This is a genomic window from Pseudomonas sp. LD120, from assembly GCF_009861525.1.
In the GTDB taxonomy this organism is placed as follows: Bacteria; Pseudomonadota; Gammaproteobacteria; order Pseudomonadales; family Pseudomonadaceae; genus Aquipseudomonas.
The window spans coordinates 1,767,646-1,824,147 of sequence record NZ_WVHL01000005.1 but is presented as its reverse complement, the minus strand read 5'-3'; the positions used below and the strand labels follow the sequence as shown (position 1 = coordinate 1,824,147).

Annotated in this window: 54 protein-coding genes (2 of these 54 cut by a window edge); 22 read left to right on the top strand and 32 right to left on the bottom strand. The window is 62.7% G+C overall.

The annotated features are described in order from the left end of the window. Positions 1-866 carry the 3' portion of a VWA domain-containing protein gene (locus PLD_RS22700; RefSeq protein ID WP_159896727.1) on the top strand. The gene continues 313 nt to the left of window position 1, outside the view, so 866 of the gene's 1,179 nt are visible here — the last part of the coding sequence; its start codon lies beyond the left edge, outside the window; the stop codon is at positions 864-866. A 125-nt stretch (positions 867-991) separates the two neighbouring features. Here PLD_RS22700 and PLD_RS22695 read toward each other — a convergent pair whose 3' ends face one another. The 4 genes from PLD_RS22695 to PLD_RS22680 form a co-directional block, all read right to left on the bottom strand. After that, the gene (locus PLD_RS22695; protein ID WP_159896725.1) at positions 992-1,912 is read right to left on the bottom strand and encodes a biotin-dependent carboxyltransferase family protein; all 921 of its coding nucleotides are present in this window, start codon (positions 1,910-1,912) and stop codon (positions 992-994) included. Next, on the bottom strand, positions 1,909-2,613 hold the full coding sequence (gene pxpB, locus PLD_RS22690; RefSeq protein WP_159896723.1) for a 5-oxoprolinase subunit PxpB: 705 nt from the start codon (positions 2,611-2,613) through the stop codon (positions 1,909-1,911). Before pxpB ends, PLD_RS22695 begins: the two co-directional genes overlap by 4 nt. Next, positions 2,610-3,362, bottom strand: coding sequence for a 5-oxoprolinase subunit PxpA (locus PLD_RS22685; protein ID WP_159896721.1), 753 nt, complete (start codon positions 3,360-3,362; stop codon positions 2,610-2,612). The genes pxpB and PLD_RS22685 overlap by 4 nt, the downstream gene beginning before the upstream one ends. A 71-nt stretch (positions 3,363-3,433) precedes the next feature. After that, the gene (locus tag PLD_RS22680; protein ID WP_159896719.1) at positions 3,434-4,717 is read right to left on the bottom strand and encodes an MFS transporter; all 1,284 of its coding nucleotides are present in this window, start codon (positions 4,715-4,717) and stop codon (positions 3,434-3,436) included. Positions 4,718-4,854: 137 nt separating this feature from the next. Here PLD_RS22680 and PLD_RS22675 point away from each other — a divergent pair, with 137 nt between their 5' ends. Beyond that, the gene (locus PLD_RS22675; protein WP_159896717.1) at positions 4,855-5,787 is read left to right on the top strand and encodes a LysR family transcriptional regulator; all 933 of its coding nucleotides are present in this window, start codon (positions 4,855-4,857) and stop codon (positions 5,785-5,787) included. Positions 5,788-5,978: 191 nt separating this feature from the next. On the opposite strand, the gene PLD_RS22670 is transcribed toward PLD_RS22675, so the two are convergent. The 3 genes from PLD_RS22670 to PLD_RS22660 are packed head-to-tail and all read right to left on the bottom strand — an operon-like array spanning position 5,979 to position 7,831. Next, positions 5,979-6,521 carry a DUF2937 family protein gene (locus tag PLD_RS22670; RefSeq protein ID WP_159896715.1) on the bottom strand — a complete coding sequence of 181 codons (543 nt, stop codon included), beginning with the start codon at positions 6,519-6,521 and terminating at the stop codon, positions 5,979-5,981. Positions 6,522-6,531: 10 nt separating this feature from the next. Next, entirely contained in the window at positions 6,532-7,308 is a 777-nt protein-coding gene (locus PLD_RS22665; RefSeq protein ID WP_159896713.1) for a class II glutamine amidotransferase, read from the bottom strand. Between the two features lie 34 nt (positions 7,309-7,342). Then, entirely contained in the window at positions 7,343-7,831 is a 489-nt protein-coding gene (locus tag PLD_RS22660; protein WP_159896711.1) for an MFS transporter, read from the bottom strand. A gap of 109 nt (positions 7,832-7,940) precedes the next feature. Between PLD_RS22660 and PLD_RS22655 the strand changes: the two genes are divergently transcribed. Together PLD_RS22655 and PLD_RS22650 are read left to right on the top strand one after the other, a co-directional pair. After that, a complete protein-coding gene (locus PLD_RS22655; RefSeq protein WP_159896709.1) occupies positions 7,941-9,995 on the top strand; it encodes a S9 family peptidase in 2,055 nt (684 codons plus the stop codon). Positions 9,996-10,097: 102 nt separating this feature from the next. Beyond that, positions 10,098-10,571, top strand: coding sequence for a cyclic nucleotide-binding domain-containing protein (locus tag PLD_RS22650; protein ID WP_159896707.1), 474 nt, complete (start codon positions 10,098-10,100; stop codon positions 10,569-10,571). A gap of 46 nt (positions 10,572-10,617) precedes the next feature. Here the strand turns inward: PLD_RS22650 and PLD_RS22645 are convergent, their stop codons facing one another. Continuing rightward, entirely contained in the window at positions 10,618-10,929 is a 312-nt protein-coding gene (locus PLD_RS22645) for a hypothetical protein (protein WP_159896704.1), read from the bottom strand. 75 nt (positions 10,930-11,004) lie between these two features. On the opposite strand from PLD_RS22645, the gene PLD_RS22640 reads away from it, so the two are divergent. The 4 genes from PLD_RS22640 (at position 11,005) to PLD_RS22625 (ending at position 13,156) form a co-directional block, all read left to right on the top strand. Next, on the top strand, positions 11,005-11,691 hold the full coding sequence (locus tag PLD_RS22640; protein ID WP_159896702.1) for a spermidine synthase: 687 nt from the start codon (positions 11,005-11,007) through the stop codon (positions 11,689-11,691). Between the two features lie 49 nt (positions 11,692-11,740). Continuing rightward, entirely contained in the window at positions 11,741-12,118 is a 378-nt protein-coding gene (locus PLD_RS22635) for a YajD family HNH nuclease (protein ID WP_159896700.1), read from the top strand. 142 nt (positions 12,119-12,260) lie between these two features. After that, a complete protein-coding gene (locus PLD_RS22630; protein WP_159896698.1) occupies positions 12,261-12,728 on the top strand; it encodes an RNA methyltransferase in 468 nt (155 codons plus the stop codon). Between the two features lie 77 nt (positions 12,729-12,805). Beyond that, positions 12,806-13,156 carry a DUF2892 domain-containing protein gene (locus tag PLD_RS22625; RefSeq protein WP_159896696.1) on the top strand — a complete coding sequence of 117 codons (351 nt, stop codon included), beginning with the start codon at positions 12,806-12,808 and terminating at the stop codon, positions 13,154-13,156. A 29-nt stretch (positions 13,157-13,185) separates the two neighbouring features. Here the strand turns inward: PLD_RS22625 and PLD_RS22620 are convergent, their stop codons facing one another. Together PLD_RS22620 and PLD_RS22615 are read right to left on the bottom strand one after the other, a co-directional pair. Beyond that, the gene (locus PLD_RS22620; protein WP_159896694.1) at positions 13,186-14,418 is read right to left on the bottom strand and encodes a hypothetical protein; all 1,233 of its coding nucleotides are present in this window, start codon (positions 14,416-14,418) and stop codon (positions 13,186-13,188) included. Positions 14,419-14,572: 154 nt separating this feature from the next. Then, on the bottom strand, positions 14,573-15,022 hold the full coding sequence (locus tag PLD_RS22615) for a YcgN family cysteine cluster protein (protein WP_159896692.1): 450 nt from the start codon (positions 15,020-15,022) through the stop codon (positions 14,573-14,575). Positions 15,023-15,294: 272 nt separating this feature from the next. Here PLD_RS22615 and PLD_RS22610 point away from each other — a divergent pair, with 272 nt between their 5' ends. Continuing rightward, positions 15,295-15,888, top strand: coding sequence for a nitroreductase family protein (locus PLD_RS22610; RefSeq protein ID WP_159896690.1), 594 nt, complete (start codon positions 15,295-15,297; stop codon positions 15,886-15,888). A gap of 113 nt (positions 15,889-16,001) precedes the next feature. On the opposite strand, the gene PLD_RS22605 is transcribed toward PLD_RS22610, so the two are convergent. The 4 genes from PLD_RS22605 to PLD_RS22590 all read right to left on the bottom strand — a co-directional run bounded on the left by PLD_RS22605 (position 16,002) and on the right by PLD_RS22590 (position 19,262). Then, complete coding sequence (locus tag PLD_RS22605) at positions 16,002-16,934, bottom strand: D-2-hydroxyacid dehydrogenase (RefSeq protein ID WP_159896688.1); 933 nt, start codon at positions 16,932-16,934, stop codon at positions 16,002-16,004. A gap of 119 nt (positions 16,935-17,053) precedes the next feature. Next, on the bottom strand, positions 17,054-17,347 hold the full coding sequence (locus tag PLD_RS22600; RefSeq protein WP_159896686.1) for a YcgL domain-containing protein: 294 nt from the start codon (positions 17,345-17,347) through the stop codon (positions 17,054-17,056). Then, a complete protein-coding gene (gene rnd, locus PLD_RS22595) occupies positions 17,344-18,477 on the bottom strand; it encodes a ribonuclease D (protein WP_159896684.1) in 1,134 nt (377 codons plus the stop codon). The genes PLD_RS22600 and rnd overlap by 4 nt, the downstream gene beginning before the upstream one ends. A 122-nt stretch (positions 18,478-18,599) precedes the next feature. Next, the gene (locus PLD_RS22590; protein WP_159896682.1) at positions 18,600-19,262 is read right to left on the bottom strand and encodes a class I SAM-dependent methyltransferase; all 663 of its coding nucleotides are present in this window, start codon (positions 19,260-19,262) and stop codon (positions 18,600-18,602) included. 182 nt (positions 19,263-19,444) lie between these two features. Here PLD_RS22590 and PLD_RS22585 point away from each other — a divergent pair, with 182 nt between their 5' ends. Continuing rightward, entirely contained in the window at positions 19,445-20,227 is a 783-nt protein-coding gene (locus PLD_RS22585) for a transporter substrate-binding domain-containing protein (RefSeq protein ID WP_159896680.1), read from the top strand. Here the strand turns inward: PLD_RS22585 and cynR are convergent. Further along, positions 20,206-21,096, bottom strand: a complete 891-nt coding sequence (gene cynR, locus PLD_RS22580; RefSeq protein ID WP_159896678.1) for a transcriptional regulator CynR — start codon at positions 21,094-21,096, stop codon at positions 20,206-20,208. The genes PLD_RS22585 and cynR overlap by 22 nt on opposite strands. Before the next feature lie 108 nt (positions 21,097-21,204). On the opposite strand from cynR, the gene PLD_RS22575 reads away from it, so the two are divergent. From PLD_RS22575 to PLD_RS22555, 5 genes are all read left to right on the top strand, one after another. Further along, positions 21,205-21,864: a carbonic anhydrase gene (locus PLD_RS22575; protein ID WP_159896676.1), complete on the top strand. Its 660-nt coding sequence runs from the start codon at positions 21,205-21,207 to the stop codon at positions 21,862-21,864. Between the two features lie 36 nt (positions 21,865-21,900). Next, positions 21,901-22,371 carry a cyanase gene (gene cynS, locus PLD_RS22570; protein WP_159896674.1) on the top strand — a complete coding sequence of 157 codons (471 nt, stop codon included), beginning with the start codon at positions 21,901-21,903 and terminating at the stop codon, positions 22,369-22,371. Positions 22,372-22,607: 236 nt separating this feature from the next. Further along, on the top strand, positions 22,608-23,792 hold the full coding sequence (locus PLD_RS22565; protein WP_159896672.1) for a cyanate transporter: 1,185 nt from the start codon (positions 22,608-22,610) through the stop codon (positions 23,790-23,792). A gap of 21 nt (positions 23,793-23,813) precedes the next feature. Next, positions 23,814-24,725, top strand: coding sequence for a DMT family transporter (locus tag PLD_RS22560; protein WP_159896670.1), 912 nt, complete (start codon positions 23,814-23,816; stop codon positions 24,723-24,725). Between the two features lie 179 nt (positions 24,726-24,904). Beyond that, positions 24,905-25,843 carry a LysR family transcriptional regulator gene (locus PLD_RS22555; RefSeq protein ID WP_159896669.1) on the top strand — a complete coding sequence of 313 codons (939 nt, stop codon included), beginning with the start codon at positions 24,905-24,907 and terminating at the stop codon, positions 25,841-25,843. A gap of 13 nt (positions 25,844-25,856) precedes the next feature. On the opposite strand, the gene PLD_RS22550 is transcribed toward PLD_RS22555, so the two are convergent. The 13 genes from PLD_RS22550 to PLD_RS22490 form a co-directional block, all read right to left on the bottom strand. Beyond that, positions 25,857-26,222 (bottom strand): 5-carboxymethyl-2-hydroxymuconate Delta-isomerase, encoded by a 366-nt coding sequence (locus PLD_RS22550; protein WP_159896667.1) that lies wholly within the window; start codon positions 26,220-26,222, stop codon positions 25,857-25,859. Positions 26,223-26,377: 155 nt separating this feature from the next. Continuing rightward, complete coding sequence (locus PLD_RS22545; RefSeq protein ID WP_159896665.1) at positions 26,378-27,292, bottom strand: LysR substrate-binding domain-containing protein; 915 nt, start codon at positions 27,290-27,292, stop codon at positions 26,378-26,380. Between the two features lie 90 nt (positions 27,293-27,382). Next, positions 27,383-28,540: a fimbrial protein gene (locus PLD_RS22540; protein WP_159896663.1), complete on the bottom strand. Its 1,158-nt coding sequence runs from the start codon at positions 28,538-28,540 to the stop codon at positions 27,383-27,385. Positions 28,541-28,688: 148 nt separating this feature from the next. Beyond that, positions 28,689-31,700: a GLUG motif-containing protein gene (locus PLD_RS22535; protein ID WP_159896661.1), complete on the bottom strand. Its 3,012-nt coding sequence runs from the start codon at positions 31,698-31,700 to the stop codon at positions 28,689-28,691. A 76-nt stretch (positions 31,701-31,776) separates the two neighbouring features. Continuing rightward, positions 31,777-33,429: a ShlB/FhaC/HecB family hemolysin secretion/activation protein gene (locus tag PLD_RS22530; protein WP_159898192.1), complete on the bottom strand. Its 1,653-nt coding sequence runs from the start codon at positions 33,427-33,429 to the stop codon at positions 31,777-31,779. A gap of 85 nt (positions 33,430-33,514) precedes the next feature. Next, positions 33,515-34,267, bottom strand: coding sequence for a fimbria/pilus periplasmic chaperone (locus PLD_RS22525; RefSeq protein WP_256674721.1), 753 nt, complete (start codon positions 34,265-34,267; stop codon positions 33,515-33,517). Beyond that, a complete protein-coding gene (locus tag PLD_RS22520; protein WP_306110131.1) occupies positions 34,264-36,966 on the bottom strand; it encodes a fimbria/pilus outer membrane usher protein in 2,703 nt (900 codons plus the stop codon). Before PLD_RS22520 ends, PLD_RS22525 begins: the two co-directional genes overlap by 4 nt. Positions 36,967-37,032: 66 nt before the next feature. Then, positions 37,033-37,788: a molecular chaperone gene (locus tag PLD_RS22515; protein ID WP_159896659.1), complete on the bottom strand. Its 756-nt coding sequence runs from the start codon at positions 37,786-37,788 to the stop codon at positions 37,033-37,035. Positions 37,789-37,816: 28 nt separating this feature from the next. Continuing rightward, on the bottom strand, positions 37,817-38,398 hold the full coding sequence (locus PLD_RS22510; RefSeq protein WP_159896657.1) for a fimbrial protein: 582 nt from the start codon (positions 38,396-38,398) through the stop codon (positions 37,817-37,819). 543 nt (positions 38,399-38,941) lie between these two features. Continuing rightward, the gene (locus PLD_RS22505) at positions 38,942-40,291 is read right to left on the bottom strand and encodes an MFS transporter (protein ID WP_159896655.1); all 1,350 of its coding nucleotides are present in this window, start codon (positions 40,289-40,291) and stop codon (positions 38,942-38,944) included. Between the two features lie 79 nt (positions 40,292-40,370). Next, a complete protein-coding gene (locus PLD_RS22500) occupies positions 40,371-41,303 on the bottom strand; it encodes a 3-keto-5-aminohexanoate cleavage protein (RefSeq protein WP_159896653.1) in 933 nt (310 codons plus the stop codon). A gap of 99 nt (positions 41,304-41,402) precedes the next feature. Then, positions 41,403-42,191 carry an SDR family oxidoreductase gene (locus PLD_RS22495; protein WP_159896651.1) on the bottom strand — a complete coding sequence of 263 codons (789 nt, stop codon included), beginning with the start codon at positions 42,189-42,191 and terminating at the stop codon, positions 41,403-41,405. Then, positions 42,188-42,904 carry a GntR family transcriptional regulator gene (locus tag PLD_RS22490; protein ID WP_159896649.1) on the bottom strand — a complete coding sequence of 239 codons (717 nt, stop codon included), beginning with the start codon at positions 42,902-42,904 and terminating at the stop codon, positions 42,188-42,190. The genes PLD_RS22495 and PLD_RS22490 overlap by 4 nt, the downstream gene beginning before the upstream one ends. 309 nt (positions 42,905-43,213) lie before the next feature. Here PLD_RS22490 and PLD_RS22485 point away from each other — a divergent pair, with 309 nt between their 5' ends. The 5 genes from PLD_RS22485 to PLD_RS22465 all read left to right on the top strand — a co-directional run bounded on the left by PLD_RS22485 (position 43,214) and on the right by PLD_RS22465 (position 50,393). Then, positions 43,214-45,334: a 3-hydroxyacyl-CoA dehydrogenase NAD-binding domain-containing protein gene (locus tag PLD_RS22485; protein ID WP_159896647.1), complete on the top strand. Its 2,121-nt coding sequence runs from the start codon at positions 43,214-43,216 to the stop codon at positions 45,332-45,334. 16 nt (positions 45,335-45,350) lie between these two features. Then, a complete protein-coding gene (locus PLD_RS22480; protein WP_159896645.1) occupies positions 45,351-46,535 on the top strand; it encodes an acetyl-CoA C-acyltransferase in 1,185 nt (394 codons plus the stop codon). A 10-nt stretch (positions 46,536-46,545) separates the two neighbouring features. After that, the gene (locus PLD_RS22475; protein WP_159896643.1) at positions 46,546-47,733 is read left to right on the top strand and encodes an acyl-CoA dehydrogenase family protein; all 1,188 of its coding nucleotides are present in this window, start codon (positions 46,546-46,548) and stop codon (positions 47,731-47,733) included. Between the two features lie 10 nt (positions 47,734-47,743). Further along, on the top strand, positions 47,744-48,886 hold the full coding sequence (locus PLD_RS22470) for an acyl-CoA dehydrogenase family protein (protein WP_159896641.1): 1,143 nt from the start codon (positions 47,744-47,746) through the stop codon (positions 48,884-48,886). 253 nt (positions 48,887-49,139) lie between these two features. Beyond that, positions 49,140-50,393: an OprD family porin gene (locus PLD_RS22465; protein WP_159896639.1), complete on the top strand. Its 1,254-nt coding sequence runs from the start codon at positions 49,140-49,142 to the stop codon at positions 50,391-50,393. Between the two features lie 73 nt (positions 50,394-50,466). On the opposite strand, the gene PLD_RS22460 is transcribed toward PLD_RS22465, so the two are convergent. From PLD_RS22460 to PLD_RS22450, 3 genes are read right to left on the bottom strand one after another with little or no spacing between them, the layout of a single operon-like run. Continuing rightward, complete coding sequence (locus PLD_RS22460) at positions 50,467-51,435, bottom strand: nitronate monooxygenase family protein (RefSeq protein ID WP_159896637.1); 969 nt, start codon at positions 51,433-51,435, stop codon at positions 50,467-50,469. Between the two features lie 31 nt (positions 51,436-51,466). Next, positions 51,467-52,822: an MFS transporter gene (locus PLD_RS22455; RefSeq protein ID WP_159896635.1), complete on the bottom strand. Its 1,356-nt coding sequence runs from the start codon at positions 52,820-52,822 to the stop codon at positions 51,467-51,469. A gap of 43 nt (positions 52,823-52,865) precedes the next feature. Next, entirely contained in the window at positions 52,866-54,572 is a 1,707-nt protein-coding gene (locus PLD_RS22450; protein WP_159896633.1) for a long-chain fatty acid--CoA ligase, read from the bottom strand. Between the two features lie 327 nt (positions 54,573-54,899). Between PLD_RS22450 and PLD_RS22445 the strand changes: the two genes are divergently transcribed. Both PLD_RS22445 and PLD_RS22440 read left to right on the top strand, forming a co-directional pair. Beyond that, a complete protein-coding gene (locus PLD_RS22445) occupies positions 54,900-55,331 on the top strand; it encodes a PaaI family thioesterase (protein WP_159896631.1) in 432 nt (143 codons plus the stop codon). Positions 55,332-55,527: 196 nt separating this feature from the next. Continuing rightward, entirely contained in the window at positions 55,528-56,316 is a 789-nt protein-coding gene (locus PLD_RS22440; RefSeq protein WP_159896629.1) for an IclR family transcriptional regulator, read from the top strand. 68 nt (positions 56,317-56,384) lie between these two features. Here the strand turns inward: PLD_RS22440 and PLD_RS22435 are convergent, their stop codons facing one another. Beyond that, positions 56,385-56,502 carry the 3' end of a nitrite reductase gene (locus PLD_RS22435; protein ID WP_159896627.1) on the bottom strand. Its footprint extends 1,166 nt past the window's final position, so 118 of the gene's 1,284 nt are visible here — the last part of the coding sequence; its start codon lies beyond the right edge, outside the window; its stop codon occupies positions 56,385-56,387.

The following is a 56,502-nucleotide window of genomic DNA, read 5'->3' as shown; positions in this document are numbered from 1 at the left end:
GCGGCCTGGACAAGCTCATCGAAGAGTTCAAGAAGCGCCTGGAAGAACAGAAGGAACGCCACGCCGGCGGCAACAAGTGGATCGGCACCGGTGGCACCAGCCCCTTCGGGTCCGGCGGTTTCAACCCGGAAGGCATCCGCGTCGGCGACGCTGGCAAGCGCCAGGGCAAGGCGGTGAAAGTCTGGGACCAGCGCGAGTACAAGAACCTCGACGACTCGGTGGAACTGGGCACCCGCAACATCAAGGTGGCCCTGCGCCGCCTGCGCAAGTTCGCCCGCCAGGGCGCAGCGGACGAGCTGGACATCGATGGCACCATCGACCACACCGCCCGCGACGCCGGGCTGCTGAACATCCAGATGCGCCCGGAACGACGCAACAGCATCAAGCTGCTGTTGCTGTTCGACATCGGCGGCTCCATGGATGCCCACGTGAAGATCTGCGAGGAGCTGTTCTCGGCCTGCAAGACCGAGTTCAAGCACCTGGAGTATTACTACTTCCACAACTTCATCTACGAATCGGTGTGGAAGAACAACCTGCGCCGCGGCTCGGAGCGCACCTCGACCCAGGACCTGCTGCACAAGTACGGCGCCGACTACAAAGTGATCTTCGTCGGTGACGCCGCCATGGCCCCGTATGAAATCACCCAGGCCGGCGGCAGCGTCGAACACTGGAACGAAGAAGCCGGTTATGTGTGGATGCAGCGCTTCATGGAGAAGTACAAGAAGCTCATCTGGATCAACCCCTACCCGAAGGACACCTGGGGCTACACCGCTTCGACCAACATCGTTCGCGAGTTGATCGAAGACCAGATGTACCCGCTGACCCTGCGCGGCCTGGAAGAAGGCATGCGCTTCCTGTCCAAGTAAGCGGCGCGGGACCGTCAAGCAAGGCCCTGCCGGCCTTTTCGCTGCCTCGCCAAGGCTCGACAGCAGCTACAGCCCCTGTAGCCGCTGCCGCAGGCTGCGAACGGGCGCGAAGCGGCCGCCGTCAGTCATGAGCCAAAGCGCCGCAAGAACGCCACCTGTTGCCGATAAGCCGTCTCTTGCAGCACCGGGGTCAAGCGCACCTCGTTGCCCGGCAGGCACTGCGCCAGCCGCGCCAGGGATAGCGGCGTCAACGCCCCCAATCGCGGATAGCCGCCAATGGTCTGCCGATCATTGAGCAGGACAATCGGCTGGCCGTCCGGTGGCACCTGGATCGCCCCCAAGGGAATGCCCTCGGAAATCATCGGCCGGCCCTGATACTGCAACGACGGCCCGAACAAGCGCGCGCCCATGCGATCGGCGCGGCTGTCCAGGGTCCAGGCGCTGTTGAAGGCATCGAACAGGCTCAAACCGCTGAACTGACCGATCTGCGCGCCGAGGATCACCTCCAGCGGCGCAGCCGATTGCCAATCCGGCAACTGCGCCGCCGACAGACGCCTGAGCGCCCCGCCCTGCCCCGAGTAACAAAGTGACGCGCCTTCGCACAAGGCCCGACCGTCCCCCTCAAGCCCGCCCAACGCCTCACGCACCACCGTGGCGCAACTGCGCAACACCTTGGGCGCATCAAATCCTCCCGGCGCCGCCAGATAAGCCCGCGCCCCCAAGAACGGCTGGGTAAAACGCAGCCGCTGGCCTTTTTGCAAGACGAAACTGCGACCCGGAGTGAGCGGCCGCTCATCCACATAGGCGCCCAAGTCGGCCCCTGCCAAGGCCAGCAGGCAGAAATCCTCGGCCAGTACCGCAAAGCCGCCCAGGGTGATTTCCACCACAGGCGCATCCAGGGCATTGCCCAGCAGCCAGTTGGCCCAGGACATCGACACCCAATCCAGCGCCCCGCCCTGGGTCACGCCCAAATGGCGCACACCAAAACGCCCGGCATCCTGCAGCAGGCACAGCGGGGTGCTGGCCTCGATCATCAAGCGGCTCATGCCGACACCTCCAGCGGCGTGTCATCGCCGCCCAGGCGCAGGAACTCGGCCCGCTCCACGGCAGCAAAGCGCACGCGATCCCCCGGCTGCATCAGGCTGTAGCCTTCGCGCTCGCGATCGAACAGCCGGCTCGGGGTCCGGCCGATCAGGTTCCAGCCTCCCGGCGATACCACCGGGTAAGCGGCGGTCTGGCGTTCGGCGATCCCCACACTGCCCGCCGCCACGCGCTTGCGCGGAGTGTTCAGTCGGGGCGCGGCCAACGCCTCTTCCACCAGCCCCATGAAGGCGAAGCCGGGAGCAAACCCCAGGGCAAACACCTGGTATTCACGTTGACTGTGACGCTGGATCACCTCGGCCACCGAACAGCCAATACGTCGAGACAGCAGCGCCAGTTCCGGCCCGACCTTGAGGTCGTACCACACCGGCAGCACATGTTCGCGCCCGGCCTGGGCGGCGCCGGGCGTCAGATCGCTCAAGGCGACCTCGATCCGCTGCCGGGCCTCGGACGGGCTCAGGGCCAGCAAGTCGTAATGCACCATCAGCGTGGTATAGGACGGCACCAGGTCGACCAGAGACTCGCCAAAGGCCCGCCGTAGCCCTTGGGCGGCGGCCAGCATCCAGGGCATGTTGTCCTCGGTGATCACCTCGAACAAGCGCACCATCAGGCAGTCGATGGCGACGACTTCAACCTGTGGCTTCATAGGCCGGACTGCTGGTTCAAGGCCTCGCGAATCCGCTGCACCGCGGCCACCGAACTGGCGTTGTCGCCATGCACGCACAGGGTGTCGGCGCGCAGCAGCAAGGCGCTGCCATCGCTGGCGGTCAGGGGCTCGCCCCGAGCAATGGTCAGGGCCTGGTCGAGGATGGTGGCCGAGTCATGGTGCACCGCCCCCGGCAACTGCCGCGACACTAAATGCCCGGCGTTGTCGTAGGCGCGGTCGGCAAAGGCTTCGAACCACAGGGTCACGCCGTATTCATCGCCCAGGGCCCGGGCCGCGCTGTTGTCACGGGTGGCCATGAGCATCAGCGGCAGTTGCGGATCATAGGCCGCCACCGCCTGGATCACCGCTCGCAGTTGGGCCGGTTTGGCCATCATGTCGTTGTACATCGCGCCATGGGGTTTGACGTAGCTGACCCGCGCGCCCTGGGCCCGGCAAATGCCGTCCAGCGCGCCGATTTGGTAGTGCAGCAGGTCCTGGATTTCCTGGGGCGAATAGCTCATGGAACGGCGACCGAAACCGGCCAGGTCCTGGTACGCCGGGTGGGCGCCAATACGCACGCCGTTGGCCAGGGCCAGGGTCACGGTCTTGCGCATGATGCTCGGATCGCCAGCATGAAAACCGCAGGCAATGTTGGCGCAGTCGATGAAAGGCATCACCTCGGCATCCAGGCCCATGGTCCAGTTGCCAAAGCTCTCGCCAATGTCGCAGTTCAATAACAGGCGGCTCATGGTCAGTGCTCCAGTGTTTCTTATAAGGGTCAGTTGCGGGGCGGTCGCGCCATCGCCCCGCAGATTATCAGTTAGCGTGCCTCAAGTTCCTTGCCACGGGTTTCCGGCAGGCTCAACGCCGCCAGCACCACCACGCCATAAGACACCGCTGCAAAGGTCCCGATGGCCACGCTCAGCGCTACATACTGGCTCAACAGACCGATCAGCAATGGAAACAGCGCCGCCAGTGCTCGGCCGCTGTTGTAGCAAAAACCCTGGCCCGAGCCACGGATACGAGTTGGGAACAACTCCGTGAGGAAGGCGCCCATACCGCTGAAGATGCCCGAGGCGAAAAAGCCCAGGGGAAAACCCAGCCAGAGCATCACCGCGTTGCTCACCGGCATTTGTGTGTAGAGCAGGACGATGGTGAAAGAGCCGGCGGCGAATAGCACGAAGTTCTTCTTGCGCCCAAGAATGTCGGTCAGATAGGCGCTGATGACATACCCCACGTAGGAGCCGAAGATCACCATGGCCAGATAGCCGCCGGTACTGAGTACGCTCAGCCCGCGCTCGGTCTTGAGGTAGGTCGGCAGCCAAAAGGTAATGGCGTAGTAGCCGCCCTGGGCCCCCGCTGCCAGCAAAGACGCACGCAGGGTGGTGCTGACAATGCCCGGGGCGAAAATCTCGTAGAAGCGTGCCGGATTGCTGGGCTTTTCACGGGCACGGGTTTCCCGGTAGACCTCGGGGTCCTTGACCAGGCGGCGGACGAAAATCACGAAAATCGCCGGCAGGATGCCCAGCAGAAACAGCCCGCGCCAGGCGTCTTCCGGTGGCAGCAGGGAGAACAGCAGTGCATACAAGATCGCCGTCAGGCCCCAGCCCAGCGCCCAGCCGGACTGCACCATGCCCACCGCCTTGCCACGGTTCTTGGCGCGAATCACTTCGCCGATCAGCACCGCGCCGGCGGTCCATTCGCCACCGAAGCCGAAGCCCATCAGGGTCCGGGCGATCAGTAGTTGTTCGTAGTTCTGCGCAAGACCGCAGAGAAAGGTGAAAAAAGCGAACCACAGCACCGTCAGTTGCAAGGTGCGCACCCGACCAATGCGGTCGGAAAGAATCCCGGCGATCCAGCCTCCCAGGGCCGAGGCCAGCAAGGTACTGGTGTGAATCAAACCGGCCTCGGCGGAGGTGATGCCCCACAGCGCGATCAGCGTCGGAATCACGAAGCTGAGCATCTGGGTGTCCATGCCATCCAGACCATAACCGATTTTGCAGCTCCAGAAGGTCCGACGTTCCTGCTGGTTGATACCGCGGTACCAGTCAAACGGACCGGCGCGCGGCGGGACCTTGGCAGCCAGGGTTTCGGGCGCACTCATAGCGATCTCCAGGGTGATTTATTGGTGTTGTTCTGGGCCCCGACGACGCATATCGTGGGTTGGCGCATTCTTTGACTGGGACGCCCGCTGCGTCCAACTAATAAAAACCGCCCCAAGGCATAAGAAAAGTTGATCCCATGAATCTCAAGTTTCTCGAAACCTTCGTCTGGGTGGCGCGGCTCAAGAGCTTCAGCCTCACCGCGGAAAAACTCTTCACCACCCAGGCCGCCATCTCCAGCCGCATCGCGGTGCTGGAAGGCGAACTGGGGGTCAAGCTGTTCCTGCGCGATTCCCGGGGCGTCAGCCTGACCCCGCAAGGGCTCAAGGTGCTGGAGCACGCCGAGCAGATGCTCGACACCTTGCACGTGCTGAAACAGTCCATCGAGGCACCGTCGAGCACGGTCGGACGGATGCGCATCGGGGTCATGGACACGGTGATCCACACCTGGCTCAGCCCCTTGGTGACGGAACTGATGGACCACTACCCGCAGGTGGAGATCGAACTGGTGGCCGACACCTCACTGAACCTGTGCGAGCAGTTGCAAAAAGGCTTCCTCGACCTGGTGCTGCAGACTGACCTGCTGCGCCAGGAAAGCATCCGCAGCCTGGAGCTGGCCAGCCACCCGGTGGGCTGGATTGCCGCCAGCAATTCGATCTACAACCGCGACTACGCCAATGTCGCCGAGCTGGCCCGGGAGCGGATCATTACCTACTCGAAGAACTCCCTGCCCCACCAGCAGGTGCTGAGCCTGATGCAGGCCAACGGGGTGCTGGCGCCACGGCTCAACTGCGTCAACTCGGTATCGGCCATCACCCGCCTGCTAAGGGACGGCTTCGGGATTGGCGCCCTGCCCCCGGTGCTGGTACGCGAGGAGCTGGCCCGCGGCGAGCTGACCCTACTGGCCATCGACCAGCGCCCGCCCAACCTGCAGGTGGTGGTGTCGTGGCGCGTAGGCGTGGGCGTGGGCATGGAACTGGTGGAGGATATCGTGGCGCTGTGCCAACGCGTGGTGCAGCGTTATGGGCAAAAGGTAGGCCAGGAGCACATCATCCTGATTGAGCACGCGTAAGCATCGGCTTGCCAGCGAATGCGCCCTTCAGGCTTGTGCCTGTCTTGCGGGCCTCTTCGCCGGCTAGCCGGCTCCACAAACCCGGCTAGCGAGTCGACATCCGTAGAAGCTGGCTTGCCAGCGAATGCGTCCTTCAGCCTTGTGCAGGTCTTACCGGCACCTTGGCCGGCAAGCCGGCGCCTGCGGGGGGGTCATAGGCCTTTGAGGTCGCGTTCTTCAATCGGCCGGCTCTGGCGCAGACGCCGGCCTCCCAGCACCACCCAGTCGATCAGCCGATACAGGCATTCCAGCCCGAACGACAGCAGCAAGGCGCCGCTCATGCCCCAGATCATCGCTTCCGGGGTCAGCAGGATCTGGTAGCTGTAGCCGTCCCAGGTTTCCTTGCGGATCTGCGGGTCGGCGGCCAGGGCCACCTGCAGCATGCGGATGTACCACGGGCCTTGCATCGCCTGGTATTGCTTGTCCAGGGCCAACTGGCGCTTGAGCAAGGTGTTAAGGCTCTCGGCATCGCTGCGAAACACCGGATCGTCACTGGCGCGGTAATGCGCCACCAGGGCGTTGAGGTCACCCTTGAAGAACTGCTGCGCGGTGCCTTGAAAGCCTTGCAGGCTGTTCTGCGACTCAATCAGATGGGCTTCCACGCGCTTGGCGTAATCACTGATGAAGCCCGGCACTTGCACACCGATCAACAGGCCGGCGGCAAACAGCACCAGCCGCAGATAACTGAGCAACATAGGGATGTCCTTATTCGGTCTGGCCCTGACTGACGCATTCGCCGCGTCGCCACAGGCTCCACTGGCCCGGTTGGTAGCGGGTCCAGGTTTCGTTTTCGGTCAAGGGTTCGGTGGCAATCACCGTCACCACATCGTTGGGCGTGGTTTCGGCCTGGAAATCGACAATCACGTCGACATCCTTGAGCCGCGCCGGGCCGAATGGTGCCCGCCGGGTGATTTGCGCCAGTTTGGTCGAGCAATAGCAGAACAGCCAGTCGCCATCGCTGAGCAAGCCGTTGAACACGCCCTTGCTGCGGTATTGGTTACAGGCCTGGATCAGGGTCGGCAGCAGTTGCTCGATGTCCACCGGTTCGGGGAAGGCTGCGCGCACCCGGTTGAGCAGGTCGCAGAACGCCGCTTCGCTGTCGGTGTCGCCCACCGGACGATAGAAACTGGCCTGGGGCTGGAAATCCGCCAACTGGCCGTTATGGGCAAAGCACCAGTTGCGGCCCCACAGCTCACGAACAAAGGGGTGGGTGTTGGCCAGGCACACCTTGCCAACGTTGGCCTGGCGAATGTGGCCGATCACCACTTCGCTCTTGATCGGGTAGCGCTGCACCAGATGGGCCACTTCCGATTCGCAACTGGCCGCCGGGTCCTGGAACAAACGCAGGCCACGGCCTTCATAGAAGGCGATGCCCCAACCATCGCGATGGGGCCCGGTGCGACCGCCGCGCTGCATCAGCCCGGTAAAGCTGAAGACGATGTCGGTCGGTACATTGGCGCTCATGCCCAATAACTCACACATGCTCGGACTCTCGCTTCAATGCCGGGGGAGAGCGTTACAAACGCGGTTCGACCCGTGTATTCAGGGGCGTGCCGGCTGCCGGCGCACGACCATAACGGCCATTGCCGGCATCGCCAAAAGGCTGGTCCTCTTCCACTTCCGCGGCTTTGGCGGCCGCTTGCGCCGCTTCATTGCGCAGCCGGCGCTCCTTGGCGGAACGCTCGATGGGCCAGCGGATCAGTACGAACAGCAGGTAAACGCCAAAGGCGATCATGCCGTACATGAACAGGTCGGACACGGCGCGCCAAGCGTTGTTGCCGACCTTGAAAGCCAGATCCAGCGCAGTGATGGCCACGGCCGGGGCAAATTTTTCCTGTACTGGATCGACGATGGTGGGGCTCAACAGCAGCACCGCCATCAACAGCCGCAGCGGTTCGCGCAGCCAGCGCCAGGTCCAACGGGTCAGGCGCATCCACACCAGCAGGCAGCCCAAGGCGGCAAAGGCGTAGAGCCCCCAGGCGATCAGATAGTCGTTCTCGGTCATGGTGTCCGTGGCAAGGCAGGCAAAGAGGCGCTTATGATAACGACTTTTGCTCGGTCAGGCTGCAACGCTGTCTGCCAAGTCCTCATTTGTCATCGTTCGAGAGCCACCCATGCCCTTACCCGCCAACGACACCAGCGCCCCGATTGCCCACAAGGCCGAAGGCGCTGATCCGTATGCCTGGCTACAGGAACGCGACACCGATGCCGTACTCGACTACCTGAAAGCTGAAAACGACTATCAGGAAGCCCAACTGGCCCAGCAGGCCCCGCTGCGCGAAACCCTGTTCCAAGAGATCAAGGGACGAATACTCGAAACCGACCTGTCCTTGCCTTCGCCCTGGGGCCCATACCTGTACTACACCCGCACCACCGCGGGGGATGAATACGCCCGGCACTACCGCTGCCCACGCCCGGCGGACGGCAGCCTGACGGTGGACGAAAGCCATGAGCAGTTGTTGCTGGACCCCAACGCCCTGGCCAACGGCGGCTTCTTCTCCCTTGGCGCCTTCAGCATCAGCCCCGACCATCAGCGCCTGGCCTACAGCCTCGACACCAGCGGCGAGGAAATCTACACCCTGTTCGTCAAGGAACTGGCCAACGGCAAGGTCAGCGAACTGTCCTTCGACAACTGCGACGGCAGCATGACCTGGGCCAATGACAGCCTGACCCTGTTCTTCGGCGAACTGGATGACACCCACCGCCCGCACAAACTGTTCCGCTACCGTCTGGATGGCACCGCCGCGCAAGAGGTGTTCCACGAACCGGATGGGCGCTTCTTCCTGCATTGCTACCGCGCAAGTTCCGAGCGCCAACTGCTGTTGTCACTGGGCAGCAAGACCACCGGCGAAACCTGGGCCCTGGATGCCGCGCGGCCTGAGCAGCCCTTCACCTGCCTGGCGCCCCGAGTCGAGGGCCATGAGTACGATGTCGACCACGGCCAGTTGGACGGCCAGTGGACCTGGTTCATCCGCAGTAACCGCGACGGCATCAACTTCGCCCTGTATCAGGCCGCAGACAATGACGCGGTCCCTGAGCAAAGCGATTGGCAGTTGCTGATTGCCCACGACCCCGAAGTGATGCTCGACGGTGTAACCCTCAACGCCAACGCCATGACCCTGAGCCTGCGCGAAGGCGGCCTGCCGATCATCGAAGTGCACCCGCAGGATCGGCCGGCCTATCGCGTGCAACTGCCAGACGCCGCCTACAGCCTGCATGTGCAAAACAGCCTGGAGTTTTCCAGCCCGTGTATCCGCCTGCGTTACGAGGCGCTGAATCGCCCGGCCCAGATACGCCAACTGCAACTGGCCGACGGCCAGCAGCAGGTGCTCAAGGAAACCCCGGTGCTGGGTCCGTTCGACCCTGACGCCTACGTCAGCCAGCGCCTCTGGGCCACCGCCGCCGACGGCACCCGGGTGCCCATCAGCCTGGTGGTCAAGCGCGAATGCCTGGGCCAGCCGACACCGCTGTACTTGTATGGCTACGGCGCCTATGGCGAAAGCCTCGACCCCTGGTTCTCCCACGCCCGCCTGAGCCTGCTCGATCGTGGCGTAGCCTTTGCCATTGCCCACGTGCGTGGCGGCGGCGAACTGGGCGAAGCCTGGTACCGCGCTGGCAAGCAGGAACACAAACAAAACACCTTCAGCGACTTCATCGCCTGCGCCGAACACCTGATCGCCCAGGGCCTGACCACTTCCAGACAACTGGCCATCAGCGGCGGCAGCGCCGGCGGTCTGTTGATCGGCGCGGTGCTCAACCAGCGCCCTGAGCTGTTCCAGGTAGCCATCGCCGAGGTGCCCTTCGTCGACGTGCTCAACACCATGCTCGACCCGGAACTGCCGCTGACCGTCACTGAATACGACGAATGGGGCAACCCTGAGGAGCCGCAGGTTCATGCGCGGATCAAGGCCTATGCGCCCTATGAGAACGTCCGCGCCCAGGCCTACCCGGCAACCCTGGTGATCGCCGGCTACAACGACAGTCGCGTGCAGTACTGGGAAGCGGCCAAATGGGTGGCCAAACTGCGCGCCAACAAAACCGACGACAACCCGCTGCTGCTCAAGACCGAACTGGGCGCCGGTCACGGTGGCATGAGCGGCCGCTATCAGGGATTACGTGACGTAGCCCTCGAATATGCCTTTGTCCTGGACGTTTTGGACCTGGCCTGAGGAACTCCCGGCGACGCTTCTGTCTTAACTCTGGAGCGCCGCCGGCTCTGGCCGGTCCGGGCTTGCCCCCATGAAGCACAGACAAGAAAAAGACCCTGAACCATGTCCGAACCGACTTTACTAAACAACGAAATCCGCGACTGGCTGATGGACTGTGGCCTGTTCGACCAGTTGCTGCCCGCCGACTTCAACGCCGCGGCCGGCTACTTCAGCATCAGCAGCATCGCCCAGGGCGAAGCGATCTTTCACGAAGGCGATGCCGGCAGCTTCATGTGCATCATCCGCAGCGGCCAGGTGGCCGTGCAAAAACGCAACCAGAACGATCAGCCCCAGACCATCGCCACCTTGCGCAGCGGCCGGGCCTTTGGCGAGATGGCGGTGCTCGATGGCGAGCGGCGTTCGGCCACCTGCGTGGCGGCCAGTGATTGCCAGTTACTCAACCTGGGCAAGGACTCCTTGGAGAAGATGCTCAACGATGCGCCCAAAATTGCCGCCAAGGTTATCCGTGCCTTGGCGGTCTCACTGTCCAAGCGCCTGCGCATGGCCGACGGTCAACTACTGACGCACCCGTTCTAAGCCCTGCCAAACCACAGCTCTGGCGCATCCATGGCGAAGGCGCCAGCTAGCTCTGCAGCTTGGGTTTGATGTCGTGCGATTCCAGCCCTGGCAGGGTCTGATCCTTGGGTGGCTTGGGCATGTCGATGGGGGGCAATAACGGCGCGCTGCCGCTGCTGCCGGTTTTCGGCGTGCTGGGCGGGGTGACTTGCGGATACGGCGTGGGCGTTGCGGTGCCCGGGGTGCCGAGGCTCGGCGTCGGGATAAGCACCGGGGCGCTTTGCGGTTCGTCGGCCCAGGCCGGAGCCGCAACCATTGCCAGGGTTGCCGTCAGTGCGAGCGCCGCCTGGGCAATCCCCGTTAGAATAGTGCGCTTCATCAATGGCTCCATTGCTATTGTCTGGCGTCAGGCTACTCCCTACCGGGCGGTTTTGCCTTCCTCAATGAGATCTCCATGAAACGTTTCGTACTGCTGGACACCACTGCGATTCCTGAAAACGGCGGCGCCTTGTGCCTGTTCGAGTACGGCGAGGATTTCGTCATCAAGATCCAGGGCGGCGACGGCGGCCAGTTGATGAACACCCGCATGCACGGCTCCGAGGATGCCCTGGCACAGATCCCCTGCAGCAAAGTGGCGGGGCGCGCGAACGCGCGGGTGCTGATTGGCGGCCTGGGCATGGGCTTCACCCTGGCCGCGGCCCTCAAGCACTTGGGCCGGAGCGCCGAGGTGGTGGTCGCCGAGCTGGTGCCCGGGGTGGTCGAATGGAACCGTGGCCCTCTGGGAGAGAAATCCGGCCGGCCGCTGCTGGACCCGCGCACGGCGATCCGCCTGGAAGACGTGGCCAAGGTCCTGCAGGCCGAGCCTCAAGGATTCGACGCGATCATGCTGGACGTCGACAACGGTCCCGAAGGCCTGACCCAGAAAGCCAACAGCTGGCTCTACTCCAGCGCGGGCCTGGCGGCCTGTGCCCGTGCCCTGCGGCCCAAGGGCATCCTCGCGGTGTGGTCCGCCAGCGCCGATCAGAAATTCTCCGAGCGCCTGCGCAAGTCCGGCTTCAAGGCCGAGCAAGTGCAAGTCTTCGCCCATGGCAATCGCGGCACCCGGCACACCATCTGGATTGCCGAGAAGCTCAAGGCCTGAGCTAAACTTTGTCCATTACCGTCATTAGTCCTTCTACAAAGGTGAACCCATGAGTTCGTCCACTCCCCCGTCCAACACCGCCAAGCTGGACCGTATCCTTGCCGACGCCCAGCGCGACCGGGAAATGGGTTACCGCGACAAGGCACTGAAAATGTACCCCCACGTCTGTGGTCGCTGCGCCCGGGAATTTTCCGGCAAGCGCCTGAGCGAGTTGACCGTGCACCACCGCGATCACAACCACGACAACAACCCCCAGGACGGTTCCAACTGGGAACTGCTGTGCCTGTACTGCCACGACAACGAACACTCGCGCTACACCGACCAACAGTACTTCGGCGAAGGCTCGCTGAGCACACCGAAAGTCGCCAAGGCCACCCACAACCCGTTCGCCGCCCTGGCCGGGCTGATGAAAAAAGACGAACCCTAACTGCAACGGGCCGGGCGCCCTGCCCGGCCGACTACTGAAGCTCTATCGTCGTGAGGGCCCACGCTCCCTCTCCACAACAAGCCCCCGGCCCGCGGGCAATCCCCGTATAATCGCGCTCTTTTCCCCCCAAGGCTCGTCGCTCGTGGCAAACAAAAGGTACAGCTGCATCGGTTTGTATAACCCCAAGTCGCCGGAGAACGTCGGTTCGGTGATGCGCGCCGCCGGCTGCTATGGCGTCGCCTCGGTGTTCTACACCGGCAAGCGCTATGAGCGTGCCCGCGACTTCGTCACCGACACCAAGAAGGTCCACCAGGACATCCCGCTGATCGGCATCGACGACCTGAAAAAGATCCTGCCCTTGGGCTGCATCCCGGTGGCGGTCGAGCTGGTGGAGGGCGCACGGGCGCTGCCGGAATACACTCATCCGGATCGCGCCCTGTACATCTTCGGCCCGGAAGACGGCTCCCTCGACAAGGACATTCGCGACTGGTGCGAGGACGTGGTCTATATCCCCACCACTGGCTGCATGAATCTTGCGGCCACGGTCAATGTGGTGCTCTACGATCGCCTGGCCAAGGGCAACAACACCCGCTCCGGGCCCAAGTACTGACCCCCCCAGATCAATCCCGGGAACCCGCGATGCCTGCGCAGTCAGCTTTACCTCCCTCACCGCCCTGGAGACAGATCATGAGCGAACGCCAACCACCGCCAAGCATCGAACCTGCTGCGTTACACGACCAACCGACCCAGAGCGTCCAGGGCTGGGAACGCATCGGCTCGCTGGCCGGTGGTGTGGCGATGATGGGCAAGGGCCTGCGTCGTGGCGGCGTGTTAGGTCTGATTCAAGTGGCCATTGGCGGTGTCGCCCTGGCCCGTGGCATCAGCGGGCAGCGTTCGGTAAAAAGCCTGCTGAAAAAAAGCCACCGAGACATCAACCTGGTCAAGACGAGCATCGAGCGTACCGGCCAGGAGCTGCGCGATCTCGAGGCCAGGGCCGCCAGCAATGACAGGCCTCAGGCCCCCAAAGCCCAAGGCTGACTCCCTGGCCCCCTCCCCTGCCCCAACGCTCAGTGCAACAGGGCGGTGTCGAGAACCTTGGACGAATCGCCCAGCACGCGTTCACTGATCTGAATGAATTCGGCGGTGTTGACGCGTTCCAGGCGCATCAGCGCTTGCAACACATCGTCCAGCGAGCGCTTGTTGCGGGTCTTCAAGCGGATTTCCCGGTCCAGTTCCTGCAACAGCAATACCGCCTTGGCCACGGTGGCGTTGTCCACCTGCTCGCCGAGCAGGCTGCTGACCGAGCGACTGTCTCTGGCCAGGCGCTTTACCAACACCTGATATCGCTCATCGCTGATGCCGCCGGCCCGGCGCAGCAGCTCGATGGCGTAATACTCCGCCACCCCTTCGCTGATCCAGTCGCTGCGTTGGCGGTCGTTGATTCGCGCCAACGTCTGCACCAGCTCGCGCAGCAGCGGGCTGCTGCCACGCTCGCTGACCAGGGGCAAGCGACTGTGAAGAAACACTGAATCGCGAGCGGCGAGGCTGCCCCGCCACATCGGATCGGCCGCACCGACAATCAGCAGCTTGCCCGGCTGATGCGGGAACAGCGTCTGCACTTGCGGCCAGACAAAGGTCAGCAGGGTCAGCACATCCTGGCGGCGCATGCCCTGGCCCAAGGGCGACACCACGCTGACCTCGGTACCGCCCAGGCGCGTGCGGCGACTGCCCAGCTTGCCAGCCAGGATCCAGCCGACCGGACGATCGAACAGACGTGCGGGGTTGTCGATGCGAAAGCGCTGCTTGCCGATACGCGGCCAGGCGGTTTCGACGCTCCTCCAGCCCGCAGGCAGTTGAAAAGCCAGCCGCGACACCAGCTCAATGCCATCTTGCTGGTCAAGCCGGGCCGACGGCACCAGCGTCTCGCCTCGCAGCAGTGCCCAGTTGGCGTTACTGCGGCTGTCGTAGCGCCCCGTCTTGATGCTGTGACTCAAGCGTACCCGGTAGCTGAGGCTGGCCTTACCGTTGGCCGGACGCCAGACTCCGCGCTGGCCGTTGGCGTTCGCCGTGGCTTGCCATTGGCCATCGGCCCTGAAAGCGCTGTAGTCGCCGTCCTTGCCCAGATCAAAATCCAGGCTGCGCACCGCCGCCCCCTCGGCCAGGGTCAGACGGACTTCGGCCTGATCGCTTTGCGGCAGAAAAACCACGTGATAATCCAGATCGACCCTCTTCGCTGCCCAGGCCGACGCATTCAATGCCAGCAGCGCAGCGACCAGCGACAGCCTCGCCCCCACCTTCATAAACACTCCTGGCCTTAGAAACTGGTCACGCTCCGCGGCCTTTAGCTGATGCGCCGCCAAAGGGCTCTCGCCATCCAGGCCGCTGCATTGCCACTGGCTCAGCCCCAGGCAAGCATCGGCTCTGTGGCCTGCGCCGTGTGTGCTCAGGCCGTGCTCAGCCGGCCCGGAAAATCAGGTGATCCTCCCAGTCCTCTTCCGCCACGCTGCCCTCGGCCAGCATGCGTCCAGACTGGGAAATACCTTCGTGGTGCACCGCATCACGATCGCCGCACACCAAGTGGTGCCACAGCGGCAGGTCCTTACCTTCGCTCACCAGCCGGTAGCCGCAAGTAGGCGGCAACCACTTGAACTCATCGGCCTTGCCCGGCGTGAGCTGGATGCAATCGGGCACCGAAGCACGGCGGTTGGCATAGTCGCTGCACTGGCAGGTTTTGAGGTCCAGCAGTTTGCAGGCGATACGCGTGTAATAGACGCTGTTGTCGTCTTCGTCTTCCAGCTTTTGCAGGCAACACAGGCCACAGCCATCGCACAACGACTCCCATTCATGCGCGTCGAGTTGTTCGAGGGTTTTACGTATCCAGAAAGGTTCGACTTTGGCGGCCATGGCTCAAGCATCATTATCCGAGGGTGAAAAGGTCGCCAGTCTAGTGCCGAAGGCCCAACGGGCCAAGCGCTTACGACTGTCGGTAGCCAGAGGCTTGTCAGCGGCCATGGCGCACAGTAGTTTGGCTCCTCGCACGGGCCCATGCCCGTGTGCCCCTAGCACGACCGCGTCGCACCCGGCAATCGTCCGGGGTCAAGGAATACCCCTTCGCTCAGTTCAACTGCGCTTGCCGGTTTATTCCATCTCTCTCAACTGCTGCCAGGAGTTTTTCCATGAGCGCTAACACTCGCGTTGCCGACTACCCCATTCACCCACAGTTCACCCAGCGCTGGTCGCCACGGGCGTTTACCGGCGAAAGCATCCCTGAAGAAACCCTGCTGAGTTTCTTCGAAGCGGCGCGCTGGGCGCCTTCGGCCTACAACTCCCAGCCTTGGCGCTTTCTCTATGCGCGCCGTGACACACCAAACTGGGAACGCTTCCTCGGTCTGCTCAACGAGTTCAATCGTGGCTGGGCGCAACACGCCTCGGCACTGGTGATCGTGATCTCCAAGACCACCTTCACCGCCCCCGGCGCCAGCGAAGAAAGCCCGGCCCTGTGGCACACTTTCGACACCGGCTCGGCCTGGGGCCACCTAGCGCTGCAGGCCAGCCTCAGCGGCTGGCACACCCACGGCATGGCCGGCTTCGATCAGGAACTGACCCGCAAGGAACTGAAGATTCCCGAAGGCTATGCCCTGCATGCCGCCGTGGCGGTGGGCAAGTTGGGGGACAAGTCGACCCTGGCCGACTACCTGCAGGCCCGGGAAGAGCCAAGCCCGCGTCGCTCATTGAGCGAAACCGTCGCCGAAGGCGACTTCAGCCTCTAAGGCAGCGATCGCCTCTATAGTAACGAGCTTGCTCGCGAAGCCCTGAAGGGCGCCGCGCTTGCCGGGCAAGCGCAGCTTTCGCGAGCAGGCTCGCTCCTACGATCAAGTCCGTTTCAATAGCCGCGAGCGAAATCCACTTCGCCGCGCAAGGCCTGCTTGGCCTCGTAGGCCCGCAGGTTGTCGACGAACAACTGCACCATCAGTTCCGGCGAGGTCGGCGCCGAGCTGTGCCCCGTCAGCAGCAAGCCCCAGGCCGTCCAGAACGGGTGCCGTTGCGGCAAGGGTTCCTGGCGGCAGACATCGATCACCGCCCCCGCCAGATGCCCCTCCTTGAGGGCCTGCACCAAGTCTCCATCGACCACGGAAATCCCCCGGCCGACGTTGATGAACAACCCCGTGGGTTTGAATTGCTTGAACAAGGCTGCGTTGTAAAGATCATGAGTGTGCGGGGTGTTGGGCAGCAGGTTGACCACATAATCCACCTCCCCCACCAAGCGTCCCAGGTCTTCCAGGCCGGACACTTCGATAAAGGGTGCCTGCTCCCGCGCCTGGCTGGCGATGCCATACAGCTTCACGCCAAAGGGCAGCAGGAACTGCGCCACGCTCTGGCCGATGTCGCCGGTGCCGACGATCAGCACCTTGCGCCCCACCAGACTCTGGCCCAGGCGGTTGTCCCACTTGCGCTCAACCTGGCTGACCAACCGCGCCAGCACCTCACGCTCATGGCCGAGGATGTAGGTGAGCACGTACTCGGCCATGACCTGGCCGAAGATGCCCACCGCCCGGGTCAGGCGGTAATGTCGAGGCAGGCCGTCGGCCAGCAACGGGGTGATGCCAGCCCAGGTGGATTGCAGCCACTGGGGTTGATGCCCCTGACGCAACAGGGTCGCCAGCAGGTCCGGCTGACCCAGCCATACCGGGCAATCCGCCGCCAGGCGCGACAGCTCGGCGGAGTCGTCACTGGTCAGTACGTCCAGCTCTGGTGCCGCCTGACGCAGCAGGCGGGCATAAACAGCGTGATCGTGTTCGGCAATCAGAACGCGCATGGTTCAAACCTTAAAAAACGGTACAGGCCGCCGCCGACGGAGTATTGCTCCATCGATCAATGCGGTGGCCAGGTCAGTCAGTTGCATTTAACAGAGGCTCGGGACCGAGCCTCTACAGGTCAGACCGGATCATTGCGGCGCAGCAACTCTTCGGGCAGGTGTTCGATGTACTCGTCTTCCGCCGGCGGCATCTGCAAGTGATAGCCCTGCTTCTCGAGGTTCTCCAGCACCTGGTGGATGTCCTCCCGGGACAGCTTGCGCTCCGGGCTCAGTACCAGATCGAAGGCATGTTGCGGCTTGCCGAAGGCCAGCAGCAGGTTTTCCGGCACGCGTTCCAGGGCCTCGCTTTTGAGCACATAGAGATACATCTCGTTCTTGCGCGGGCTTCTGTAGATGGAGCAAATACGTTTCAAGGCTGTTCTCCGGCGGTGGCCAGACTGTCGAGCAGTGCCTGGCCCATCAATTCGCGGCGCCAGCCACGCAGCGAATCAGGCAATTGATAAGGCCCGTTGGGGAAGCCGCTCTTGAGCAGGCTTTCCAGGGTTTTCTTGCGCAGCACAATTTCCGGCGCGATGTTCAACCGCTCGGCTTCGGCCTGCCCCACCGCCTTCAAGCGCTTGAGCAGGACCGACGCTTCGATCGGCAGCGGCTCCGGCACGGCCGGCGGCCATTGATCGGCAGCGACACTGGCGGCGCGCTTGATCAGGTCGAGCAGGAAATCGCCGTCCTGACGCACGGTACGCGGGTGCATGTCTTCGATCTTGGCCAGCGCCGACAGGGTATCGGGCTGAGTCTTGGCCAGAGGCCAGAGCGCGTGTTCACGCACAATGCGGTTGCGCGGCAGGTTGCGAGCGCGGGCTTCACGCTCACGCCAGGCACAGATCTCACGCAGCACCGCCAATTGCGCGCGGGACAGCTTCCAGGCCAGCTTGGCCTCGCGGTACACCTCGTAAGGGTCCACTTCGCGGCGCAGGTTGGCCACCAGTTCGGCGCCGTCGTCCAAGACCCAGCGGTACTTGTCCGCGGACAGTTTCGGCTGCAGTTCGGTGAACACCTGAGCCAGGTGTACGGCGTCTTCAGCGGCGTAGCTGACCTGGGTTTGCGAGAGCGGGCGCTGCAGCCAGTCGGAGCGGGTCTCGCCCTTGGGCAGTTCGATGCCCAGGACTTCCTGCACCAGGCGCGAATAGCCCATGGAAAACCCCAGGTTCAGGTAGGCGGCCGCCAGTTGCGTGTCGAACAGCGGCGCCGGCAGGCTACCGGTCAGGCGCAGCAGGACTTCAAGGTCCTCGCTGCAGGCATGCACCACCTTGACCACCGCCGGGTTCTCCAGCAGGGCCGCCAAAGGCTGCCAGTTGTCGATGGTCAAAGGGTCAATCAGGTAGGCGCGCTGCCCATCGCCAATCTGCAACAGCGCGGCGATGGGATAAAACGTATCGACCCGCATGAATTCGGTGTCGAGGGCGACGAATGGCAAATGCTGCCATTCGGCGCAAAGCTGACCGAGGCTATCGTTGTCGCGAATCCAATGTATATCGATGGCCACACGGCTCTCCCTTGAAGAATGGCGCGCAGTATATATCGCCCCCGGTGATTTCTGAGCATTCACCTGACAAGAGCAAGTGCGAAACCAACCATCGGAGCTCAAGAATAGTCCGAGAGTGCGAATTAACCCTGCTTTCTCAGAACATACACCCGTGACAGCGCACACCCGGGAAGCAGGTCCTGATGGCTGAGGACTTCAAAATCAGCCAGCTTGAACTCGGCTTCCAGCTGCGCCTTGCTGATCAGCGCCAGCGCGCTGGCGTCTGCGTTGACAGGCAAACCGACCTTGAACAAAGACGCGACCCGGGTGGCGATGATCACCGAATCACGGCTCACCCGGTAGAACTCGCGCAACAGTGCCAGGCGATCCTCGCTACGTGCCACATGGGCGAACAGGTGCATGCAGATGATGCTGTCCACGGCATTGGCCGACAGGCCGATATCGAACGCCGAACTGTGAAAGGTCTTGACCCGTTTCAGCAGGCTGTCCGGGTGGTGGGTCTGAGCGTGGGTCAACATCTCCAGGGACGGGTCCGCCGCCAGGATCACCCGGTTGCCATGCTCCGCCAGCAACGGCCAGTAACGACCGACACCACAGGCCACATCCAGGATCAGCCCGGGCTCGCCGGCCACTTTCAGGGCATGACGCACCAGATGCGTCATGCGCCAAAGTGCCAGGCGCATGCCGATCCCGGCAGGCCGGGACTCACAACAAACTCGCGCGTGCTCCTGGTCATAGCGTCGAGCGAACTCCAGTTCGACGAGCGGTGGGGATGGGGACGACATGAAAGGCGAGCTCTTATTGGAATCCAGGGGGCGTACAGGTTAACCAGCCATTCGTGAAAAAAAGGTCGAAAAGCGGTTAAGCACTCAAGGGACCTTGAACACAGGCTCAGCCTTGCCCGAGGCGGGCCCGACGCCAATAATGCCCCGGCACCGCGTCCCACCCGCCACTCAAGGAATGCCCCATGCTCCCGCGTTTTCTGTTCTGTACCGTCCTGGGTCTCAGCGTCCCGGCCCTGTGCTACGCCCAGCCGGCCACCACACGCCTGGACCAGGTGCTCGAGGTCGGCCATATGACCGTCTGTACCACCGGCGACTACAAGCCCTACAGCTATCTGCGCGAAGACGGACGCTATGAAGGCATCGATATTTCCATGGCCGAGTCGCTGGCGCAGAGCCTCGGTGTCAAGGTGAAGTGGGTCAACAGCACCTGGAAAACCTTGATGGCGGACTTCCAGAGCAAGCAATGCGACATCGCCGTGGGTGGTATTTCAGTGTCTCTGGAACGACAGAAAAAAGCCTTCTTCAGCCAACCCCTGGGCATCGATGGCAAGATTCCCCTGGTGCGCTGCCAGGACGTTGAGCGCTATCAGACCCTGGAACAGATGAACCAGCCGTCGGTCCGCCTGATCGAACCGCCAGGCGGCACCAATGAAATCTTCGCCCGAGCGCACTTGCCCAAGGCCAGCCTGACCCTGTTCGCCGACAACCTGACGATCTTCGATCAACTGCTGGCCAAGCAGGCCGACGTGATGATCACCGATGCCTCGGAAGCGCGCTTCCAGCAAAAGCGCAAGCCCGGACTGTGCGCGGTCAACCCCGAGCGCTACCTGCAGTACAGCGAGAAGGCTTTCCTGCTGCCCCGTGATGATGTGGCCTGGAAAAGCTACGTCGACCAGTGGCTGCACCTGAGCAAGGCCACCGGCGCCTATGACCGGGTGGTGAATCAATGGCTGGCGGCGCCCTGATCCGGCGCCAGCAGCATCTGCCGAAAGGCGTGGCATGCGGCGCTGCGGTAGGCGCCCTTGCGCTCTAGCAGCACCACTTGACGAGGCGCCGGAGGCGAGGCCAGGGCCAATACACGTAACCCTGGCTGCTCCCGGGCAATGGCGCTTGGGAGCAGGGTCGCCAACGGCCCCCGACGAACGATCTCGACAATCGCACTCACCGAATGGGCCTCAATGGCAATCCGTGGCGCAATGCCCTGTTGCCGGCAATACAGGTCGATGTGCTGACGAGTGGCGAAGTCGGCGCTGAGCAGCACCAGCGACTGGCGTCCCAATGCCTCGGCGCTCAAGGGCTCGGCGCCCTGCTCCGGGCTCTGCGAACCGACCATCAGGCTCAAGGTTTCAGTGAACAACGCCTGAGCCTCGACCTCCGCCAGGTGCTCACCGGCAAAGGCAACGCCCAGGTCCAGGCGGTCCTCGGCCAGTGCCGCTTCCAAGCGATCTTGAGTCATGTCTTCGATGCTCAGGCTGATGCCCGGATAGCGCTGATTGAAGCGACTGAGCACAGGACCGGTCAGGTAGGCCGAAAAAGTCGGCGTCAGGGCCAGACGCAATGCCCCCCGACTCATATCCTGCACATCGTGCATGGCCCGCTTGGCCGCCTCCAGGTCCTGCAGGGCGCGGCGCGCATAGACGACATAGGCCTGGCCGGCGTCGGTAAGACGCACGCTGCGTCCGGAACGGTCGAACAGCGGCGCCCCCAGAGACACCTCCAACTGCTTGATCTGCTGCGACAAGGTCGGCTGGGAGACATGCAACGCCTCGGCGGCGCGGGTGAAATTGCAGTGCTCGGCCACGGCCAGCAGGTAACGGATATGACGCAGTAACATGCAGGCTCCAGCTATAGGCAGTGCTTATGGAAAGCATAATAAACAGGTCTTGGACGCTATAGCTGAAAACTTCCATCCTTGCCCCCTCAGCGACGCAAGGAGAACCCCATGCAGAACATCATCGACGGCTTCCTCAAGTTCCAGCGCGAGGCCTTTCCACAACGCAGCGCCCTGTTCAAGCAACTGGCCAGCACCCAGAGCCCCGGCACGCTGTTCATCACCTGTTCCGACAGCCGGGTCGTGCCCGAGCTGCTGACCCAGCAGGAGCCAGGTGACCTGTTCGTGATCCGCAACGCCGGCAACATCGTGCCCAGCTACGGCCCGGAACCCGGCGGCGTGTCGGCCACCGTGGAATATGCGGTGGCGGTGCTGGGGGTGAGCGACATCGTCATCTGCGGCCACTCCGACTGCGGCGCGATGACCGCCATCTCCACCTGCAAATGCCTCGAGCACCTGCCCGCCGTGGCCAACTGGCTGCGCCACGCCGAGTCGGCCAAAGTGATCAACGCCGCCCGCCACCATGCCTCGGCCGCCGATCACCTGGACGCCCTGGTGCGCGACAACGTGATCGCCCAGCTGGCCAACCTCAAGACCCACCCTTCGGTGGCCCTGGCCCTGGAGCAGGGCCGATTGAACCTGCATGGCTGGGTTTATGACATCGAAAGCGGCGCCATCGCTGCCCTCGACGGCAACAGCCAGCGTTTCGTGTCCCTGGCCGAGCACCCGCACACCTGTGCCCTGGCCAGCCAACCTTCCAGCGCTGCCTGAGCAGCCCCCGTTTCGTCACCCAAGAGGAATCACCCCATGCTGCAATCGCAATTCGCCCAAGCTCCACGCCTGGCCCTGGCCGACACCATCATCGACGCCAAGGCGCGCAAGAACCTGTCGTGGCAGGACCTCACCGACGGCACCGGGCTGAGCCTGGCCTTCGTCACCGCCGCCTTGCTGGGTCAGCACGCACTGCCGGCCGACGCGGCCAACCTGGTGTGCGACAAGCTCGGCCTGGACCAGGACGCCAGCCGCCTGCTGCAGAGCATTCCCCTGCGCGGCAGCATCGCCGGCGGCATCCCCACCGACCCGACCGTGTACCGCTTCTATGAAATGCTCCAGGTCTACGGCTCGACCCTCAAGGCCCTGGTGCATGAGCAGTTCGGCGACGGCATCATCAGTGCCATCAACTTCAAGCTGGACATCAAGAAAGTCGAGGACCCGGAAGGTGGTTCCCGCGCGGTGATCACCCTGGACGGCAAGTACCTGCCAACCAAACCGTTCTGATCCACCCTGCCTAGTCGCCGCCGCTGCAGGCGGCGCCGGGTCGCAACGAGGCACCGGGCCTTACCGATAAACCGCGGCGCCCGGTTTGCCCCGTCCTGCGCACCGAATCGCAGCCTATGACAGCGGTTACAGGTCCGCAGTGATATTTAGTTTTTAAATAACACTGCGGACTTTCTGATTTGCCCCTCCTGTCCCCCTCGCCGCCTAATCAGCCCCTGTTCCTTGAAGGTCTGGTTATGGAAAACGTTCGTGCAACTTCGCGCCCCGCCCTCTGGCTGATGGTCAGTGTGACCCTGGTGGCGCTCAATCTGCGGCCGTCGATGGCCGCCGTCGGCCCGCTGCTGTCGGGCATCCGAGGCGATATTCCCTTGAGCTTCAGCCTGGCCTCGTTGCTGACCATGCTGCCGGTGATGGCCATGGGCCTGGCGATGTTCTTCGGCATGGCCATCAGCCAACGCCTGGGTGAACACCGTACCGTGGTCCTGTCGCTGCTGGTCATCGGCCTGGCGACCGTTTCGCGGTTGTTCATGGATTCGGCCGCCGAGCTGATTCTCAGCGCGGTGCTGGCCGGCATCGGCATCGCCCTGATCCAGGCGTTGCTGCCGGCGCTGATCAAGTCGCGCTTTGCCGACAATGTCTCGCTGTTCATGGGGCTGTATGTCACCTCGATCATGGGTGGCGCGGCGCTGGCCGCGTCCTTCGCGCCGCTGGTGATGAAGCACAGTGGCAGTTGGCGCGTGGCGCTGGCGATCTGGGCCACCCTGGCCCTGCTGGCCCTGCTGTTCTGGTACGCCCAGCGCAACGCCCTGCCCAGGCTGCCCGCCAGCGCCGGCGCACGGGAATCCTTTGCCGGCAATCGCCGGGCCTGGCTGCTGGCGGTGTTCTTCGGCCTTGGCACCGCGTCCTACACCTGCGTGCTGGCCTGGCTGGCGCCCTACTACGTGGAGAACGGCTGGAGCGAACAGAACGCCGGCCTGCTGCTGGGCTTTCTCACCGCCATGGAAGTGATTTCCGGGCTGCTCACCCCGGCCATCGCCAACCGCAGCCAGGATCGGCGCTGGGTGCTGATGGCCCTGCTGGTGCTGATCATCGCCGGCTTCTGCGGCTTGATACTCAGCCCGCAACACCTGAGCCTGCTGTGGCCGTGCCTGCTGGGCCTGGGCATTGGCGGGCTGTTTCCCATGAGCCTGATCGTGTCCCTGGACCACCTGCCTGAGCCGCGCCGGGCCGGCGGCCTGACCGCCTTCGTGCAGGGCATCGGTTACCTGATCGCCGGCCTGTCACCGCTGCTGGCGGGGATGATCCGCGACCAGTTGGGCAGTTTCGAATGGGCCTGGTGGTCGCTGACGGCCGTGATGGGGGTGATGATCCTCATGGTGCTGCGCTTCGACCCTCGGCATTACACCCGGCACATCCGCTGAGCACCGGCCCGGGAGGCCTGCATGAACCCTGTGAGCTTCACCCAAGCCAACCTCGGCATGCTGCTCTGGGCAGCGCTGATCGCCGCCTCGTTCTTCGCCGCCGCCCAGGTCAGCCAAGCCATCGATCCGGTGCTGCTGACGGCCCTGCGCCTGCTGTTCTCGGCACTGATGTTCGTGCCGCTGTTGTGGCTCAAGGGCTCTTCATCGAGCATGACCCTGGCCGGGCTGCGTGCCCACGCGCTGCTGGGCCTGTTGCTGGCGCTGTACTTCGGGTCACTGTTCGAGGCCCTGCGCTACACCTCGGCGGTCAACACTGGAACCCTGTTCACCCTGGTGCCGTTGCTGACCCTGGCGTTCGAAGGCTGGCTGTTGCCCGACGGTAGCCAGCAACGCCGCTTGCTGCCGATGCTGGTGGCCGGGGTCGGGGCCTTGCTGCTGGTGCTCAAAGGGGGCGCGCCGGGGCAATTGCCCTCCCTGTATGCCATGGTGGTCTATGCCCTGGGCTGCCTGGCCATGGCGGCCTATTCGCCCCTCAGCCAGCGCTTCAAGGCCCACAGCCTGCAAGGCCGCAGCCCGGCCGCCATGACCTTCTGGAACATGCTCTTCGGGGCGCTGTTCCTGTTTGTCGCCAGCCTGGTCAGCGGCGGCTGGCGCAGCGCCGCCCTGCTCGGCAGCAACGACCTGCTGTGGCTGCTGTACCTGGCGCTGTTCGCCACCCTGGCGACCTTCTGGCTGTTGCACCGGGCCATTGGTGTCATCGCCCCGTCCACGGTGATTTCCTACATTTACCTGAGCACCCTGCTGCTCACACTGTTCCACTGGCTGTGGCTGGGCCAGCGTCCGCACCTGGGAGAAGGGCTCGGAGCTCTGCTCGTGGCCCTGGGCATGCTCGCTCTGGTGCGCAGCAGTCGTCCGCAAGCCAGCGGAGCCTGAATTGGCCGAGGGACAAGCCCCCTTTGATGCGAGAAACTGCGCAGGTCGTGTTATCGGAACTTAATGTCCTGTTGCTGTCCGCGAATCAGTGTCCCGGGCATTTAATTAGCACGATCGTTCCGCTAGCATCGACCCGGTTTTCACGCCACCGGCGCCAAGTAATCAGCAGGATGAAACGGATGCTCATCAGCAATGTGCTCAGAAAACTCGACATGCAGGACCTCATGGTCTTTGTCGCCGTGTACGAGCAAAGCAGCGTCACCGGGGTCTCAGAAACCCTTTGCGTCAGCCAGTCGACCGTCAGCTACTGCCTGAAGAAACTGCGCAACGGCTTCGAGGACGAGTTGTTCATCAACACCCGCACCGGCATGCGCCCGACCTACAAGGCCACCCGCATGTACAGTCACGTGCTGAACATCCTGGAGAGCATCAACCTGTGTCACAGCGGCGTGCCGGCCTTCGATCCGACTCGCCAGGCCGTGACCTTCAACCTCTGCGCCCCAGAATACTTCGAGTTGCTGATCCTGCCGCGCCTGCTCAAGGGGTTCGACTACGCCGACCTGCCGGTGACGGTCAATGTACAAAAGCTGGACAGCGATGTGCCCGCCGATGAGTTACGCGACGGCAGCGTCGACCTGGTGATCTGCTTTGGTCCGGCCTTCCATCGCAGTCACGCCGACCTCAAGTCGCAAATGCTGCTGGAGGACGACCTGGTGTGCGTCTTCGACAAACGCGCGACGCCGCCCCAAGAACCGCGCTTGAGCCTGCAGTCGTTCATCGAACGGCGTCATGTGTTTCCCACGCCCTGGACGTCGGACAGCAACATGGTCGATGGCTGGCTGGCCCGTCAGGCCCACAAGCGGCAGATCGTCGCCCGCTCCAACAGCTACAGCGCAGCACTGAAGATGATCACCGGCACCGACTTCATCCTCACTCTGCCCCGACGCATTCAGGCCCTGCTGGCCAATGAAGCCGTGTTTGACCATTGCGAGGCCCCCAGCGGCCTGCCGGGGTTCACCCTGGACATGCAATGGAGCCAGAACAGCGATCAGGACAGCGCGCAGACCTGGTTCCGCGAACAGGTGGTCAAGGTCTGCGCCGAACCGGGGCTCGTTTAGGCCCCACGCGCCCTCAACAGCCGATGGCCGCCTTGCTGTAGGAGGCGCGATCGATGTCGATGATTTCCACACACAGTTGCACTTGGACATCCGCCGGCCAGGGCGCCAGGTCCTGCAACACCGCCAGCAGACTCTCGGACAGTTGCTTCTTGACCTCAGGCCCACGGCCACTGAGCAAGGCCAGCTTGACGTGGACAAATCCGCGCTCGCCGAGGCCTGTGCCGACCCGGAACGCCTCCACTTTTAGCGCCCGGCTCTTGATATCGAACTCATCGGCAAACTGCCCGGAGGCCACCAGCCCGTGATTGAGCCGCAGCAGCGCCTTGTCGACGTCCAGCTGAGGCAGGTTGGCGGTGTATTCCATATGCAGGTGCGGCATGGCAGGACTCCTGGTCTGTCAGGGGGAAAAGGCGCTCCATACTACACAAGCCCGACCTTGCGTTTGCATGATCCGCAGGCCGCATTGCCCCGCTGCCACTCGCGCAGGGCCAGGGTCGAGCGCCACAGCCCAGGCACCCGGAAATACAGCGCGGGCTACAGAGGCGCCCGCTCACTCATGAAGGCTTCCAGGCGCGAGCGCAGCCAGCGCTCGGCGGGGTCGGTGTCGACATGGCTGAGCCAGACCATGGACAAGTCCAGGGTTGGGGTCTTGAACGGATAGGGTTCGACAAACAGCAGCCCCGAGGCGGCCATGGCCGCCGCTGCGTAATCCGGCAGGCTGGCGAGCATGTCGGTGCCCGCCAGCAGCGCTGGTAACGAGCTGTATTGCGGCACCGACAGCACCACCTGGCGGGTGCGACCGATCTCCGCCAGCCACTCATCGGCGAAACCGGCGACATTGGCGGTGTGGGACACCAGTACGTGGGGCCGCGCGCAATATTCGTCGAGGGTCAGCGGCGTGTCGCTGGCATCGGCGCGTAACACGCGCGGCTGGATGTGCCGTAACAACTTGCGCTTGGCATTGGCCGGCAAGCCCCGGGTCTGGCTGATGCCTACGGTGATATCGCCGGACGCCAGCAAATCGGGAATCCGCCAGTAATCCACGTGCTGCACCACGACCACTACCTGCGGCGCTTCCTGACGCAACGCCCGCAACAAAGGTGGCAACAGGCCGAACTCAACGTCATCGGACAAGCCGACGCGAAAGGTCATGGTACTGCTGGCGGGATCGAAATGATGGGTCAGGCTCAAGGCTGAAGACAACGAGTCCAGAGCCGGCGACAGATGCTGGATGATCTGCTCGGCCCGGGCCGTGGGTTCCATGCGATGGCCAACGCGAATGAACAGCGGATCGTTGAACATCGCCCGCAGCCGGTTGAGGGCGGAGCTGATGGTGGGCTGGCCGAGAAACAGCTTCTCCGCCACCCGGGTGACATTGCGTTCCAGCATCAACGCCTCGAACACCACCATCAGGTTGATGTCGGCCTTGCGCAGTTCATTGCGATTCATCGGTGTTGCCCCCGGTCCCCAGACGGAGGTCAGTGTAGAAAGGCCTGGGGGCCGGCGTCCAGGTAAACACCCGTGGCCAGCGCCGTCCGCTCAGTCGAAGGTGAAATTGAACTGGGCGCTACTGTTGGCCGATCCCTCGGTGATGGGACCGGTGCGAATGTACTGGGCGCGAAAGCTGAAGCTGGCGTGGTCACTGCCTGCGGGACGCTCCATCGCATATTGAGTGCCGTTGCAATGAATGCGCGGGATCTGCTCATTGAACATGACGATGCCCACGCCCTTGGCAACGGCTCGCCCCCCCTGAGCCGAGTGAGTGAGCCCCAGTATCCCCGACGGGTCGCAACGCGAGGCGGGCTCAGCCGTGAACGAGACCTTTGGCTGGGAGTTGACCGAGCAATCGCTGACCTCGAGTTTGGCGATAGCCGAAGGCGGGGACGTGGCCCCCAGCATGGGAAAATCATGCGCCGAAGGACTACCCAGACGCAGCGTGACGTTGCGGGTGACCACCTGGCATTTGGCGGAGAACCGAACTTCATCGGTCCCAAGCAAGTCGCGTTCGCTCAGAAGCAGGCTTTTCTGGCAGCGCCGTCTATTTTCCTGTGACGGCAACTCCAGCAAATTTTGCCCGACCGTGGCCACGCCCTTGTTCAGATCCAGCGCATACAACGCCACCTGGGCGCCGCTCAGGCTGTTGACCACCAACGTGCCCTTGGGCAGCTCATCGGCCGGCCGGGTCAGAATCAGTGAGAACACGTAGGCCGTGGTTATTTTTTTCAGCGATCCGCTCGAATGCTCCACATCGTACTTTTCCAGTACCTGGGGATAGAAATTGCCGGTGAGCATTCTGCTGTCTCCCCCCAAGGGATAGGCCGTCACTTTGAGACTGATGCCATCGATGTTGGTGGGAACAATGCCGTCTGTAAATCTCACTCCGGGCAAGTGCGCGGCGGACACCAGCTCATGCCGTTCCAAAGTATCGGACCTCTCGGTGGTGTACTCGATAATCGGATTCAAATGACGCTGTTTCAAGACAGAGCCAACCGGGGTGCTGCGGGTCAATGGGGTGATCTCTTGCCAGGGCTGACCCGAGCTGCCATAGCTGCTGAATAGGCAGTTCACGGCCTTGCCCTCCATCGCGGCCTGAACGGCTGCGCCAGGCAGTGACCAGACGATCATGAAGATGACCGAAAACATGAAGACGTGGGGTACTCGCCCCTGGGTGAGGAGTTTGAGCCATTGGTCATCCATCGGTCATTCCCTCCGTTTTATGTGCGGCCCCCCGGGCGCACGCTGCAGTGCCCCAGAAGACCGCCAATCGATATTGAATGTGTTAAGTCGCACCCGCTACGCCAGGAACAGATCCTGGCGTAGCGGGCCATGGTTTTGCGGGCAGCCCTTACTTCGTCAGGCTGGCCAGCGGTGACAAGCTGCTAGGAACGCGGGCTGAAGAATAGGTGCCATGGTTAATACCGATCTGGCTACCGTAAGTCTGGAAGTAAGCCCAGCAGCTATCGATCGGGCCCGTGGCTTTCGAACCGCGGATATCCCCCTCGTTCACGCCCACCAGGCCGCCCATCGTTGTGCGCCAGCCACCCTTGACGCGCCCACGGGCGTCGGAGTTGACAATCAGCGATTGGTTCTCGCCGACCAGCCCGCCGACCTTGCTTTTCCAGGTTCCATGGACGTTGCCAGTCGCCAGGCCGCGTTCGATGACGTGGTTCTTATAGTTGGCGTTGAATCCCACCAGCCCTCCTACGGAGCTGTAGGTATCACCGAACACCGAGCCATGGGCTTCAACCGACAACAGATTGCCGTCGTTGTAGCCAATCAGGCCACCGATGCGACTGTTGGCATAGCCTTCGACGGCACCTCGCGCTTTGGCATCGTAGATAAAGCCACCGATGTTGGTGCCAACCAGACCGCCGACGTTGCCGCCGACCCCGCCTTTGACCGCCCCCTTGGCCTCGATGTAACCGCGAATAGCGCTGTCGTCGTTCTTGCCTACCAGGCCACCCAGGTGCGAGCCGACCCGGTCGATGACCTCTCCCGTGGCCTTGACGTTGCTCAGCGAGCTCTGGTTCTGGTTCAAACCGACCAGCCCGCCGGCCGTCTCAGTAGCAACCCCGTAGACATTGCCACTGGCATTGGAGCCTGTGATGACGCCTGATTGGTTGAGTCCGACCAATCCACCAATATGACTGCCCAGAGAGCCGTGCACGGTCATCGACGAACTGGAGTCGGTGATGGTGCCTCCCTGGTTGTTGCCCACCAGCCCCCCAACGTTCAATCCCTTGTAGGTCGGTTTGTAAGTACCGATGGAGCCCTTGCTCGACGATTCGGAGATCGACCCGCCATTGTTGACACCCACCAGACCACCGGCGCCGCCCATGGCCTGTTTATGCATATGGGTGGTGATCTCAACATTGCTCGAACTGCGGCTCACGGTGCCGGGCTTGAGGTTGCCGAAACTGTTCTCACCGACGACCCCGCCGATAGCTGAGGTCAAAAAGCCACCAAACATCGTGCCCGATACCGAAACGTCGCTGATGGAACCACCCAGGTTGACGCCCACCAGGCCACCCACCTTGTTGCGCTGTTCGCTATCGGCATTGACCTGCATATTGCTGGCGCTGACATGGGAGATGCTGCCGCTGTTGCGTCCCACCAAGCCACCGATCTCACTGAAGCCGTTCTGGCTGTTTTGGCCGTTGACGGTGATCGACGCCAGCTTCAAGTGACTGATGCTGCCAGAAGACTGGCCGAACAAACCGGCATACATTCCTGAGCTGTTCACGGTGAAGCCGCTGATGGTATTGCCCAGGCCGTTCAGCGAACCGGTGAACAGCTTGTCGCCCCCGATCGAGTTGATGGTCTCGGAGCCATTGATCTGATTGCCCAGAACGTAGGCGCCATCAAGCTGGTTACCGATGGCCTGCAACTGCTGGCTGTTCTGGATCACCTGATGCTGTTTGCCATTGGCGGTGAACTCGGCGTCACGGCCGGACAGGGTGACCTTGCCCTTGTCGCCCAACGCCAGTTGATCGCCGTAATTCAGCTCCAGGCTACTGTTGGCGCCCGTGAGGCTCACCTGGCTAGGGAGGCGGATCGAGTTTCCGGCATTCAACTCCAGACGCGAGTGGTTCCCCGTGGCCTTGATGCCCTTGTTGACCTTGACGTCCTTCGCAGCGGACAAAGTCAGTTGATTGCCGCTTTTCCACTCGACCGGCGCGTCCACGGCAACATCGCCGTTGCGGCTGCGCAGATGCACGCTGGTGTTGTTCAGGCTCTGGGAAAGCGTGGTGTCAACCACGGTGGGGCTGCCAGGCACGCCCGTGGAGCCGATCTTGATCTCATCGGATTCGACGACCCAAGTACCGGTCCGGCCATTTTTGGAGCGGGTATCGACCTGAGCATTGAGTTCGACCCGGGTGTTCGCACCGACGGTTTCGATCGTACCGCCATCGCCATCCATGCCCAAGGCCTTGGCCGTCAATTGGCCACCGACGTTGACCACGCCACGGTCGCCACCATCCAGAACGATCCGCCCTCCCTTGCTGGACAGGGTATTGGCTTCGACCACGCCCTGGTTGTTGACCACCGCCTGGGCGACGGCGTTGGCGCTCTTGGCCATCATCAACACTTGGCCACCGTCGGCCTTGAGCAACGCAGTGTTCTGCACCAACGCATCGACAGCAGCGCCCGAGACCTGCAAGTTGATCAGGTTGTCATCCCCCATGCTCAGGGTGAAGTCATTGCCGGCCCCCAGGGCCACGCTGCCCTTTTCAGCAACGATCTCGCCATTGTTGCGAACCCGCGCGCCCAGCAACGCCACATACCCCCCCTCAGCGGTAGTGATCTTGCCGTCGTTAATGACTTCGACCGTCGAGTTGCCGCTGAACTGGTAGCGACCATCCTTAAAGTCCTGATCACTGATGCCGCGGGTCGACGCCACCAGGCCGCCGACGTTGACCTGTGCGCCCTGGCTGATCAGGACACCATTGGGGTTGATCAGAAACACCTGGCCGTTGGCATTCAGCGCGCCCTGGATGTTACTGCCCTTGAAACCAGTCACCCGGTTCAAGGCGACGGAGTCGCGCCCGGGCTGGTTGAAGGTGACGGACTGATCAGCGCCGATATTGAAATCGGTCCAATTGGTGATCAGCTTGTCGCTCTTTTGATGGATCACCAGGTTGTTGCCATTGACGTCATAACTGGCACTGCCGGAGAGCAGCGTGCCCCCTTCAGGCAACGCCATCGCCGGCGTCAGCCCTCCCAGGGAAAGCAAGCCGGCTGCCATCACCAGCAATCCCTTGCGCCCACCACTGCGACGCCGGCGCCGCGCGCCCTCGCAAGTCACGTTCCAGCAGCCTTGGGCCTGGTTCCATACCACTGCATAAATCTTGTTCACAGTAACTCCTTCTTGATATTCAAACGTTCTGCAGTTCGTTGCAGAACGGCACCACTTCCAAAGCACACGCAGGCCTTCAGAAAAACTGTGTCGCGCTCACCCAAATCCGTGGGGTGCGCTCGGGACCGTCCCCGGCCTGCTGGTTATCCAGCGGCCAGGCACTGGTCAGGTTGAGTTGCCGCTGGTCGCCGCTCCAGCGAGCCCCCAACCCCGCCGATTGCAGGCGCTGGGTATTGATTTCGTTCGTCCAGGGCAGGCGGTTGACCTGCACGTAGCCCTTGTCGGCAAACAAGCTGAGCTGCCAGCCGGGGGCCAGGGCGTAGCTCAGCTCAAGACCGGCCTGCCAGCCCTGGTCGCCGATACCGGCGCTCAGGGGATAGGCGCGCACGCCATAGGGGCCGCCAAGCCCCATCTTTTCCGAGCTGTCGAGGTTGGCCGAGGTCCACTGGGCATTGACTTGGGCATAGAGCTGGAAGCGGCCGCCCAGGCGCTGCAAGCGCGCAACCTGCAGGTTGGTCTTGGCGAAGCCGCCGCCGGTGGCGGCGGTATAGCGATCAAGGCGCTGCTCAAAGGCATCATCGAAGGTCAGGCGGCCCGAGCCGTAGGACAGGCTGAACTGGTTGTAGCCACCGCCGAGAAAACGGTCCTGACGGTTGCCGCCCAGGCTCAAGGTCCACAACTCGATGTGCTTGCGCTTGCTCAGTTCAAACAGGTCGATGTCGTCGCGCAGTTGCTTGTTCTCGTACTGCAGTTGCGCACTCAGATCAAAAGTCCGCCCCCGCAGGATCGGCTGGGCGAGGAAGACACTCTGGACACTGGCCTGGCCGTTCATCTCCAGCTTCTTCACGCGTTTTCTGTTGAGCTCGTAGCTCATGTGCGAATAGGCCGCACCGACCCGGGTCGACCAGGGCCCCACGGGCAGTTGATAGGCGCCGCGCCAGTAGCGCTGGTCACGATCGCTACCCAGCAGGCGCAGGTTGAGCTGATCCCCCAGGCCCAGAGGGTTGTTGAGGTTGAAGCTGCTCCCCAGACGGAACTCGCCGGTGTGGTAGCCGCCGAAGTTGTCGGCTTCCAGGCTGCCACTGACCCAGGGACCGGGCTGTGCCTCCACCAGCAGGTCGCTAGTGCCGGGGACCTGCCCTGCACGTAACGTGCCCTTGACCTGGACCCCGGGCAGATCGTTGAGCAGCAGCAGGCTGCGTTCAAGGTCCGCGCTGTTGACCGCCGCGCCACTGTCCAGGGCGGCCAGCGGCCCACGGAGCACGCCGTCCCGGGCACGGGACTGGTTGCTCAGCTCGACCCGGCCATAGCGACCTTCCATGACCTCGATGCGCACCACACCGCCATCGACTTCCTGGGCCGGCAAGAAGGCCCGTGCCAGCAGATAGCCCTGTTGCTGGTAATGGGCGGTGATGCGCTGCGCTGCGTCACGCAAACCGCCCAGGTCCAGTTCTTGACCGCGCAAATCGTCCAGCAGCGGCTGCAGGTCCTGATCGCCCAACACCTGATTGCCCTCGATGACGAAGGCCTTGACCTGCAAGCGCAGCCCCGAAGTGTCCGGGGCTGGCGTCGAACGCTCGGCCTTGGGCACATCCAGCTGCACCTCATCGGAGGGCGGCGGCAGCGCTGGCTGGGTGGCTTCGATATCCCGTATGGCCTGTCCGGCGCTGGGCACCTGAACCCGCATCTGGGCCTGCGCCAGCACGGGCAGCAACAGCGCCAGCAACATCACCGGTCGCAGCGCCGACGGAACTCGCAACCGCTCCGCATCTCGCTCTTTGCATCCACCGGCCGGCAGCCCGGCTGCCGCACCACTACAGGTGTACTTGCACACTTCCACTCAGCGTCTCCCCGCTGTCTAAAACCACTTGGTATCGAATTTCTGCCGCGCCGCCGCTCAAGACCGGCGCGGCGGGCAAAGGCAAGCGCGCCGAGCCGAACGGCTCGACGGTGATGCCCTGCACAGTCATGGGGGGGTACTGATCGCCCACATCCAGCCGAGCCAGGGATACGTAGTACGGCGTCGGATTGCTCACGCTGAGCGTCGCAGCACCTCCCGCCTGAGCGGTCGCTTGCAGGCTCCAGCCCAGCTGTCGCGCCGCCTCGTCGGCGCGACCCGGCAGGCCCTTAGGGCGATACAGCAGCTTCATGCGCAGGCGATAGCTCAGGCTCAGTTGATTGCTGCTCAGAGGCCGCAAGGCAGGCACTTCCAGAAAGTTGAGCCAGAACAGCGACTCGCGATCGGCAGGCAGCGGCTCGCCGCTATGACGCAGCGACAAGACAGCGCTCTGCTGCGGATCAAGCCGCGAAAGCGGGGGCGAAAGCACAAATGGCACCGCCAGCCGGCTCGGATCGACCGAGGCATCGCCCTTGTCCAGCCAGGTCTGCAGCAGCAGCGGCGCCGTCCCGAGATTGCCAACCCGGATGCTCAAGGCCGCCAGCCCCTGGGGATAGATGAAGCGCGTACCGACAATCGACAGGTCGGCCCGGGCGCCCTGACTGAACAACAGCAGCGCCGTCCCCAGCAGGCACACGCAACGCACCACACGAGCAAGGCGCCCACTCAAGATGCAGGCTCCGCGGTGATGACGCTGCGCTGCGACACGCCACGACACGGCAGCTCAAGCAGGAGCGAATCGTTGCCCGGTTGCGCCGCAGCCACCGGCAACACATAGTCGATCAGGCACTGCTCGCCGGGTCCTTCGCCCCACTGCACACGGATGCGCCCCCGGTCCTTCTCGCTGCGCAGCACCAGGCGACTGCCCTGCCCCACCGCCCCCAGCTCCTCGCCACTGTCGGCGTCCAGGGCACTGGCGGCAAAGGGCAGCGGCGCGCCATCGGCCTGCCGGCTGTCGATCAGAAACGCCCGCGCCCTGCGGGTCGGGTAGGACAGCCTGACCACGACCCCCGCCTTGGGCGCGACATTGCGTGAACTGACCTGCAGCTCGACATCGTCGGCCATGCCGCTGGGGTCCAGGTCCACGGTATTGAGCTGATAGGGCGAAAGACTCGGCAGCACCGCATAGCCGTGCCCGTCCACCTGCACATCGGCATAACCGACACTGGCGCCCCTGGCATGGGGGGCATGGACCAGGGCTGCGGTTTCACTCAGGGTCTGGGACAGGGTCAGGCCCCCGGAATGCAGGAGCAGGCCGCCGGAGGCGCCCAAAGACTGGGCCCGGTAGTCACGCCCCTGGGACAGGCTCGAACTCAGGGACACCTGCGGCAGCATGTAGCTCAGATTGGCATTGGTCGAGGTTTCCCGCGGCAGTGCATCATGAGACACCGACACGCCATAGGAGGCAGCCTCACGCTCGCCCAGCGAGCCGGAAATGCCAGTGGAGTAGTGGGCACCGGAATTCTGGTCGTGACTGATGAAGGCATCGGCCATGGTGGAACGCCCCGCGACGCCCCCCAGGGGCAACGACAAGCTGAGGCTCCACAAAGTGTTCTCGCTGCGAGTGCGACGACCCGAGAACTGACTCGCCCCCTGGGTGCGCTGGACGCTGAAGGCATAGCTGAGGCGGCGCCACTGGTGGTTGTAGCCCATGGAGTAGTTGCGGGCCTGACCGCGACTGTTCCAGTAGTTGAGGGAGGAGCCGTTGAGGTAAAAGTCACCGCCGATGCCGTCCACCCGCTGGTTGATCGTCACATCCAAGCGATCGCGGACCCGGGCGAAGTCTTCGAATCGCGCCCCTCGGTTGACGAAGTCCTCCAGGTCGATGGCGTCCCTCAGGCTCAGGTAGCCCCGAGTGGAATAGCGATAAGCCAGCAACGAGAATTGGGTGCCGCTGTCATGCAGGTTCTTGCTGTAGGAAAGACGCAAGCTGGAGCCCTGCAGGCTGCCGTTGCGCGGCACCTGGGTGCGGGACTGGGTCAGGTCGAGGCCGAAGCCGCCGAACTCGGTGTTCAGCGCCGCGCCGATCAGACCGGCCATATAGCTGCCGGTGAGCGAGGCACCGGCATAACCGGTGATCTGGTTGTCCAGGCCGCGCTGCAGGGTGCCCTGGGCCACATACTGGTGCAGGCCACGCCCCCCGGCCCTGATCACCTGACCGCCAGTCAGGCTGTAGCGGGTGACGCCGGGACGCAGGTGACGGGCCATGGTGGCAAAGGGCACGGTAAAACGCTGGGTCCGGCCATCGGCCTCGGTGACCGTAACCTCCAAGTCACCGCCAAAGCTTGCGGCCTGCAGGTCGGCAATCTCGAAGGGGCCAGGGGCGACGGTGGTTTCATACACCAGGTAACCACGCTGCTGCACCGTGACCTTGGCGCTGGTATTGGCCGTACCGCGCACCACCGGGGCGAAATAACGCTGGGTAGTGGGCAGCATGCGTTCATCGCTGAACAACTTGAGCCCGCGAAACGACACCGAATCAAACAGCTCGGAATCGGTCACGCTCTCCCCCACCAGCAGTTGCGAACGCCAGTCGGTCAGGTCGGTCTGGCCATAGATATAGCCCCGCTGATAGTCGCTGCCGCTGTCAGGCGACCAGGACAAGGTGCCGCTGTGGCGCAGGCGCAGGTTTCCCAGGTTCAAGCCCATGTTCAGCCCGGCATAACCGTTGGTACTGCGCTGGCCACGGCTCTGGGAGCTGAACAGGTTGGTGCTGTAGTTGAGCCGGGCAGCGTTGATGCCTGAGTCCCAACTGGCCGGATCGACATAACTGGATGCGACTTCAGGCAGCACGAACAACTGTGGCACGGAGAGCTCCAACTGCTGCTCGGCCATGTTGACCTTGGTGGTCACATGGGGGATGTAACTGGCAAGGTCCCCGCAGAACAGGCCATCGCCCTGCAGCGGATGACTGGCAGGCGCCAGCGCGGCATCGACTTTGTGCAGATCGATGCCCAGTTGCTTGAGCAACTCGCGGTCGTAGCAGGGCTGACTGCCCTGAGGGTCAGCGCTTTCGCGCAGTTCGATCTCGATCAGCCCGCGCCAGGCGCCACTGACCCGTACATCCAGCAGGTACTTGCCCGGCGCCACATATCCCGGGCGCTCGAAGCGCTGGGTGTCGATGAGGGTTCCCGGCCCCTTGAACAACATCTGGGTATCGAAGAACACCGGGCTGTTCTGAGGCGCGTCGCTGGACAACTCCGATACCGCGGCTTGATCAGCGGTGGTCGGCTCGGCAGCCACAGGAGCCGCCAGCCCCAGCAGCCCGGCAAACACTGATAGTGCTCGTAAAAACAGGGTCGAACCATCGCCAGAACAGACTCGCGCGAGCACAGGAAAACCCAGCCAGAAGGGCTGCACACTGAACATAATCGATACCAATGTACTCAGCGTCCAACAACCAGGACCAAGAGCGGAGTTGAATTAACAGGACAACTAGAGAAGGTTCTTTTCAAGCGGCACCCGGCCACCGAAGTCATTGACCACTTCAAAGCGCACAGCGGCATTGCGTGGCGCTCTTTCAGCGCTTGCCGGCCAGGCGAAGGACTCCCGACCAAAAGGCCCGACCATCCCGGCCCCCAGGTCGACGGTGCGTCCTTGCACTTGCACCTCGACCTTGCTGAAAGACAGGTAATAAGGCGTTGGATTGGACACCTGGATGACCGGACCTGCGGCCTGGTCTTTGGCCACTCCCGCGGGCTCAAACTTCCAACTGAGTTTTTCCACCGCCGAGTTGACATTGCCCTTCAAGTCAGCAGGACGAAAGAACAACTTAATCCGGTGCCTGAAAGTAAAGGCCAATCGGTTTTCGTCCTGTTTTTGTTGTGGCGGAACTTCCAGAATGTTCAACCAGTACAGTGACTCACGATCAGCGGGCAACGGTTCTTTCGAATAACCAATACGCAGCACCGCCGCGGCACTGGGCTCCAGACGGCTGAGTGCCGGAGTCAGTTGAAAGGGCACTTTCATTTCTTCAGGCGCCTTACTGGCATCACCATCATCAATCCAGGCCTGAACCAATATCGGCATATTGCCTGGATTATTCATTCTCAGTGTCACATCACGGGCATTCGCCGGATAAACCACACGGGTGCCATGAATGACTATTTCCGCATTGACTGCCGAAGAGAACAAACTCAGAAAGAGGGCGCCGATAACGAACGTTTTAAACACATGCGCTTTCGGCGCCATGAGCAACTCCTTATATAACTGACAAACGTCAGTTGTACGTCACATCGAAGTTGATATTGGAGTCGGCACGACCTTCAACGATCGTGTCGCTGACCGCCACATAGGAGGCCTTGAACTTCAACACGGCCTTATTGCCCACAACTTCGGCAACCTGCTGATTGTTGTTTTCCGACAGGTCAATTTTCCCCGGCGTGGCGCCGTTGTTGTGAATCTGGATCTGCACGCCCGACGCCGAACCGGAGCCGCTATCGATCAGGCGCAGGTTACCGGTGGCGTTATCGATGAAGCCGTCTTTGTGGAAGCTAACGGCGGCTTTGGAGCCGTCGGTGCAGCCGCCGCCACTAAGGTTGATGTTGAATTCCTTGAACTCGGAAGCCGTGCCGACGCCGCCGGCGAAAACCGAAGGCAGAACGTTGCCGAACCTGACGGTGCCGGTGTTGACTCCGGATTCGTTGGCATCGACCTGAACCTTACAACTAACGCTGGAGATCAGGCCTTCGAACTTCACGTTACCGGAGTTGACACCGGTCTCTGCGTAGCTCAATGCCGGAGTCAGTGCCGCAAGCAGCAACCCGGAGGCCGCCATGGATGCAAAAGATTTAAGTTTCATCTGATTCCCTATTATTAAAAACCGTCTAAGAGCACAGCATTCAAAACAACATCGTCCTCCCGAGACGTACAGCCTTGCTGAACTTCGAGCCAACGAAACATGAGTTGAACACCACAACAACCTCGATCAACTGCTCTCGCCCGCAACAAAATGCATCTCGACAACAGGCATCTGCATTCCATCCAGAGCGGTCATTACGATACCGATCGCCCTCTTCTTTTAGAACAACGACCAGTCTTCATGTAACGAGGAGTACTCCCTAAATGAACAAGATTTTTCTTGTCAACTTGCACCATTCAAAAAACCACTAAACAGATTAAAAACATTCGATATATAAGACACTTCTTATATATAGCCCCGCACTGCAAACACGTGATAAACGGTAGAGAGTCAGTGCTGTAACCAGCTGTTCAATTGACTGCCGGCCGGTTCCGGACCCAAGTACTGTGCAAGCCGCGAACATCCGCCCAACGAAAAACGCCCGGTGCATTGCACCGGGCGTTTGGCCAGAGTTCTCGACACCGCAGCCTGCACTGCAAGCGTTCACAAGCCGCTTGAACGCCCCGCAACAGGCTGCGCAACAGCGGCCATGGGGCGCTCCGGACGCTGATCCTCCTGACCCTGACGCAAGCGCAAGGCCGCCAGCGCCGCCACCAGCAGCACCAGGGCAATGGCTTTGAGGCCGTTCATGGCATCGCCGGTGCTCATCTCGATCGCCCCCATGACCGAGGGGCCGACAAAACCGCCCAACAGTCCGCAGCAATTGACAAAACCCAAGCCTCCCGCCAGGGCCGCACCTTTGAGCCGTGACGCCGGGTACAGGAAGATGATCGACTGCACCACAAAGAACATCAGCGCCGCCACGCAGAACCCCAGCAGGCTGAACACCGGCCCGGAAAAGGCCGCGATCAACAGCCCGGCCGCCATCGTCAGCAAGCCGCAGACCAGCAGACGCCGCGCCCGCTGCGCGCTGCTGGCCAGCCGCGGCAGGCTGATCGCCCCCAGCGCCGCGGCGATCCACGGCAGGGAGGTCAGCAGGCCGACGCTCATCAGGCTCAGGCTGCCGTACTTGCCGATGATGCTGGGGAGGAAAAAGATCACGGTGTAGACGGTGATCTGGTGGCAGAAGTAGACAAAGATCGCCAGCAGGATTTGCGGCGTAAAGCACTGCCGGAACGAATGCCCGCCCTGCCCGGCCCCCTCATCGGCTTCGTCGGCCAGGCGCTGCTCGATGTCCCGAGCCTCCTCGACGCTCAACCAGGGCGCGTGGCTTGGACGGTCCGGCAGGCGCCGCCAGACCACCCAGGCGAAGAACACCGCCGGCAGCCCTTCGAGCAGGAACATCCACTGCCAGCCATGCCAGCCCAACAGGCCATCCATCTTCATCAACGCGGCACCCAGCGGACCGCCGATGATATTGGCCAGGCACACCCCCAGCAGGAAATAGCCGGTAGCCCGGGCCCGTTGCCGGCGGTCGAACCAGTAGGTCAGGTACAGCATGACCCCGGGAAACAGGCCGGCTTCGGCGATCCCCAGCAGCAGGCGCAGCACATAGAAGGAGGTTTCGCCCTGGACGAAGGCCATGGCGGCGGAAATCAGCCCCCAGGTGACCATGATCCGGGCAATCCAGAAGCGCGCGCCGACCTTGTGCATGATCAGGTTGCTGGGCACCTCGGACAGCGCATAGGTGAGGAAGAACAACCCGGCACCCAGGCCATAGGCGGCGGCGGAAATACCCAGGTCCACATCCAGTTGGTGCTTGGCCAGGGCGATGTTGGTGCGGTCGAGAAAGCTCAGGACATAGGCCGCGATCAACAGCGGCATGAGCTTGAGAAACATCAGGCGGGTCAGCTGTTGCGGGTCCCGGGGCGCTGCTGTGGTTGCAGTGTTCATGGGGCATATCCCTTTGTAGTTGTTATGCGGGATCGTCAGCGGACCTGGAGCCAGGGCCGCTGACACGGACCTTCAAGGGTCAGAACGCGACGTGCTCACGCCCCTTGAGCCCGAGCAGGGCCCGGGCTTCATCCGGGGTCGCCACACGGCCGCCCAAGGCTTCGATGACCGTGCGAATGCGCCGCACCTGATCAGCGTTGCTGGCCGCCAGTTTGCCAGGGCCATCCCACAGCGAGTCCTCCAGGCCGACCCGGGCATGGCTGCCCATGGCCAGGCCCATGGTGGCCAGGGAAATCTGGTGGCGCCCGGCGCCAAGGATCGACCAGTGATAGGCGTCGCCAAACAGCCGGTCGGCGGTGCGGCGCATGTGCGCCAGGTCCTCGGGGTGTCCACCGATGCCACCCCGCAGGCCGAACACCGACTGGATGAACAGCGGTGCCTTGAGCAGGCCGCGCTCCAGGAAATGCGCCGCGGTATACAGGTGGCCGATGTCGTAGCACTCGATCTCGAAGCGGGTGCGATTTTCGGCACAGGCGCTGAGGATATGGGCGATATCGCGGAAGGTATTGCGAAAGATCCGGTCGTCGCTCTCCTCCAGGTACGGCCGCTCCCAGTCGTGCTTGAACTCGGTGAAGCGGTTGAGCATTTCGTACAGACCGAAGTTCATCGAGCCCATGTTCAACGAGGCCAGCTCCGGCTTGAATTCCAGCACCGGCTGCAGGCGCTCCTCAACGCCCATGGTGGGGGCGCCACCGGTGGTGAGGTTGATGACCACGTCGCAGGCCCCCTTGATCTGCGGCAGGAAGCGCCGGAACAGCTCGGGGTCCTGGCTCGGCCGCCCGTCCTCCGGGTCGCGGGCATGCAGGTGCACGATGGCCGCACCGGCTTGGGCCGCAGCGATGGCCTCGGCGGCGATTTCTCCGGCGGTGATCGGCAGGTGCGGCGACATGGACGGGGTATGAATCGCCCCGGTGACCGCGCACGTGATGATGACAGGCGTTTTTTCAGACATGACGGTACTCCGACTTTTATTCTTGATGAAAAAAATCCCTGGGTGTCGCTGATGGAATTCACCGCTGACGACCTTCAGCGGTGCGGAGCGCGGACGCGGCTAGAGGTACTCGACGTTGCCGTCGACGCTGATCGCCTGGCCGGTGATGTTGCGCGCTGCGGGCGAGCAGAGAAACAGCGCCATGGCCGCCACGTCCTCGGCGCTGACCATGCGCCTGAGGGAGATCTTGTTCAGGTACTCCTGGCGCATTTCGGCCACCGGCACCCCGGTCTGTTCGGCCCGGGCCTGAATCACCGCGTCCATGCGCGGCCCCTGGACGATCCCCGGCAACAACGCATTGACCCGGATATCGCTGGCCCCAAGCTCGGCCGCCAGAGACTTCATCAGCCCGACAATGGCCCACTTGGTGGCCGCATACGGCGTACGCCAGGCATATCCCAGGCGTCCAGCGACTGAGGCGATGTGCAGCAAATGGGCGTTGTCCGAGGTCTTGAGCAACGGCACTGCGTGGTGGGCAAAGCGGTATTGCGCGGTCAGGTTGATGTCGATGGTGCGCTGCCAGTCGGCATCGCTGACAGCATCGATACCGGCCGTGGGCCCGGCAATGCCGGCGTTGTTGACCAGCACATCAAGCCCGCCGAAGCGCTCCACCTGAAGCTCGAACAGCGCGTGGATCTGTGCCGGATCACCAACATCGGTGCGGGTCGCCAGCGCCTGGGGGTAGCGATCCCGAAACGCCGCCAGGGCCGCCTCACTGACATCGCAGACATGCACCTGGGCGCCAGCTTCGAGATAAGCCCTCGCCAGCACTTCGCCAATGCCTGCCGCACCACCGGAAATCATCACCCGCAAGCCTGGATAAGGCTGTAACCGCTGCAAGATACTCATGCCCGACCTCCTTTGACCGCCGCCGCTCCAGGCTTCTTGGCCAACAGCCGCCCCAGGGAGTCCGCCGCTTGCATGATGTCGTCGGTGACGGCCGCTCGCACTCCCGGCCCATCGCCGGCGTCCAGGGCCTCGACGATGCGATGGTGGGCCTCCATGGAGCGTTGCAGATGGGCCTGGTCCGGCGCCACCAGAGCGAAACAGGGCCCCATGTGCAGCCAGAAGTTCTCCACCGCGGCCATGGTCAGTTCGGCTCGGGCCACGGCATAAATACGCCGGTGAAAGGCAAAGTTGGTCCACAGATAACGGGACACATCCACCTCATCGGCAGCCTTTTGCATCTGCCGACAGAGATCGGTGATCTCCTGCATATCGGTCTTTTGCAGATGCTGCAGGGCCTTTTCCGCCAGTAGCCCCTCCAGGGCCACCCGCGCATCACGAATCTCTCGCAGCCGCTCCAGCGTCATTATCCGCACCCGCAGGCGGGAAGTTTCCGTGACTTCAAAGGCATTTTCCGCACTCAGGCGCTGCAGGGCCTCGCGCACGGGCATGGGGCTGGACCCCAGGGCTTCGGCCAGGCCACGAATGGTCAACTTCTGGCCGGGCTGAAAGCGCCCACTCATCAAGGCTTCGCGAATCTGCCGGTACACCTGCTCTTGCAAGGTATCGCGAGAAACCTGACGCAACGTGGGAAGGGAAATTGGACCTTCAGACATGGGATCTACCTGTGTTGTGATTCTTGTGCCCGACAATATGTGATCACAAATCAAATATGTCAAACAGCAGGTCTTGATCCAATCCCTGTCATGCAGATCCATTTACAGAAAAACAATCTATTTATTCCGCACTGCGAAACACTATTCTGCATTGACCTAAATATTCATTGATGACAGGATTATTTTCACCAAACGATTCAAATTGTGGAATCAAACGGCAGGTGACTGGGGTGTTGTTCTGCTGGTCACCGCCAAATCCATGCTGCGCCTATCGACCTCACACTGCCCTTGACCCAGGAGACCGTTGCAATGAGTCGTGAAACAGCCCTGCCCCCCGTCGAGTCCGCGCTGCACGAAAATATCCTGGTGCTGACTCTCAACAACCCGCCGGTCAACGCCCTCAGCGTTGAGGTACGGTGTGCATTGCTGGCCGCCATCGATAGCGCCGCCGACAACCCGGCGGTCGAGGCTCTATTGCTGGTGGGCGCTGAACGGCACTTCTGTGGCGGCGCCGACATCCGCGAATTCGGCCAAACACCCCAGCCCCCGGCGCTGCCGGATGTGGTCAAGCGCATAGAAGACAGCGCCAAACCGGTGGTGGCGGCGATCCAGGGCGTGGCGCTAGGCGGAGGCCTGGAAATTGCTCTGGCGGCTCATTATCGCGTAGCTCTCAGCGGCGCTCGGCTCGGTTTGCCGGAGGTACTGCTGGGTCTGCTGCCGGGGGCTGGAGGTACCCAGCGACTGCCGCGTCTGATCGGTGCCCAGGCCGCGCTGGAACTGATGCTCAGCGGCCGTCAGTTGAATGCCGAAGAGGCGCTGAAGCTGGGGCTGGTGGACCACGTGGGAGAGGCTGACCAAGCCTTGATCGCAGGCTTGGCCTATAGCCGCCAGCTACTGGCCAAGGGTGGCGGCGTGCGACGCACCCGAGACGCCCAGGCGTTGAGCGAGCAGGAGACCCAACGTGCGGCAATCGAGGCCGCGCGCCAGCAGGTAGCCCAAAAATCCCGCGGGCTACTGTCGCCGCAGCACATCATCCAGGCCGTGGAAACCGCCCTAGATCATGCTTTCGAAGACGGTCTGCGCGAAGAACGCCGACTGTTTCTGGAGTGCCTCGACAGCCCACAACGGACCGGCCTGGTGCATGCGTTCTTCGCTGAACGGGAAGTGCTCAAGGCCCCCGAAACCCGCGCTGCAATGCCCCGTCCCCTTGACCAAGTGGGCGTGGTGGGCGGCGGTACCATGGGCGCCGGCATCGCCGTGGCCGCACTCGACGCGGGCCTGCTCGTGACCCTGATCGAGCGCGACCAGCCGGCCCTCGCCCGCGGCTGCGAGAACATCGAGAAGGTCTACGATGCGCTGATCAGCAAAGGTCGCCTGAGCGCGGCGGAAAAAAACGCGACCCTGGAACGCTTGAGCGCCAGCACCGACTACCAGACGCTGGATCAGGCCGATCTGGTGATCGAAGCGGTATTCGAGGACATGGCGGCCAAACAGGCGGTGTTCGCTGAACTGGACCGCGTCTGCAAGGCTGGCGCGGTGCTGGCCAGTAACACTTCCTACCTGGACATCAATCTGATTGCCGACAGCCTCTCGCGTCCCTCCGATGTGATCGGGCTGCATTTCTTCTCCCCGGCCAACATCATGAAACTGCTGGAAATCGTGGTCCCGGACAAAGTCGCTCCAGAGGTGGTGGCCACAGCCTTCGCGCTGGCCAAGAAACTGCGCAAGGTGCCGGTACGCGCCGGGGTCTGCGACGGCTTTATCGGCAACCGGATCCTTGCGGTTTATCGCCAGGCGGCGGACCACATGATGGAAGACGGCGCCTCGCCTTATCAGATCGACCAGGCCTTGCGCGATTTCGGCTTCCCCATGGGGCCCTTCCAGGTGGCGGACCTGGCCGGTGGCGACATCGGCTGGGCGACCCGCCAGCGCAAGGCCGCCACCCGTGATCCCCGGGCCCGCTATGTACAGATCGCCGACCGTCTCTGCGAGCGCGGCTGGTTCGGGCAGAAAACCGGTCGCGGCTACTACCTCTATGCCCAGGGCCCGCGCAGCGCCAGTCAGGACCCGGAAGTCCTGGCCATCATCGATACCGAGCGGGCCCGGGCCGGCATCACACCCCGGGTCTTCAGCAACCCGGAGATCCTGCGGCGCTACATGGCGGCCATGATCAACGAGGGCGCCAACGTGGTGCATGAAGGCATCGCCCTGCGCCCTCTGGACGTGGACATCACGTTCATCCATGGCTACGGCTTCCCCCGGCATCGCGGGGGGCCGCTCAAGTACGCCGACCAGTACGGCCTGCCCCAGGTCCTGGCGGATATCCGCGAATTCGCCGAAGAAGACCCGCTGTTCTGGACCGCCTCGCCCTTGCTGGTGCAGCTGGTAGAGCGCGGCGAGAACTTCGACAGCCTCAACCACAGCCACTGACCCAGGAGCCCGTCCCATGCGCGAAGCCGTTATTGTCTCCACTGCACGCACGCCTCTGACCAAGGCCCATCGCGGCGAATTCAACATCACCCCCGGCCCCACCCTCGCCGCCTTCGCGGTGCGCGCCGCGGTCGAGCGGGCCGCCATCGATCCGGGGCTGATCGAAGATGCCATCCTCGGCTGCGGCTACGGCGAAGGCACCACCGGGCGCAACGTCGCGCGCCTGGCAGTGGTCCGTGCCGGCTTGCCTATCAGCATCGCCGGCACCACGGTCAACCGCTTTTGCGCCTCCGGGCTGCAGGCCATTGCCATGGCGGCGGGACGCATCGTGGTGGACGGTGCCCCAGCGATCATCGCCGGCGGCGTGGAAAGCATTTCCCTGATCCGCGGACGCGGCGCCAGTGACGACCCGGACCTTGACCCCTGGCTGCTGCAGCACAAGCCGCAACTGTTCCTGCCAATGATTGAAACCGCCGACATCGTTGCCGCGCGCTACGGCATCAGCCGCGAAGCCCAGGACCACTTCTCGGTGTTGAGCCAGCACAAGACCGAAGCGGCACAACACGCCGGACGCTACTGCGAGGAAATTGTCCCCTGTACCACCACCATGGCCGTCACCGACAAGCACAGCGGAGTCGTCAGCCAGCATCAGGTCACCGTCGACGCCGACACCTGCAATCGCCCCGGCACCACCTACGAAGCCCTGGCCAAACTACAACCCGTACAAGGTCCGGATCGCTTCATCAGCGCCGGCAACGCCTCGCAGTTGTCCGACGGCGCCTCGGCCTGCGTGCTAATGGAGGCCCGGGACGCAGCGCGGGCCAACCTGCAACCTTTGGGGGTGTTTCGCGGTATGGCGGTGGCCGGCTGCGAACCCGACGAGATGGGCATCGGCCCGGTGTTCGCCGTGCCCAAACTGCTGGCCCGGCACGGTCTCAAGGTCGATGACATCGGGCTTTGGGAACTCAACGAAGCCTTCGCCTCGCAAGCCCTCTACTGCCAGCAACGGCTGGGCATCGCCGACGAGTGCCTGAACGTCAATGGCGGGGCCATTGCTCTGGGCCACCCGTTCGGTATGACCGGTGCGCGTCTGGCCGGACATGTGTTGCTTGAAGGCCGGCGCCGTGGCGTGAAGTACGCCGTGGTCAGTATGTGCATCGCCGGCGGCATGGGCGCCGCCGCGTTGTTCGAAATCTATTGAGGACGTCGTCATGGACCTGAGTTTCACAGAACAAGAAGCGGCCTTTCGCGACCAGGTGCGAGGCTTTCTCGCCGAACGCCTGCCCACTGGCCTGAGCGACAAGGTGGCCGCCGGCGAGCGCCTGTCCAAGGCTGACATGGAGCAATGGCATGCGATCCTCAACGCTCAGGGCTGGCTGGCTAACCACTGGCCGGAGGCGTTTGGCGGACCGGGCTGGAGCGCCGTGGAAAAGTTCATCTTCGAACTGGAGTGCGGCCTGGCCAACGCACCACGCATCGTGCCGTTCGGGGTCAATATGCTGGGTCCGGTGCTGATCAAGTACGGCACCGCGCAGCAGCAAGACTATTGGCTGCCGCGGATTCTCGATGGCCGTCATTGGTGGTGCCAGGGCTATTCGGAGCCTGGTGCCGGCTCGGACCTGGCGGCGGTGAAAACCACGGCGGTGCGCGACGGCGATCACTATGTGGTCAATGGCCAGAAAACCTGGACCACCCTCGGGCAGCACGCCAACATGATTTTTTGCCTGGTGCGCACCGACCGCGAAGCCAAGCCCCAGGAGGGCATCAGCTTCCTGCTGATCGACATGACCAGCCCGGGGGTCGAGGTGCGGCCGATCATCACGCTGGAAGGCGATCACGAAATCAACGAGGTGTTCTTCACCGACGTACGAGTGCCGCTGGCCAACCGGGTGGGCGAGGAAAACAAGGGCTGGACCTGCGCCAAATACCTGCTGACCTACGAGCGCACCAACATCGCCGGGGTCGGCTTGTCGATGGCTGCCTTGCAGCGCCTCAAGCACGTGGCGGCACAGCGCAGCCGCAACGGTCGACCGCTGCTTGAAGACCCGGAATTCGCCGCTCGCCTGGCCCGGGTCGAGATCGATCTGGAAAACATGAAAACCACCAACCTGCGGGTCATTGCGGCCGTGGCCGGCGGTGGCGCTCCCGGCGCGCAAAGCTCGATGCTGAAGATCTGTGGTACGGAAATCCGCCAGGAACTGACCGCGCTGCTACGCCGTGCCATGGGGCCCGCGGCCCGGGTCATGCAGGCCGAAGACGCTAGCGAAACGCTGGACCTGGGCCCGGGCTTTGACCGCCAAGCGGCGGCGCAATACTTCAACAATCGCAAGCTGTCGATCTTCGGCGGCTCCAATGAAATCCAGAAGAACATCATCTCGAAAATGATTCTCGGGCTTTGAGGGCGCGCACATGAACTTCGAACACAGCGCAGAACGGCGCATGCTCGCCGACAGCTTGAACCGCTTTATTGCACAGCAGTACAACCTGGAAAAACGCCAGCAGAGCCTGCAGTCCGGCCAAGGGTTCGATCCCGAAATCTGGCGCCAACTGGCGGAGCTGGGAGTGATCGGCGCGCTATTCAGCGAAGCCGACGGTGGCTTCGGCGGCGCAGGCTTCGACCTGATCCTGGTTTTCGAGGCCATGGGCCGCGGGCTACTGGTGGAGCCCTTGCTGGGTAGTGCGGTCCTGGCTGGCAGCGCCATTGCCAGCGCCGGTGATGCGGCACACAGAGCACAGCTGGCGAGCATCATCGACGGCAACCTGATCGCCGCGCTGGCCCACGATGAACCCGACAGCCACTACGAACTCAATCGGGTCGCCTGCCGCGCCGAGGCGGACGGCGCCAGTTGGCGTCTCAACGGCATCAAGAGCCTGGTGCTGCACGGTGAACAGGCCGGGTTACTGGTGGTTTCGGCGCGTACCGCCGGAGCCCTCGACGACAGCCGGGGCATCTCCATGTTTCTGGTACCAACGGACACCCCGGGCCTGGCCGTTCAGGGCTACGCTACCGTCGACGGCGGCCCCGTCGCCCAGGTCCGCCTGAACAACGTAATACTGCCGGGCCACGCGTTGCTGGGCACCTTGCACCAGGGCCACGCCATTCTCGAGCAGGCCATCGGTCGTGGCGTGTTGGCGCTGTGCGCGGAGGCCTTGGGCGCCATGGAGACAGCGAAGCTGGCCACCCTGGACTACCTGCGCACCCGTCAGCAGTTTGGCCGGCCGATCGGCAGTTTCCAGGCGTTGCAGCATCGAATGGCGGTGCTGTTGCTGGAGATCGAACAAGCACGCTCCTCGGTGATCAACGCCGCCGCGGCCCTGGACGCCGATCGCCTGACCCGCGAACGGGCGCTGTCGGCGGCCAAGGTCAGCATTGGCCGCATTGGCACCCTGGTGGCGCAGGAGAGCATCCAGCTACATGGCGGAATCGGCATGACCTGGGAACTGCCCCTGGCCCACTTCGCCAAGCGGCTGGTGATGATCGACCACCAACTGGGGGATGAGGATCATCACTTGCAACGCTACATTGCTCTCGGCACAGCACCGAGCCCATGAACCCGGGCAACGGTGGCGCCCTAACCACGCCTTGATGGCCGAGGGGGCATCGCCGTCCTTGGTCATAGCGCAGCGGACCCCGTCACGCTGCGCTAATTACCCGCCCCACTGAGTCCCTGCCCTGCTTGGTTGTTTAACGTCCCCGCCCAACCGCGGGCTCAAGATAGCTGCGGCCTGATTATTCCAAGAGCGACCAGCAACCGACTCAGCCGGCATTTTCCTCACTATAAAAACAACAAGACCGGTGAACACCATGCGTCCGATATCCAACCCGTCTCTGCCCCTGACCAGCCTGGTGGGTGGCTGCGTATTGCCACTGCTGTGCCAGGCACAACTGATCGAAGACAGCCAACTGAGCCTGAGCGCACGCAACTTCTACATGAACCGTGACTTCCACGGCGACCGGCCGCCACAGAGCAAGGCGGAAGAATGGGGCCAGGGATTTATCCTGCGTTACCAGTCCGGCTTTTCCGAGGGCACTGTCGGCCTGGGAGTCGACGGGATCGGTTTACAGGGCATCAAGCTGGACTCCGGCGGCGGTACAACCCATACCGGGGTGCTGCTGGCCGACCGCAACGGCGATGTGGCCGACCAATATGGCTTTTTCGGTGCAACGGCCAAGGCCCGGATCGCCAAAAGTGTCGTGAGCATTGGCACCCATGAACCCTTGTTGCCCGTGGCGTTTCGCAACGACACCCGCCTGTTGCCGCAGACCTTCAACGGCATGCAATGGGTGTCCAACGACATCAAGGATCTCAGCCTGACCCTGGGTCAGTTCGACCGCGTGCGTCAGCGTAACTCAACGGACTATGAACCTCTGCAGATGTTCGCCATGGCCCGCAACGGCAAGCAGGTGACCGGCCACACCGACAGTGCTCACTTGCGTTACGGCGGCGCCAGCTACAGCCTGCGGCCCGAGCTCAAGGTCAGCTATTTTTATGCTCAGCTCCAGGACAACTACCGTCAGCACTACGGCAACCTGACCCACAACGCGGCACTGGGCCAAGACCTGTCGCTGAAATCAGAGGTGCGTTATTTCCAAAGCTCTGGGCTGGGCCGGGCCGAGGTCGACAACCGCAACCTGGGGCTCATGCAAACCCTGACTTATCGTAGCCACGCCCTGAGCTTGGTCTATCAAAATCAGAGCGGACGCAGTGGCATGCCGTTTATCAGCGGCAGCGATCCGTATGGTTTCAATACCTCGACCTACAAGCACTTTGTGCATGCCGGGGAGGACTCCTGGCAACTGCGCTACCGTTATGATTTCGCCGCCCAGGGCCTGCCCGGCTTGAGTCTGATGAGCCGCTATGTACGCAGTAACGAATTCACCATCGGCCAGCGACAAGGCCACGAGCGGGAGCTGGACACCGACATTGCCTATGTGATTCAGCGCGGCCCGTTGAAGGATCTCGGCCTGCGCTGGCGTAACGTGGTGTATCGCGCCAACTATGCGGCGGACGTGGACGAAAACCGCTTGATCCTCGAATACACCGTCAAACTTTGGTAGCCCTGAGCGCTCCCGCGAAACGCCACTGCCGGCATCCGCCGGCAGCTCGTGCAACCTGTTGCCATAACGCCACCTATGCGATGGTGGTACGCAGCTCCCGACACGCGTGCTGGTATTCCCGGGCCAGGCGCGCCACCCGTGCTTCGACGGACGGCACCGTGTCCAACACCCCGATGCCCTGACCACAGCCCCAGATTTCCTTCCAGGCTTTGGGCTTCTTGCGCTGCGCTGAAAAATCCATCTGGGACGGGTCACCACTGGGCAGATCATCCGGGTCCAGACCGGCGGCGCTCAGCGACGGCTTCAGGTAGTTGCCATGCACCCCGGTGATCAGGTTGGTATAGACGATATCCTCCGCGCCCGACTGGCGAATCATCTCTTTGTAGCCCGGCACTGCATTGGCTTCCTCGGTGGCGATAAAGGCTGAACCTACGTAGGCCAAGTCCGCCCCCAGGGCCTGGGCCGCGAGAATCGAACGCCCCGATGCAATGGCCCCGGAAAGCAACAACGGGCCGTCGAACCATTGGCGGATTTCCTGAACCAAGGCGAATGGCGACTGGGTGCCGGCGTGCCCTCCCGCACCGGCCGCCACTGCGATCAGACCATCGGCCCCCTTGTCGATGGCCTTGCGTGCAAAACGGTTGTTGATCACATCGTGCAACACCATGCCGCCGTAGCTGTGCACGACCTGATTGATCTCTGGCCGTGCGCCCAGGGAAGTGATGATGATCGGCACCTTGTGCTGAACACAGACCGCCATGTCCCGCTCCAGGCGATCATTGGAGCGATGGACAATCTGGTTCACCGCAAAGGGTGCCGCCGGGCGCTCCGGGTGCCGCCGATCATGCTCGGCCAAGGCCTGCGTGATGTGCTCGATCCACTCCGACAAACACTCGGTGGGCCGGGCATTCAAGGCCGGGAACGAGCCGACGATGCCGGCTTTGCACTGAGCAATCACCAGCTCTGGGGTGGAAATGATGAACAACGGCGCAGCCATCACCGGCAAGCGCAAACGCTGGGTCAGCATCTCGGGCAAACTCATGCTCTAGCTCCTGCGCGATTAGCCACCCACTTCATGATTCGGCCATGGCCGTCAGGGTCTTGGCCGCCTTGACGGTGCGGGCGGTGATCAGCACCAGCAGCCCGGCCGACAGGTACATCACAATCCCCAGGTACATGCTCGACACGTGCCCGCCGGTATGACTGTTGATCACCCCGTTGAGCCAGGGCGTCACGGCCGGGCCGAGGTTGCCCAGGCTGCTGATGAAAGCGATGCCTCCAGCAGTGGCCGCCACCGACAAGTATTCACTGACCAGGGCGAAGAAGATCGGCGTCGCAGCTTTGATCCCCACGTAGGCAAGCCCAAGGGCCGCCACCGACAGCAGCAGATGGCCGTTCAACAAGGTGGCAATCGCCAAGCCGGACACCGCAACACCCATGCAGCCGACAAAATGCCAACGCCGCTCGCGATGCTTGTCGGAGTGCAGGCCGATCAGCACCGTACCGATGATCCCGACGATGTTGGGGATTGTGGTCATCAACCCCACGTGCAACAGGTCCTTGCTGCCCCAGCCCTGAATCAGGGTCGGCATCCAGAACACCAGCATGTAAGTGGCCCCCAGGAACATGAAATAGGCCATGGACAGCAGGTAGACCTTGGGGTCGCGAAACATTTGCGCCAGGCTGTCCTGAGACTTGTTGCGGGCGTTTTTCAGATCACGGACCATGTCCTCGTTAAGCAGGCGCTTTTCCCCGGCATTGAGCCACTTGGCCTGCTCCGGACTGTCCTGCAAATAGAGGTAGGCCACCAGCCCCAAGACACAAGCCGGCAAGCCCTGAATCACGAACATCCATTGCCAGCCGCTGTAGCCGGCCACTCCATTGAGGTACTTGAGAATACCGCCCGAAAGCGGGCCGGCAATGAGCCCGGCAACGGCTGCTGCGGTCATGAAGATAGCGATCACCTGGCCCCGGCGCGGCGCCGGAAACCAGTAGGTGAAATACAGGATCACTCCTGGGAAGAACCCCGCTTCGAACGCCCCCAGCAGAAAACGCAAGGTGTAGAACTGCCAAGGCGTCGCAACGAACATCATGGCCGCAGCCACCAGCCCCCAGCAGAACATGATGCGCAGCAAGGTCTTACGCACACCGCTGCGCTTGAGCATGAGATTACTCGGCAACTCGAACAGAAAATAACCAATGAAGAAGATCCCCGCGCCTAGACCATAGACGGCGTCACCAAAAGGCAGGGTCTGTTTCATTTGTAATTGCGCGTAGCCAATGTTGACCCGATCGAGGAAAGCGATCATGTAGCAAAACATCAACAGCGGCAGCAGGCGCCAGCGGATCTTCGTGTACAGCGAGTCGAGCTGCGGGGCCAGGTCGGATGAAGCGTGCGGATCTTGGACCGTTATTATTTTTGTAGTCATTGTCGTCTCCGGCGGCGTCGGTGGTTACGGCATCAGGAAATCGCTATCGAGTGTTACTGGCCTCGCGGTCTTGCAGCACGCGCCACATGACCTTTCCGGAACCGGATTTGGGCAGGCTGTCGACGAACTCCAGCACCCGCGGCACCTTGTAGGCCGCCATGTGCTTGCGCGACCAATCGATAATCTGCTGTGAACTGGTGCGCCCCTGCGCTTCGCTGCGCAACACCACCAGGGCTTTGACGGTTTCTCCGCGGTAGGCATCATGAGCCGCGATAACGCACGCCTCGTGCACGGCCGGGTGCTTGAACAACAGCGCCTCCACTTCCGCCGGCCAGACCTTGAAGCCACTGCTGTTGATCATCCGTTTGAGGCGATCGGTGAGAAAGAAGTAACCCTCTGAATCCATATGGCCGAGGTCGCCGGTACGTAGAAAACGTTTACCTTCGAATTCAACGAAGGCAGCGGCGGTGGCCTCAGGATTGCGCCAGTAGCCTTTGAACAGCATCGGCCCGAAGGTGATGATTTCCCCTACCTGACCAGGCGCCAGCTCCTGCAAGGTCTGTGGGTCGACCACCCGTGAATCGACCCCAAAGAAAGGCATGCCCAGGCATTGCAGCTTAGGCCGCTCAGGAGGGTTGCCATGGCTGGCAGCAGCGGTTTCCGTAAGGCCGTAGCCTTCAAGAAAGGTCAAGCCGAATTCCTGTCGCAGGCGCTCCGCCACCGCCTCGGGCATCGCCGCCCCGCCACCGTTGATATGCACCAGGCTGGACAGCTCGAAATCCTTGTAGTTGGGGCTGGCGAACAGGTCGATGACCATGGTCGGGATACAGGTCCAGTGAGTCACCCGATGACGGGAAATCAAGCGCCCGGCCAGTTCCCGGTCCCAGCGCGGCATGATCACCGTGGTCGTGCCATCGAACACCGCCCGCAGGACAAAACACACCAGACCGGTGATGTGGAAGAACGGCACCACCCCCAGCCCCACTGACTCGACAGTGGACTGCAGCCAACTGCCGCTGACCGCGTTGCTCATCAAGCTGCGATGGCTGTGCATGCAGCCCTTGGGATGACCGGTGGTACCCGAGGTGTATTGCAACAGGGCCAAATCATCGGGTTGGGCACTGTGCACAGCGGGGCGCAAGGCCTGACTGAGGGCATCGCTCCAGCGCAGATAGCCTTCAGGCAGCGGCGGCTCGCTGCGCAGCCAGACATCGGTTTCCCGGCTGGGGGCTTCCGCTGGGTGCATGTCCTGGGTTGCAGGCATGGCATCGCAATAGCGAGTCACCAGTACCGTGCGCACCTGCTGATCGGCTGCAAGTGCGGCATTCGCCACCTGGGCGAGCGGCGCCAGATCCGCCGCGCAAATCAGCACTCGCGCCTGGGCATCGCTGATCTGATAGCTCAATTCTTCGGCCTTGTTCATCGGGTTGACCGGCACCGCCACCGCATTCGCCCGCAAAATGGCGTAGAACGCCACGATGAATTGCGGGCAGTTCTGCAGGTACAGCGCCACCCGATCACCCGGAGCTACGTCCATGCTCTGTAACCAACCAGCCAGGGCCTCAGCCTGGACCTTCAGCGCGGAGAAACTGATCTCCCGACCGAAAAACCGGTAAGCCACCTTGTCCGGGTAACGTTGCGCGACCACCTCCAGGTTGAACCACAGCGAGGTGGCCGGCACCGTCAACGCATGGGGCAAGCGCTTGGGCCATGTGCGGTGATGGGGACGCTGAGTACCGGTAAGGGACATGGACACTCCTTCAAGCCCTGAATTGATCAAAGGGGATCACCACAAGCCGTGACAGTCGGCGCACAGACTCAATACCGAACCTGTTGGCAACTATCCGCGCTTGATCCTGCCCAGGCGACTCGTTAATTTCAAGCACATATATTCCGCTATGCGAAATATGATTTCATATTGACCCGTAGATTATTCGCTGACATTCTAATTTTCAACGCCAATTCAGCGCTGCGGAACACAATCAGAAAAATAGTCGCTTGCTTATGAACGGCACCTCTGCCCCGCGGTAGGGACCCGAAACAGACAACAGAAAACAAACAACCAGAGTTATCGCTTATGAGAGCTGTGCCTGAAGCGCCCATGCTGCAAGGTCTGTTCAGCGGATTTGCAGCCCAACTTGGCTTGAGCCTGCGGGAATACCAACAATCGCAAACCGTCATCGCAATCACGGTCGCCCCCCATCACCTGAACCAGGCCGGCAATCTGCACGGCGGCGTGATTGCTTCCATCGCCGACACCGCCATGGGCATGAGTGGCACCTGGCATTCAGACCCGGCGCAATGGCGGTTGGCGCTGACCCTGTCGCTGAACATCAACTATATGGCCTCAACCCCGCCGGACACGGAAGTGCGCGCCGTGGCCCGTACGCGAGGCGGCGGCGCCAAGATCTTCATGGCCAGCTGTGATCTACTGGACGCCGACGACCGCCTGTTGGCCAGCGCCGAAGGGGTGTTCAAACGCGGCCGCTTGCGTAATGACAGGCGCTGACACGGCTTATCCGTGCGCTGAACAGCTCGGGCACGCTCCGAGGGCACAGCCTTGTACGTCAGAGCGGAATTGAGTTTCGAGGAGGAATCGCAGATTTCAATTACACCGGTTCCGGGATAACATTTTTCCTTTTCCACGAACCTGCTGCGTAGTCAACCGGCCTCCTGACCGGCACCAGCCCTCACCGGAAGCCCCCATGCACGATCCCATCGACGCCCCGGAACAAGCCCCCAAAGACCGTAAATTCGTCGAATCCCTGGCCCGTGGCCTGGAAGTACTGCGAGCCTTTACCCACGGCCACGCCGTACGCGGCAATCAGGACATCGCGCGCATCACCGGCTTGCCCAAGCCCACGGTGTCGCGCCTGACCTACACCCTGACGCAACTGGGCTACCTCAAATACAACCAGGACCTGGAGAAATACCAACTGGACTCGGCAGTGCTCGCCCTGGGCTATGCCTACTCCGCCAGTCTGCGAGTGCGCCAGCTTGGCAAGCCATTCATGGACGAATTCTCGCGGCGCACCAACACCACCGTCAGCCTCACCTGCCGCGACCGCCTGTCGATGATTCACGTGGACAGCAGCCGGCCACCGGAAGTCGCCAGCCTGCGCATGGAACCCGGACTTCGACTGCCCCTGGCCACCAGCGCCGCCGGACGCGCCTACCTCGCCGCCACGCCGAAAATCGAGCGTGACCATCTGCTGCGGGAAGTGGCGAAAAAGGTAGGTGACGAATGGCCGAGCCTGGAACAGTCCCTGGAGGCCTCCTTCCGTGAATACGAAGCCTTCGGCTTCTGCTTATCGCTAGGAGAATGGGATCGCAACGTCAACGGCGCAGGCGTCCCTCTGCGCCTGGCCGACGGCAGCATCATGGCCCTGACCTGCGGCGCCCCGAGCTTCCAACTGTCCAGCGAAAAGCTCGAAAGTTCCCTGGCCCACCAGTTGGTGATGCTGGCCCGCGACCTGGAAAGCCTTGGCGTCTGATCACAGCAGCGCATCTGAACGACCGCTTGGGACGATTGCTTGCGCTTGTTAGTGGCGACTGCCCGCTCTCAACCTGAAAACCACTCCTGCGACGGAGCCTTCTCACTGCACAGCTCAGGACGCTCGCGGAGCACGATGCGTTGGATACGCCCACGATCGAAGAACGGCACCTCGGGACAATAGCGT

What these genes read in the sequence shown, in the direction of transcription:
- PLD_RS22695 (WP_159896725.1), bottom strand. Translation starts at nt 1,912, where the DNA reads ATGAGCCGCTTGATGATCGAGGCCAGCACCCCGCTGTGCCTGCTGCAG.
- pxpB (WP_159896723.1), bottom strand. Translation starts at nt 2,613, where the DNA reads ATGAAGCCACAGGTTGAAGTCGTCGCCATCGACTGCCTGATGGTGCGC.
- PLD_RS22685 (WP_159896721.1), bottom strand. Translation starts at nt 3,362, where the DNA reads ATGAGCCGCCTGTTATTGAACTGCGACATTGGCGAGAGCTTTGGCAAC.
- PLD_RS22680 (WP_159896719.1), bottom strand. Translation starts at nt 4,717, where the DNA reads ATGAGTGCGCCCGAAACCCTGGCTGCCAAGGTCCCGCCGCGCGCCGGT.
- PLD_RS22675 (WP_159896717.1), top strand. Translation starts at nt 4,855, where the DNA reads ATGAATCTCAAGTTTCTCGAAACCTTCGTCTGGGTGGCGCGGCTCAAG.
- PLD_RS22670 (WP_159896715.1), bottom strand. Translation starts at nt 6,521, where the DNA reads ATGTTGCTCAGTTATCTGCGGCTGGTGCTGTTTGCCGCCGGCCTGTTG.
- PLD_RS22665 (WP_159896713.1), bottom strand. Translation starts at nt 7,308, where the DNA reads ATGTGTGAGTTATTGGGCATGAGCGCCAATGTACCGACCGACATCGTC.
- PLD_RS22660 (WP_159896711.1), bottom strand. Translation starts at nt 7,831, where the DNA reads ATGACCGAGAACGACTATCTGATCGCCTGGGGGCTCTACGCCTTTGCC.
- PLD_RS22655 (WP_159896709.1), top strand. Translation starts at nt 7,941, where the DNA reads ATGCCCTTACCCGCCAACGACACCAGCGCCCCGATTGCCCACAAGGCC.
- PLD_RS22650 (WP_159896707.1), top strand. Translation starts at nt 10,098, where the DNA reads ATGTCCGAACCGACTTTACTAAACAACGAAATCCGCGACTGGCTGATG.
- PLD_RS22645 (WP_159896704.1), bottom strand. Translation starts at nt 10,929, where the DNA reads ATGAAGCGCACTATTCTAACGGGGATTGCCCAGGCGGCGCTCGCACTG.
- PLD_RS22640 (WP_159896702.1), top strand. Translation starts at nt 11,005, where the DNA reads ATGAAACGTTTCGTACTGCTGGACACCACTGCGATTCCTGAAAACGGC.
- PLD_RS22635 (WP_159896700.1), top strand. Translation starts at nt 11,741, where the DNA reads ATGAGTTCGTCCACTCCCCCGTCCAACACCGCCAAGCTGGACCGTATC.
- PLD_RS22625 (WP_159896696.1), top strand. Translation starts at nt 12,806, where the DNA reads ATGAGCGAACGCCAACCACCGCCAAGCATCGAACCTGCTGCGTTACAC.
- PLD_RS22620 (WP_159896694.1), bottom strand. Translation starts at nt 14,418, where the DNA reads ATGAAGGTGGGGGCGAGGCTGTCGCTGGTCGCTGCGCTGCTGGCATTG.
- PLD_RS22615 (WP_159896692.1), bottom strand. Translation starts at nt 15,022, where the DNA reads ATGGCCGCCAAAGTCGAACCTTTCTGGATACGTAAAACCCTCGAACAA.
- PLD_RS22610 (WP_159896690.1), top strand. Translation starts at nt 15,295, where the DNA reads ATGAGCGCTAACACTCGCGTTGCCGACTACCCCATTCACCCACAGTTC.
- PLD_RS22605 (WP_159896688.1), bottom strand. Translation starts at nt 16,934, where the DNA reads ATGCGCGTTCTGATTGCCGAACACGATCACGCTGTTTATGCCCGCCTG.
- PLD_RS22590 (WP_159896682.1), bottom strand. Translation starts at nt 19,262, where the DNA reads ATGTCGTCCCCATCCCCACCGCTCGTCGAACTGGAGTTCGCTCGACGC.
- PLD_RS22585 (WP_159896680.1), top strand. Translation starts at nt 19,445, where the DNA reads ATGCTCCCGCGTTTTCTGTTCTGTACCGTCCTGGGTCTCAGCGTCCCG.
- cynR (WP_159896678.1), bottom strand. Translation starts at nt 21,096, where the DNA reads ATGTTACTGCGTCATATCCGTTACCTGCTGGCCGTGGCCGAGCACTGC.
- PLD_RS22575 (WP_159896676.1), top strand. Translation starts at nt 21,205, where the DNA reads ATGCAGAACATCATCGACGGCTTCCTCAAGTTCCAGCGCGAGGCCTTT.
- cynS (WP_159896674.1), top strand. Translation starts at nt 21,901, where the DNA reads ATGCTGCAATCGCAATTCGCCCAAGCTCCACGCCTGGCCCTGGCCGAC.
- PLD_RS22565 (WP_159896672.1), top strand. Translation starts at nt 22,608, where the DNA reads ATGGAAAACGTTCGTGCAACTTCGCGCCCCGCCCTCTGGCTGATGGTC.
- PLD_RS22560 (WP_159896670.1), top strand. Translation starts at nt 23,814, where the DNA reads ATGAACCCTGTGAGCTTCACCCAAGCCAACCTCGGCATGCTGCTCTGG.
- PLD_RS22555 (WP_159896669.1), top strand. Translation starts at nt 24,905, where the DNA reads ATGCTCATCAGCAATGTGCTCAGAAAACTCGACATGCAGGACCTCATG.
- PLD_RS22550 (WP_159896667.1), bottom strand. Translation starts at nt 26,222, where the DNA reads ATGCCGCACCTGCATATGGAATACACCGCCAACCTGCCTCAGCTGGAC.
- PLD_RS22545 (WP_159896665.1), bottom strand. Translation starts at nt 27,292, where the DNA reads ATGAATCGCAATGAACTGCGCAAGGCCGACATCAACCTGATGGTGGTG.
- PLD_RS22540 (WP_159896663.1), bottom strand. Translation starts at nt 28,540, where the DNA reads ATGGATGACCAATGGCTCAAACTCCTCACCCAGGGGCGAGTACCCCAC.
- PLD_RS22530 (WP_159898192.1), bottom strand. Translation starts at nt 33,429, where the DNA reads ATGTTGCTGGCGCTGTTGCTGCCCGTGCTGGCGCAGGCCCAGATGCGG.
- PLD_RS22520 (WP_306110131.1), bottom strand. Translation starts at nt 36,966, where the DNA reads ATGTTCAGTGTGCAGCCCTTCTGGCTGGGTTTTCCTGTGCTCGCGCGA.
- PLD_RS22515 (WP_159896659.1), bottom strand. Translation starts at nt 37,788, where the DNA reads ATGGCGCCGAAAGCGCATGTGTTTAAAACGTTCGTTATCGGCGCCCTC.
- PLD_RS22510 (WP_159896657.1), bottom strand. Translation starts at nt 38,398, where the DNA reads ATGAAACTTAAATCTTTTGCATCCATGGCGGCCTCCGGGTTGCTGCTT.
- PLD_RS22505 (WP_159896655.1), bottom strand. Translation starts at nt 40,291, where the DNA reads ATGAACACTGCAACCACAGCAGCGCCCCGGGACCCGCAACAGCTGACC.
- PLD_RS22500 (WP_159896653.1), bottom strand. Translation starts at nt 41,303, where the DNA reads ATGTCTGAAAAAACGCCTGTCATCATCACGTGCGCGGTCACCGGGGCG.
- PLD_RS22495 (WP_159896651.1), bottom strand. Translation starts at nt 42,191, where the DNA reads ATGAGTATCTTGCAGCGGTTACAGCCTTATCCAGGCTTGCGGGTGATG.
- PLD_RS22490 (WP_159896649.1), bottom strand. Translation starts at nt 42,904, where the DNA reads ATGTCTGAAGGTCCAATTTCCCTTCCCACGTTGCGTCAGGTTTCTCGC.
- PLD_RS22485 (WP_159896647.1), top strand. Translation starts at nt 43,214, where the DNA reads ATGAGTCGTGAAACAGCCCTGCCCCCCGTCGAGTCCGCGCTGCACGAA.
- PLD_RS22480 (WP_159896645.1), top strand. Translation starts at nt 45,351, where the DNA reads ATGCGCGAAGCCGTTATTGTCTCCACTGCACGCACGCCTCTGACCAAG.
- PLD_RS22475 (WP_159896643.1), top strand. Translation starts at nt 46,546, where the DNA reads ATGGACCTGAGTTTCACAGAACAAGAAGCGGCCTTTCGCGACCAGGTG.
- PLD_RS22470 (WP_159896641.1), top strand. Translation starts at nt 47,744, where the DNA reads ATGAACTTCGAACACAGCGCAGAACGGCGCATGCTCGCCGACAGCTTG.
- PLD_RS22465 (WP_159896639.1), top strand. Translation starts at nt 49,140, where the DNA reads ATGCGTCCGATATCCAACCCGTCTCTGCCCCTGACCAGCCTGGTGGGT.
- PLD_RS22460 (WP_159896637.1), bottom strand. Translation starts at nt 51,435, where the DNA reads ATGAGTTTGCCCGAGATGCTGACCCAGCGTTTGCGCTTGCCGGTGATG.
- PLD_RS22455 (WP_159896635.1), bottom strand. Translation starts at nt 52,822, where the DNA reads ATGACTACAAAAATAATAACGGTCCAAGATCCGCACGCTTCATCCGAC.
- PLD_RS22450 (WP_159896633.1), bottom strand. Translation starts at nt 54,572, where the DNA reads ATGTCCCTTACCGGTACTCAGCGTCCCCATCACCGCACATGGCCCAAG.
- PLD_RS22445 (WP_159896631.1), top strand. Translation starts at nt 54,900, where the DNA reads ATGAGAGCTGTGCCTGAAGCGCCCATGCTGCAAGGTCTGTTCAGCGGA.
- PLD_RS22440 (WP_159896629.1), top strand. Translation starts at nt 55,528, where the DNA reads ATGCACGATCCCATCGACGCCCCGGAACAAGCCCCCAAAGACCGTAAA.